37 protein-coding genes and 1 other RNA gene are annotated in these 43,341 nt (G+C 65.4%); 17 read left to right on the plus strand and 21 right to left on the minus strand.

The features are described from left to right. Positions 1 to 241: 241 nt before the first annotated feature. The gene (locus GGD63_RS38045) at positions 242 to 1,084 is read right to left on the minus strand and encodes a protein-disulfide reductase DsbD domain-containing protein (RefSeq protein ID WP_183250186.1); all 843 of its coding nucleotides are present in this window, start codon (positions 1,082 to 1,084) and stop codon (positions 242 to 244) included. 142 nt (positions 1,085 to 1,226) lie between these two features. On the opposite strand from GGD63_RS38045, the gene GGD63_RS38050 reads away from it, so the two are divergent. Beyond that, positions 1,227 to 1,871, plus strand: a complete 645-nt coding sequence (locus GGD63_RS38050; protein ID WP_183250188.1) for a YqgE/AlgH family protein — start codon at positions 1,227 to 1,229, stop codon at positions 1,869 to 1,871. A gap of 178 nt (positions 1,872 to 2,049) precedes the next feature. On the opposite strand, the gene GGD63_RS38055 is transcribed toward GGD63_RS38050, so the two are convergent. Next, a complete protein-coding gene (locus GGD63_RS38055) occupies positions 2,050 to 2,937 on the minus strand; it encodes a TauD/TfdA family dioxygenase (protein WP_183250190.1) in 888 nt (295 codons plus the stop codon). A gap of 98 nt (positions 2,938 to 3,035) precedes the next feature. Beyond that, on the minus strand, positions 3,036 to 3,815 hold the full coding sequence (locus GGD63_RS38060) for an SDR family NAD(P)-dependent oxidoreductase (RefSeq protein WP_183250192.1): 780 nt from the start codon (positions 3,813 to 3,815) through the stop codon (positions 3,036 to 3,038). Between the two features lie 99 nt (positions 3,816 to 3,914). Here GGD63_RS38060 and GGD63_RS38065 point away from each other — a divergent pair, with 99 nt between their 5' ends. Next, positions 3,915 to 4,652, plus strand: coding sequence for an SDR family NAD(P)-dependent oxidoreductase (locus tag GGD63_RS38065; RefSeq protein WP_183250194.1), 738 nt, complete (start codon positions 3,915 to 3,917; stop codon positions 4,650 to 4,652). Between the two features lie 61 nt (positions 4,653 to 4,713). Beyond that, positions 4,714 to 5,088: a CsbD family protein gene (locus GGD63_RS38070; RefSeq protein WP_183250195.1), complete on the plus strand. Its 375-nt coding sequence runs from the start codon at positions 4,714 to 4,716 to the stop codon at positions 5,086 to 5,088. A 72-nt stretch (positions 5,089 to 5,160) separates the two neighbouring features. On the opposite strand, the gene GGD63_RS38075 is transcribed toward GGD63_RS38070, so the two are convergent. Both GGD63_RS38075 and GGD63_RS38080 read right to left on the minus strand, forming a co-directional pair. Then, the gene (locus GGD63_RS38075) at positions 5,161 to 6,858 is read right to left on the minus strand and encodes a DUF459 domain-containing protein (RefSeq protein ID WP_183250197.1); all 1,698 of its coding nucleotides are present in this window, start codon (positions 6,856 to 6,858) and stop codon (positions 5,161 to 5,163) included. Positions 6,859 to 7,063: 205 nt separating this feature from the next. Next, positions 7,064 to 8,449, minus strand: a complete 1,386-nt coding sequence (locus GGD63_RS38080) for a lytic murein transglycosylase (protein WP_183250200.1) — start codon at positions 8,447 to 8,449, stop codon at positions 7,064 to 7,066. A 204-nt stretch (positions 8,450 to 8,653) separates the two neighbouring features. On the opposite strand from GGD63_RS38080, the gene GGD63_RS38085 reads away from it, so the two are divergent. Continuing rightward, positions 8,654 to 9,529: a UTP--glucose-1-phosphate uridylyltransferase gene (locus tag GGD63_RS38085; protein ID WP_183250202.1), complete on the plus strand. Its 876-nt coding sequence runs from the start codon at positions 8,654 to 8,656 to the stop codon at positions 9,527 to 9,529. Between the two features lie 107 nt (positions 9,530 to 9,636). On the opposite strand, the gene GGD63_RS38090 is transcribed toward GGD63_RS38085, so the two are convergent. After that, positions 9,637 to 11,136, minus strand: a complete 1,500-nt coding sequence (locus tag GGD63_RS38090; protein WP_183250203.1) for a diguanylate cyclase — start codon at positions 11,134 to 11,136, stop codon at positions 9,637 to 9,639. A 142-nt stretch (positions 11,137 to 11,278) separates the two neighbouring features. Between GGD63_RS38090 and GGD63_RS38095 the strand changes: the two genes are divergently transcribed. After that, positions 11,279 to 11,539 carry a hypothetical protein gene (locus GGD63_RS38095; RefSeq protein ID WP_183250221.1) on the plus strand — a complete coding sequence of 87 codons (261 nt, stop codon included), beginning with the start codon at positions 11,279 to 11,281 and terminating at the stop codon, positions 11,537 to 11,539. Between the two features lie 217 nt (positions 11,540 to 11,756). Here GGD63_RS38095 and GGD63_RS38100 read toward each other — a convergent pair whose 3' ends face one another. Both GGD63_RS38100 and GGD63_RS38105 read right to left on the minus strand, forming a co-directional pair. Then, complete coding sequence (locus GGD63_RS38100) at positions 11,757 to 14,633, minus strand: EAL domain-containing protein (RefSeq protein WP_183250223.1); 2,877 nt, start codon at positions 14,631 to 14,633, stop codon at positions 11,757 to 11,759. Positions 14,634 to 14,772: 139 nt separating this feature from the next. Further along, complete coding sequence (locus GGD63_RS38105) at positions 14,773 to 15,771, minus strand: NAD(P)H-quinone oxidoreductase (protein WP_183250225.1); 999 nt, start codon at positions 15,769 to 15,771, stop codon at positions 14,773 to 14,775. Between the two features lie 112 nt (positions 15,772 to 15,883). Here GGD63_RS38105 and GGD63_RS38110 point away from each other — a divergent pair, with 112 nt between their 5' ends. Both GGD63_RS38110 and GGD63_RS38115 read left to right on the plus strand, forming a co-directional pair. Then, on the plus strand, positions 15,884 to 16,075 hold the full coding sequence (locus tag GGD63_RS38110; RefSeq protein WP_183250227.1) for a DUF1192 domain-containing protein: 192 nt from the start codon (positions 15,884 to 15,886) through the stop codon (positions 16,073 to 16,075). Positions 16,076 to 16,668: 593 nt separating this feature from the next. Then, a complete protein-coding gene (locus GGD63_RS38115; RefSeq protein WP_183250229.1) occupies positions 16,669 to 17,178 on the plus strand; it encodes a DUF1465 family protein in 510 nt (169 codons plus the stop codon). 286 nt (positions 17,179 to 17,464) lie between these two features. Here the strand turns inward: GGD63_RS38115 and rpmE are convergent, their stop codons facing one another. Beyond that, positions 17,465 to 17,692 carry a 50S ribosomal protein L31 gene (gene rpmE / locus GGD63_RS38120; RefSeq protein WP_183250231.1) on the minus strand — a complete coding sequence of 76 codons (228 nt, stop codon included), beginning with the start codon at positions 17,690 to 17,692 and terminating at the stop codon, positions 17,465 to 17,467. 198 nt (positions 17,693 to 17,890) lie between these two features. Between rpmE and GGD63_RS38125 the strand changes: the two genes are divergently transcribed. Continuing rightward, the gene (locus tag GGD63_RS38125; protein ID WP_183250233.1) at positions 17,891 to 19,741 is read left to right on the plus strand and encodes an ABC transporter ATP-binding protein/permease; all 1,851 of its coding nucleotides are present in this window, start codon (positions 17,891 to 17,893) and stop codon (positions 19,739 to 19,741) included. A gap of 155 nt (positions 19,742 to 19,896) precedes the next feature. Here the strand turns inward: GGD63_RS38125 and GGD63_RS38130 are convergent, their stop codons facing one another. The 4 genes from GGD63_RS38130 to GGD63_RS38145 form a co-directional block, all read right to left on the minus strand. After that, a complete protein-coding gene (locus tag GGD63_RS38130; protein ID WP_183250235.1) occupies positions 19,897 to 20,112 on the minus strand; it encodes a hypothetical protein in 216 nt (71 codons plus the stop codon). Positions 20,113 to 20,185: 73 nt separating this feature from the next. Further along, a complete protein-coding gene (locus GGD63_RS38135) occupies positions 20,186 to 20,632 on the minus strand; it encodes a GNAT family N-acetyltransferase (protein ID WP_183250237.1) in 447 nt (148 codons plus the stop codon). After that, a complete protein-coding gene (locus GGD63_RS38140) occupies positions 20,632 to 21,660 on the minus strand; it encodes a peptidoglycan -binding protein (RefSeq protein ID WP_183250239.1) in 1,029 nt (342 codons plus the stop codon). The genes GGD63_RS38135 and GGD63_RS38140 overlap by 1 nt, the downstream gene beginning before the upstream one ends. 4 nt (positions 21,661 to 21,664) lie before the next feature. Beyond that, positions 21,665 to 22,684 (minus strand): flagellar motor protein MotA, encoded by a 1,020-nt coding sequence (locus tag GGD63_RS38145; RefSeq protein ID WP_183250241.1) that lies wholly within the window; start codon positions 22,682 to 22,684, stop codon positions 21,665 to 21,667. A 254-nt stretch (positions 22,685 to 22,938) separates the two neighbouring features. Between GGD63_RS38145 and GGD63_RS38150 the strand changes: the two genes are divergently transcribed. The 4 genes from GGD63_RS38150 to GGD63_RS38165 all read left to right on the plus strand — a co-directional run bounded on the left by GGD63_RS38150 (position 22,939) and on the right by GGD63_RS38165 (position 29,971). Beyond that, positions 22,939 to 23,952: a cyclopropane-fatty-acyl-phospholipid synthase family protein gene (locus GGD63_RS38150; RefSeq protein ID WP_183250243.1), complete on the plus strand. Its 1,014-nt coding sequence runs from the start codon at positions 22,939 to 22,941 to the stop codon at positions 23,950 to 23,952. Positions 23,953 to 24,183: 231 nt separating this feature from the next. Next, positions 24,184 to 25,377, plus strand: a complete 1,194-nt coding sequence (locus GGD63_RS38155; RefSeq protein WP_183250265.1) for an efflux RND transporter periplasmic adaptor subunit — start codon at positions 24,184 to 24,186, stop codon at positions 25,375 to 25,377. A 6-nt stretch (positions 25,378 to 25,383) separates the two neighbouring features. Next, positions 25,384 to 28,536, plus strand: coding sequence for a multidrug efflux RND transporter permease subunit (locus tag GGD63_RS38160; RefSeq protein WP_183250245.1), 3,153 nt, complete (start codon positions 25,384 to 25,386; stop codon positions 28,534 to 28,536). Positions 28,537 to 28,843: 307 nt separating this feature from the next. Beyond that, positions 28,844 to 29,971, plus strand: a complete 1,128-nt coding sequence (locus GGD63_RS38165) for an AAA family ATPase (RefSeq protein ID WP_183250267.1) — start codon at positions 28,844 to 28,846, stop codon at positions 29,969 to 29,971. Positions 29,972 to 30,337: 366 nt separating this feature from the next. On the opposite strand, the gene GGD63_RS38170 is transcribed toward GGD63_RS38165, so the two are convergent. The 8 genes from GGD63_RS38170 to tkt form a co-directional block, all read right to left on the minus strand. Then, positions 30,338 to 31,132, minus strand: coding sequence for an inositol monophosphatase family protein (locus GGD63_RS38170; protein WP_183250247.1), 795 nt, complete (start codon positions 31,130 to 31,132; stop codon positions 30,338 to 30,340). An 86-nt stretch (positions 31,133 to 31,218) separates the two neighbouring features. Beyond that, complete coding sequence (locus tag GGD63_RS38175; RefSeq protein WP_183250248.1) at positions 31,219 to 32,316, minus strand: tetratricopeptide repeat protein; 1,098 nt, start codon at positions 32,314 to 32,316, stop codon at positions 31,219 to 31,221. 8 nt (positions 32,317 to 32,324) lie between these two features. Beyond that, positions 32,325 to 33,014, minus strand: a complete 690-nt coding sequence (locus GGD63_RS38180; protein WP_183250250.1) for a thiamine phosphate synthase — start codon at positions 33,012 to 33,014, stop codon at positions 32,325 to 32,327. A gap of 3 nt (positions 33,015 to 33,017) precedes the next feature. Continuing rightward, positions 33,018 to 34,043 carry a class I fructose-bisphosphate aldolase gene (locus tag GGD63_RS38185; RefSeq protein ID WP_183250252.1) on the minus strand — a complete coding sequence of 342 codons (1,026 nt, stop codon included), beginning with the start codon at positions 34,041 to 34,043 and terminating at the stop codon, positions 33,018 to 33,020. A gap of 226 nt (positions 34,044 to 34,269) precedes the next feature. Further along, positions 34,270 to 35,337, minus strand: a complete 1,068-nt coding sequence (gene fba, locus GGD63_RS38190) for a class II fructose-bisphosphate aldolase (RefSeq protein ID WP_183250254.1) — start codon at positions 35,335 to 35,337, stop codon at positions 34,270 to 34,272. Between the two features lie 64 nt (positions 35,338 to 35,401). Further along, a complete protein-coding gene (locus GGD63_RS38195) occupies positions 35,402 to 36,598 on the minus strand; it encodes a phosphoglycerate kinase (protein ID WP_183250256.1) in 1,197 nt (398 codons plus the stop codon). A gap of 124 nt (positions 36,599 to 36,722) precedes the next feature. Then, complete coding sequence (gap, locus tag GGD63_RS38200) at positions 36,723 to 37,730, minus strand: type I glyceraldehyde-3-phosphate dehydrogenase (protein WP_183250258.1); 1,008 nt, start codon at positions 37,728 to 37,730, stop codon at positions 36,723 to 36,725. Between the two features lie 148 nt (positions 37,731 to 37,878). Then, a complete protein-coding gene (gene tkt, locus GGD63_RS38205) occupies positions 37,879 to 39,894 on the minus strand; it encodes a transketolase (RefSeq protein WP_183250260.1) in 2,016 nt (671 codons plus the stop codon). A gap of 371 nt (positions 39,895 to 40,265) precedes the next feature. Between tkt and GGD63_RS38210 the strand changes: the two genes are divergently transcribed. The 5 genes from GGD63_RS38210 to GGD63_RS38230 all read left to right on the plus strand — a co-directional run bounded on the left by GGD63_RS38210 (position 40,266) and on the right by GGD63_RS38230 (position 43,015). Next, positions 40,266 to 40,586 (plus strand): DUF4164 domain-containing protein, encoded by a 321-nt coding sequence (locus GGD63_RS38210; protein ID WP_020608063.1) that lies wholly within the window; start codon positions 40,266 to 40,268, stop codon positions 40,584 to 40,586. After that, positions 40,583 to 40,966, plus strand: a complete 384-nt coding sequence (locus tag GGD63_RS38215) for a cell division protein ZapA (RefSeq protein ID WP_061025095.1) — start codon at positions 40,583 to 40,585, stop codon at positions 40,964 to 40,966. Before GGD63_RS38210 ends, GGD63_RS38215 begins: the two co-directional genes overlap by 4 nt. A 289-nt stretch (positions 40,967 to 41,255) precedes the next feature. Continuing rightward, a non-coding RNA gene (gene ssrS, locus GGD63_RS38220) (6S RNA) lies at positions 41,256 to 41,416 on the plus strand. A gap of 206 nt (positions 41,417 to 41,622) precedes the next feature. Next, the gene (locus GGD63_RS38225) at positions 41,623 to 42,213 is read left to right on the plus strand and encodes a 5-formyltetrahydrofolate cyclo-ligase (RefSeq protein WP_183250261.1); all 591 of its coding nucleotides are present in this window, start codon (positions 41,623 to 41,625) and stop codon (positions 42,211 to 42,213) included. Continuing rightward, entirely contained in the window at positions 42,191 to 43,015 is an 825-nt protein-coding gene (locus tag GGD63_RS38230) for a TIGR00282 family metallophosphoesterase (RefSeq protein ID WP_183250263.1), read from the plus strand. Before GGD63_RS38225 ends, GGD63_RS38230 begins: the two co-directional genes overlap by 23 nt. Positions 43,016 to 43,341: the final 326 nt, after the last annotated feature.

The raw sequence follows: 43,341 nt of genomic DNA on the forward strand, positions 1-43,341 counted from the left end.
GGCTCACGGACGGCTCCTGTGAATGGGTGTGTGACAACCTCATTCTGGCACACCTGATGCCGTAGGGGGCCGTCCACACCATCAACCACAGGGAGCACAGTTGGAGCGCGCGCCGGCAACCACGAGTCTTCGCCAAACCACGCCCTGTGGCTATGGGTCCCGGATCAGCGCTTACGCTTGTCCGGGACGACGGTGAATGTGTGGTGCCAGCGGGGTAACTCAGTTGCCGTTCGGACGACACTCACTCCAGATTCGTATTGAACTCGTACGACTTGTCAGGCCCTACCAGCGTGAACTTCAGCGCGGCGCCGTCGGGCTTGGCGCCCGGCGGCAGCCCGTCGAGCTCGAACGAGAAGCGCTTCACCCCCGGCGGGCTGTGCGCGACCGGCGCGGGAATCGGCAGCGCCCAGTCCGGCGTCGGACCTTCCACATACAGGTTGACGTTGCGCGCGTCCGCCGGGGCGACCACGTCGACCACCACGTTCTTGGGCCCGTCACGCTTGACGTCGCGAATCGTGAGCGGATTGGGATCGCCGATCGTGGCGGGCTTCGGCACGGTGTCGAGCGCCGCGCGCAGGTTCGCATCTTCGGTCGAGGCGACGCTGTTGAAGCCGAGCTCGGCATTGGCCTCGACGGGAATGCAGAGTTTCTCGCACACCGCGTAGTTGATCTCGGCTCGCAGCGTCACCGGCTTGTCGGCGGACTTGGCGACGATGCGCAGGGGTAGCACGATCTGGTCGTGATAGCCGATCGAATGGCCGCCCGCGCCGTCGTCGAACTTCAGCGGCGCCGGCCACATCACCGTCACCGCTTCGACATTATCGGATTTCGAGAAGTCGAATCGCGGCGGAACGCCGGAATCGCCGGGCATGCGCCAATAGGTCTTCCAGCCCGGCTGGAGCTGGAAGGCGATACCGCCGAGCAGCACGGCGCCGCTGCGCGATCCCGCCAGCAGCCGCACTGCGGAATGTCCGTCGCGCTGCCACGGCGAGGCGTCGTCGGCATGGGCAGTCATGGCCAGCACTGACGCAAGCAGGGCTGTCGCGACGCCGATCGCCGCACGCGGGGGAACTTGTGTGAGCATGGCACGTCTTTACAGGGTCACCCCGGGGCAAACCATTGAATTGCTTGTGATGGAGGCACTCGAATCAAATCTCTGCAAGCCTTGATTTGACAGCGGCCAGGTCCAACATCAGGATAGGAATTGAAACCGGAGTGCTTCACCGATGGCTCCCACAGGCAAGAGGACGGGCGAAAGCACCCGCAAGGCGGGCCCTGCGCTTCCCAATTCAGCCGGCTATCTCGACGGCCGCCTCCTGATCGCGATGCCCGTGATGGGCGATCCCCGCTTCGAGCGCTCGGTGATCTATCTCTGCGCGCATTCGGCGGAAGGTGCCATGGGCATCATCGTCAACCATCCCGCCGGCAGCATCGACTTCCCCGAGCTGTTGCAGCAGCTCGGCATCATCAAGAAGGGCGAGCACATCAAGCTGCCGGAGAATGCCGAAAGCATGAAGGTGCTGCGCGGCGGGCCGGTCGATACCGGCCGCGGCTTCGTGCTGCATTCCAGCGACTTCTACATCGAGAACGCGACGCTGCGGATTGATGACGGCGTCTGCCTCACCGCGACCGTCGACATCCTGCGCGCGATCGCCAACGGCTCCGGCCCCAAGCACGCCATCCTCGCGCTCGGCTATGCCGGCTGGGCGCCGGGTCAGCTCGAGACCGAGATCCAGAGCAATGGCTGGCTGCATTGCGATGCGGATGCGGACCTGATCTTCGGCGACGACGTCGACGAGAAGTACGACCGCGCCCTGCGCAAGATCGGCATCGACCCCGGCATGCTCTCGAACGAGGCGGGACACGCGTAGCTGGCGCCACATTCTTTGCTGGTCGGCCTGCCTCCGCTGTCGTGCCTCACCCTCGCTGTCATGCCCCGGCTTGACCGGGGCATCCAGTACGCCGCAGCCTATCGGCTCTATCACAACTGTCTCGGAGTACTGGATCGCCCGGTCAAGCCGGGCGATGACACCGGTTGCTGAGTAGCGCCTACTCCGCCGCCTGCTGTTGCACCGTCGGCTCGGTCCCCGCAACCGTCGCCCTGCGCATGTCGCGGGGCTGGGACTGGTCGTAGCGGCGGACGCGGTGCATGGTCTGGCGGTTGTCCCACATCACGAGATCATGCAACTTCCATCTGTGGACGTAGACGAACTCCGCTTGCGTCGCGTGCTCGTTGAGATCGCGCAGCAGCAGCCGCCCCTCCGGCATGCTCATGCCGACGACCTTGCCGGCATGCGATGAGAGATAAAGCGACTTGCGGCGATGCACGGGATGGGTCCGCACCAGCCGTTGCCGCACCGGCTTGAACATCTCCTTCTCGTCATCCGTATATTCGGTGAAGCCGAGCGATCCGCGCGAATACATCAGCGAGTGCTCGCAGACGAGGTCCTCGATCTCCGCCTTGGTCTCCTCCTCCAGCGCGTCATAGGCCGCGCGCATGTCTGCGAATTCGGTGTTGCCGCCCTTCGGATTCACCACCCGCGCCGACAGCAGCGAGAATTTAGCCGGGATCGGGCGGAACGAGCTGTCGGAATGCCACAGGCAGTTGCCGAGGTTGAACAGATGCGTGCGACTGTCCTTCGCCAGCGGCTTGCCGTCCTTGCCGAGATTGGAAACGTCATTGAGGCCGGACTGCAGCCGGTAATCCTTCTCCTTGGTCACGGTGCCGCCGCGTGCATCCTCGCGCTGGCCGAAATTCAGGGCGAAGGCCATCTGCTGCTCGTCGGTGATGTCCTGGTCGTGAAAGACCAGCACCGCGTATTTGTCCATGGCAGCCTCGACCTCGCGCGCCTCCGCCTCGGTGAGGGGCTTGCGCAGATCGAGGCCGGAGACCTCGCCGACGAAATACTTCTGAAGCTGCCGGATGGCGATCGTCATGGTGTTCTCTCCCGCGAACCGCGAGCGGTTGGTCCCGCTCTGCCTGCGAAAAAGCTACTCCTGCACTCGGAGTTGTCAACGCGCGGCGCGCATGCCTCTCACGCGTTCCGCGCCATCAGTCCGCCGTCGACCGGGATCACCGCGCCCGTGAGGAACGACGCCGCCGGCAGGCAAAGGCTCAGCGTCATATGCGCGACCTCTTCAGGATCGCCGTAACGGCCGAGTGCGGTGCGGCGCTTGGCGTAGATGGCCTTGTGCTCCTCGGAAATGCGGTCGGTGATGGCGGTGCGGATCGGGCCCGGGCAGATGCAGTTGACGGTGATGCCCTCGCGGCCGAGCTCGACCGCCAGCGAACGGGTAAGGCTCGCGACGCCGCCCTTCGCTGCCGAATAGGGGCTGTGCAGCGCGGTAGCGCCGAGCGCCTCGGTGGAAGCGATGTTGACGATGCGCGGGCTCTTCGACTTGCGCAAGTGCGGCAGCGCGGCGCGGATGATGCGCGGATGCGCCGTCAGCATCACGGCGATGGCCTTGGCCCAGGCGTCCTCGTAAGTCTCGTCGTCGATTGCAACGCGCACGGAGATGCCGGCATTGTTGACGACGATATCGAGCCCGCCGAAATGCGCAGCGACATCACTGACCACGCGCTTGATCTCGCCGCCGTCGGCGACGTCGAGCCTCCAGGCCTTCGCCGAGCCGCCGCTCGCCGCGATCTCCTTGGCAACGGTTAGCGCGCCGTGCTCGTCATAGTCGGTGACGGCAACATTCGCGCCCTCAGTGGCGAACACGCGCGCGGTCGCACGCCCCATGCCGCTCGCCGCGCCGGTGACGAGAACGGTGAGGCCCTTCACGGACCGGCTGAGCACCCTGAACTCGGACATGCTGTTTCCTCGCGGCGTGTTGTTTATTGTTATGAGATTGACAAGGCTGGCATCGATCCGCAGACAGGTCAAACAAGCAAAACAAAAGGGGAGGCCGCGATGGCGAACGAGCTGGATTTTTCGGGCAAGCAGGTGCTGGTCGTCGGCGGTTCCAGCGGCATCGGCAACGGCATCGCACAAGCCTTTCGCGCCAGGGGCGCAGCTGTTGCCGTTTGCGGCACGCGTGCTCACGCAGCGGAATATTCAGCTGACGAAGGCTCCGACCTCGACGGTCTTGCTTACGCGCAGCTCGACGTCAGCAATGCCGCTGCGATCGAGGCATTCAAGCCGTCGTTCGATCGCCTCGACATCCTGGTGCTCGCACAGGGCGCGGTGATCTATCGTCGCGGCGAATTCGAGATGAGCGGTTTCCGCAAGGTCGTCGAGGTCAATCTGATGAGCCTGATGGCTTGCGCGATGCGATTTCATTCCATGTTGCGGGATGCCAAGGGCGCTCTGATCATGGTGTCTTCGACCGCGGCCTATCATTCCACCATGGGCAATCCCGCCTACAATGCCTCGAAGACCGGCGCGGTCGGACTGACGCGGACGCTGGGCGAGGCCTGGGCCGAGGACGGCATCCGCGTCAACGGCATCGCGCCCGGCCTCGTCGACACCAAGATGACGAAGGTGACGACCGACAATCCCAAGCGGCTCGAAGCGGCGCTGTCACGCATTCCGCTGCGACGGTTGGGCACGCCGGCCGACATGGCGGGCGCAGCCTTGTTCCTGGCCTCGCCGCTGTCGTCCTACATCATCGGTCAGACGCTGGTCGTCGATGGCGGGCTCATTCTCTGATCCCCTTGGAACTGCGCTGCTCCTGGTCGGTTACTTGGGCTGACCCCCGAGGAGGAGCATTATGGACACGGATCGGATTGTCGGATCAGCCAAGGAATTCGCCGGACGCGCGGAAGACGCAGTCGGAGAGATGGCAGGCGATGCCAAGACGCAGGCGTCGGGCAACGCGCGCGAAGCAGCGGGCACGGTGCAAAATCTCTACGGCCAGGCCAAGGATGCCGTGCGTGATGCTGCGGATACCGCGACGAGCTACGCCAAGGACGCCTATGAGAACAGCGGCGATACCTTCCGCGATGGCACGCAGGCGCTGTCGAAGAAAGTGCGGGACAACCCGCTCGGCGCGCTGCTCGTTGCCGGCGGTATCGGCTTTGCGCTCGCGCTTCTGATGTCGCGTCCCGCTCGCCGTCCGCCGCCGCGCTGGCGCTATTACGGCTGAGCGACCTGCCACGTCATTCCGGGTTCGCGCTTCGCGCGCCCCGGAATGACATCTCAAATCAACAGAGATCGATTACCGGACTTCCGCCGAGCGCCCGACATTGCCGGGCGGCCGCGGGATCGCAGGATTCGGATTCTGCGCCGGATTGCGCGGCCCAGGTGCGGGCGAGAATTGACGCGGTGCCGGCTGCGGCGAGCCGAAGCCGAAGAAATCGCGGAATGACGGCGCGGCCTGCGCCGGCTGCTGCGGCGGGGCCGGCGGCTTCTTCGGTGCGAGCTTGGGCGGGGCGATCGCAGCGGCTGCCCCTGATGCATTGGGAGAAGCGGCGTTGCCGTCGGGCGTCGTCGCCGCCATCGGCGTATCGCCCTTGGCCTGCTCGCGGCCGACCTCGCGGCGCGGCCAGGCATAATCGTCCGCGCGGCCTGCGGGGGCTGTCAGCGGCTCGCCCTTCACCATCGTCTTCGCGGCGAGCGCATCGATGGCGGCGGGACGCGAGCCCGGGCCGCCCAGCAATTGATCGGTCGAGATCGAGGCCGCGACCAGCGGCACGATCGGGCCGGCCAGCGGCCGCGGCGCCGGCTTGCCGGGCTCGGCGCTGGTGTCGGGCGTCGCAGGCTCGCTCGGCAGCGCGATCGGGCCGGAGCGTCCCGCCAGCAGGCGCGTGATCTCGCGCTCGACATAGTGGGCGAGTTTTCGCGCGCCCGGCTTGGTGAAGTAGACGCCGTCGGAGCTACGGAGCTGACGAATCTGGCCTTCGAAGTCCGGGCCCTTCTGCAGGAAGCGGCCGGCCTCGTCGACGAAGCCGTCCCAGACATCGACATAGGTGATGCCGGCCTTGGCTGCGCCCTCGCGATAGAGCGAATCCAGGAACAGCATGTCGGCCGTCCCCTTCTGTCCGCGGATCGCGGGCAGGCCGACCCAGAGCACCGGCACGCCCTTGGCCTTGAGCAAATTGGCCAGCTCCTCGACCTTCTTGGTGTAGAGCTCGACCCAGCGTTCGTCGCGGAATTCGTAGAGGCCGTTCGGATTGCGCGCCGTCTTTTCCGGCGCGGCCGCGGGCGCGTCGGCGTCCGCGTCATCCTGCGGCAGGTCGGCATCGGCAGGCTTGTCGTCCGGCTTGGCGGCGGTGTCGGGCTTGGCATCGCCCGGTTTCGCCGGTGGCTTGGCGCGCGCACCCTTGTCGTTCTTCTTGTCCTTGTCCGAGGCCTTGTCCGATTTGTCGGCGACGGGCTCGCGGATCGCGATACGGTCGTTGAGGCCGAGCATGACGACGATCACGTCGGGCTTCTCGGTCTCGAGAATGCCCTTCGCCGCTGCCGTCCAGTCCGAAGGCTCGCCCTTCGGCTGGTACTTGATCAGACCGGACGTGGTCTTGTGCTTGCGGATCACGCCCATGTCGGGCTGCTCGGTGTAGGCGTCTTCCAGGCCGTAGGCGAGCCAGTCGGCCATGGCGTCGCCGATCACCAGCACGTTCTTGTCAGGCGTGGTGTCGCGCTTGGCCGGTGCCGGCGCGCGCGAAAAATCCTGGCGCGGGGCTTGCTGCTGTTGCTGCTGGAATGGCGCGAAGAAGTCGCCGCCGAACCATCCACCGCCGCCTCCGCCTTGGCGCGGCGGCGGGGCCGAACGCTGCGGCGGGCCGCCGAAGCCGGGGAAGTTGAAGAACTGCGCGGAAGCGGGACCCGCGACCGAGACCAATATCGCGAGCGCCGTCCCCAGCGCGATCAGCGGGCCGGTCTCGGTCAGCGCCTTGAACAGGGACTTCTTCGACATGCGATCTCGGGCACGCGCAATGGGATCGGAACAGGACCAACATAATAACGGAATCCGGCGCCAAACGGGCAGATTCCATTGCAGATTTTCATGCAAATTCTCTTGCAGATTCTTTCGCAGATTCTTGCGCCATACACCGGGGAACAGCCGCCCCCGTCAAGGCCGCCGGGCAAAATCCCTGTTCAGGGTTACTTTCGGCGCGATTTTACCGCCCGCGCAGCCGGTCCAGCACGTCGGAGGAGGCAAATCCGTCCGCGGGCACCCCGATCGAGGCCTGGAAGTTGCGCAGCGCCTCCCTCGTCTGGCCGCCGAACTGGCCGTCCGGGGTGCCCTTGTAGAAGCCGCGCTGGGCCAAAAGCTGCTGCAGTTCCAGCCGCTCGGTGCGGGACAGTTCGCGCTCCTGGCGCGGCCAGGGCTGCACGAAGGGCTGCCCTCCACGCAGGCGGTCGGCGAAATGGCCGATCGCCAGCGCATAGGCCTCGGCCGGGTTGTACTTCATGATGACGCGGTAGTTCTGCAGCATCAGGAAGCCCGGCCCTTGCGCGCCCGCCGGCGCCAGCAGATAGGCTTTCTCGGCCGGGTGCGGGAAGGGCTGGCTTGTGGCCCGCTTCAGCCCGAGCTTCTCCCATTGCGCGATCGTCATCGCCTTGGCGCGGTCGGCCAGCATGTAGTTGAACCCTTGCGGCACCACGACCTCGAAGCCCCAGGTCTGGCCGGCCTGCCAGCCGTCCTTCTTGAGGTTGTTGGCGGTGGAGGCGATCAGGTCGGTGGGATTGTCGACGACGTCGCGCCGTCCGTCGCCATCGCCGTCGACGGCAAAGCGCTTGAACGCCGTTGGCATGAACTGGGTCGGACCGAAGGCGCCGGCCCAGGAGCCGCGCATCTGCTCCGGGCGCAGATCGCCGCGGTTGAGGATCTCCAGCGCGGAGAGGAATTCGTCCTTGAAATAGGCCTGGCGGCGGCCGATGCAGGCGAGCGTCGCGGTCGATTGCAGCACGCTGCGATCGCCCATCTGCGTCGAGTAATTGGACTCGATGCCCCAGATCGAGGCGATGATGGTGCGATCGACGCCGGTGGCCTTTTCGGTGGCGTCGAACTGCGCCTTGTATTTGGCGAGCACCTCGCGCCCCTTGGCGAGGCGGTTGTCGTTCACGAGGATGTCGAGATAATCCCAGATCGACTTGGTGAACTCCGGCTGCGAGTCCATCAGGTCCATGATGCGCAGGTCGGGGCTGAGGCCCGCGGTGAAGCGCTGGAAGTTGTCCTGGGTGATGCCGCGCCGTGCGGCATCGGGCCACATGCCGGCAACGCAATTGTCGAAATTGGAGGCCGCCTCGCGGATCGCGGCGGCCGTCATCAGCGGATGGCCGGAGGCGCCGTCCTCGCCGCTCCAGGGTTGGGCGCCGCCTGGGCTTGGTGCCGGTTGTGAGGGCGCGGGATTCGTGCTGGAGAAAATATTGCCGAACAGGTTCGACAGTCCGTTCTGTGCCTGTGCGTGCGCGTGAACCGGCAGCAACAAGACCGCCGCAATCACCAATCTGCTGGTCACAAATCCAGCACGTTTTGCCAGCCCTGCCATCGATTGCATCATGTCCCACCCGTCCGGCCAAAAATCCGCCATCAGGAGGCCCGGTACCGGTTGCCAATAGCTTAACAAAGGTGAAATTTTAGTGGCTGCTTTTTTCTTAACTCGGCACGCGCGAGGCCCCACATCCGCCTTTGTTAGCGGCTGCAAACAAGCTAGCAAGATGCCATTGCTCCCGTCACGCATGTCCTCAGGTATTCGATCGATCCCATGAAAATTCGCAAAGCCGTATTCCCCGTCGCCGGCCTCGGCACCCGCGTCCTGCCCGCCACCAAGGCGATGCCGAAGGAGATGCTGACCATCGTCGACAAGCCGCTGATCCAGTACGTCTATGACGAGGCGAGGGAGGCCGGCATCGAGCACTTCATCTTCGTCACCGGCCGCAACAAAAATGTCATCGAGGATCATTTCGACCGGATGTTCGAGCTCGACGCGACGCTGGCCGCGCGCGGCAAGAAGGCCGAGCAGGAGATTCTGGCGCAGAACCAGCCGGACGCCGGCGCCGTCAGCTTCACCCGCCAGCAGGCGCCGCTCGGCCTTGGCCATGCGGTCTGGTGCGCGCGCGACATCGTCGGCAACGAGCCGTTCGCGGTGGTGCTGCCGGACGAGCTCGTGCTCAACACGCCCGGCTGCCTGAAGCAGATGATCGAGACGGCCGCAACGCTCGGCGAGAAATCCAATTTGATCGCGGTCGAGGCGGTGCCCGACCATCTCACCCATCAATATGGCATCTGCGGCGTCGGAAAGCGCACCGGCAAGATGTTCGAGGTCGATGGCATGGTCGAGAAGCCGGCCAAGGGCACCGCGCCCTCCAACCTCTCGATCACCGGCCGCTACATCCTGCAGCCGGAGATCTTCAAGATCCTGGAGACCCAGGAGCGCGGCGCCGGCGGCGAGATCCAGCTCACCGACGCCATGATCGGCCTCGCCAAGTCGCAGAAATTCTACGGCGTCGAGTTCGAGGGCGAGCGCCATGATTGCGGCTCCAAGCCCGGCTTCCTCCGCGCCAACATCGCCTACGGCCTGCAGCGCCCCGAACTGCGCGACGGGCTGATCGCGGAGATGAAGAAGTATCTGGGGCGGTAGTTCCCGGCGTCATTGCGAGCGAAGCGAAGCAATCCAGAATCTTTCCGCGGAGAAAGTCGGGATTGCTTCGTCGCAAGAGCTCCTCGCAATGACGGGGAGAGAATCCCTCACGCCACCAGCGACAGCTTCGGCAGGCTTGCGACCACGGACTGGTTGCGGCCGCCGGCTTTTGCGGCGTAGAGCGCCTTGTCGGCGGCGGCGACCAGGATCGTCCAGTCCATGCCCGCGGCGGGGACGAGGCTGGCGATGCCGCAAGACACCGTCGATGCCGCCTGGTCGTCGGACCAGCCCTGCACCTTGAGGCGGATCGTCTCGGCGATCTTGAAGGCGTCGGCGGCCGTGGTGTCCGGCAGCAGCACCGCGAATTCCTCGCCGCCATAGCGCGCGGCGCAGTCGCCGGCGCGCCGCACCGAGTCGGAAATGCAGATGGCGATGCCGACCAGAACCTGGTCGCCGGCCTGGTGGCCGAACGTGTCGTTGTAGGCCTTGAAGTGATCGGCATCGATCATCAGCAGCGCGACCGGCGTCTTCTGGCGCATGGCGCGCCGCCATTCGACGTCGATGACGGCGTCGAACTTGCGGCGGTTCTTCAATCCGGTGAGCGCATCCGTCGTCGCCAGCTCCTCGAGCTTGCGCTCGGCCTCGGCGCGCCGCCCGATCTCGCGCGCGAGCACGAGCGTCGATGCCAGCATGAACACGATCAGCGCCAGCACCACGGCGCCGATTCGATAGGCCTCCTTCCGCCACAGCTCGAACACCGCGCTCAGTGGCTTGCCGGCCACGACGAACAGCGGACTGTCGCCGTTGCTGCTGCGAACATAGAGCCTCGGCGTGGCGTCGACGGGGCCTTGCCCCGCATAGGAGCCGCCGGCGCGGAGATTGTCGGCCTTCCAGTTCTGACGGTCGTTCAGGTTCCTGCCGATCACGTCGAGGTCGAACGGCCGCCGCATCATGATGGTGCGGTCGCGCTTGAGCACCGTGATGGTGTCTTCGGGATCGAGGCTCAGGCGCTCGAACAATTCGTGGAAATAGCTGAAGCGGATCGCGCCCGCGACGACGCCCATGAAGCCGCCGTCGGTGTCGCTGATGCGCCGGCTCAGCACGATCGAATAGGCGCCGCGGAACAGCATCGGGCGGCTGATGAAGAGACCGGCGCCGGGATTGTCGCGATGAACCCTGAAATAGTCCTCGTCGCCGCGGTTTTCGGAGGGCGGGTCGAGCGTGGATGCGTCGATGGTCAGCCTGCCCTCCGCATCATAGACCTGGATGGCGCCGAAATGCCGGGCTGTGGTCGCATGATCGAACAGGATCAGGTGCCGGACCGGCTTCGAGACTGTGGCGAGCTCCGGCAGCAGCATGTTGCCGGCGACCGCCTTCAGCGACAAATCGTAGATCTCGATGTTGCGGCTGATGTCGGATTCGATGGTGGTGGCGAGGTTTTCCAGCGTCTGGCGGGCCAGCGCCTCTTCGCCGCGTCGCATGTCCAGCATGACGTTGACGCAAATGGCGGAAAAGCCGATCACCGTCACCACGGACGAGATGATCAGCAGCTTCGCCGAAATCCGCCATGGCCGGCGGGCCATGACTTCGCGCCATCCAGACAGCATCGTTTGCTCCCGACCCTGATGGATGCGCCCGAAACCTTGAGCAGTGTTTAAGCTGGTACGGCGCTGCCGCAATGAGTTAAGAATCGGTTGATGCGGCTGACGATTTTCGGCAGGTCAGATCTCCGGGCACGAGAGGACGATTGTGAACGACTACGACGCGTTGCGCGATTATCTGCTGCGGCAGAAGCAGGCCGAATTCGTGCTGACTTTCGAACAGATCGAGGAGATCATCGGCGCGGCCCTGCCGCGCGCGGCCAATCGTGCCTCATGGTGGGACAGTTTGCGCAGCCCCGACATCCAGATGCCGCAGCGCGAAGCCTGCCTCGCCGCCGGCTTCGTGGCGACACGGATGCCTGACGGCCAGAGCGTGCGGTTCAGGAAGAAGAGCGAGCGGCGGCGGTAGTGCGGCTACGAAGCTGCCGACCTCGAGGTTGATGCGGCGCGCCAGAATCTCTCGCCGTCATCCTGAGGTGCTCGTCCTGCAACGCAGGACGAGCCTCGAAGGGCGACGGCCCGGCTGCATCCCGGCCGTTCATCCTTCGAGGCTCGCCAAGCGCCGCTTCGCGTCGCATGGCTCACGCCTCAGGATGACGGTTTGATATTGCGCGAGAGTCGAGCGCTCAGCTCGCCGCTTCCAGCCGCACTTCCGTGAGCAGGCGCATCGCCGCATCCGCGTCCATCGGCTCGCCGAAGGCAAAGCCTTGCGCGTATTCGCAGCCCATCTGGTAGAGCTCGACCGCGTCGGAATCGGTCTCGGCGCCTTCCGCCACGACGTCCATTCCGAGATCGTGCGCGAGCGCGATGATCGACTTCAGGATCACCGGCCGGGTGCCGCGGTTGGTGGTGCGCACGAAGGACTGGTCGATCTTGATGGTGTCGAACGGGAAGCGCTGCAGATAGGCCAGCGAGGAATGGCCGGTGCCGAAATCGTCGAGCGACAGCCCGGTGCCGAGCTCGCGGATGCGCGTCAGCATCTGGGCTGCGTGCTCCGGATTCTCCATCACCAGCGATTCCGTCAATTCGAGCTTGAGCGTGCCGCGCGCCACCGAAGAGCGCGACAGCACGGTGCGGATGTCGTGGATCAGGTCGTGGCGCAGCAATTGCCGCGAGGAGACGTTGACGGAGGCGAAGATCGGCTCGCGCGAGCGCATCGCGCGCTGCCACACCGAAAGCTGCTTGGCGGTCTGGTCGAGCACGAACATGCCGAGGTCGACGATCAGGCCGGTCTCTTCCGCGATTGAGATGAACTCCGACGGCGCCATGCGCCCGAGCTTCGGATGATCCCAGCGCGCCAGCGCCTCGAAGCCGGCAACGGAGCGATCCTCCAGCCGCACGATCGGCTGATACAGGATCGTGATCTCCTGCCGCTCGATGGCGCGGCGCAATTCGCTTTCCAGCGTCAGCCGGTCGGTTTTTCGCGCGCGCATTGCTGGTTTGTACACATCGATACGGTCGCCGCCGATGCGCTTGGAATGATACATCGCCAGCTCGGCGTCCTTGATGATCTCGTCCGTCAGCTGAACCTGCGGATCGGAGAGCGCAAGGCCAATTGAAGCCGTCAGGAAGATCTCGCGATCGTTGAAGGCGATCGGCGCGCGGATGGTCTTGCGGATGGTCTCGGCGAAATTGGTGATCCGCGCCGGATCCTGCTCCGACAGCAGGATCAGGCCGAACTGGTCGCCGGCAAGCCGGGCCAGCGTGTCCTGCGGCTTCAGGATGCGGGTGAGGCGGCGGGCGAGCGTCAGCAGGATGGAATCGCCGACCGCTATTCCGACGGAATCGTTGACCTGCTTGAAGCGGTCGAGGTCGATCACCATCAGCGTCGGCCGCAGCGTCGGCATGGTCTTGGCGAAGTTTGCGACCCCGCCGAGCCGGTCCATGAACAGTTTTCGGTTGGGCAGGCCGGTGAGGTTGTCATGCACGGAATCGTGCAGCAGGCGTTCCTCGGCGTTGCGCAGCTCGGTGACGTCGGTGAGGGTGCCGACCACGCGCGAGACCTCGCCGTCGGAGCCGACCACCGGGCGTGCCTTCAGCGCGAACCACATGAAATGGCCGTCCGGGGTGCGCAGGCGGAAATCCTGCACCAGGCGGCCGCGGCGCTGGTCGAGCACGCTGTCGAGCGCGGCGCGGAAACGGTCCTGGTCGAGCGGATGCAGCACCTCTAACCAGGAGGCCGCCGGGCCTTCCAGCGTACCGCGCTTCAGTCCCAGCAGGGCCTCGGTCTCGGGGCTGGTGAAGACCTTGTCGGCGGACACGTCCCAGTCCCAGATCAGGTCGCCGGATCCGGCCAGCGCCAGGGCCCGCCGCTCGATGTCGGAGACGACGCCGGTGGTGGCGCCGCCGCCGGCAAAGGCGTGCTGCATCACCGTGAAGCCGATCAGCATCACGATCAGCACGAGGCCGCCGAGCAGGGCGGGGCCGACGATGTCGTTGGTGACGGAGCCCGCCACCGTCATGCCGGCCGCGACCACCCAGACCACGAGGAGGAACCAGGTCGGGATCAAGAGCACCGCGCGGTCGAAGCCGTGGGTCGAGAGATAGACGATCAGCGCAAAGCCGGCGAAGGCGATCAGCACCAGCGAGATGCGCGCGATGCCGGAGGCGACGGCCGGATCGAACAGCGCGAGCGCGACGAGAGACCCCAGGAACGCCAGCCAGCCCACTGTGATGTGCGAATAGCGCACATGCCAGCGACTGAGGTTCAGATAGGCGAACAGGAACACCAGCAGCGTCGCCGCCAGGATCGCCTCGCCCGCCGCGCGCCAGATGCGCTCGGCGTTGTTCGACATGTCGAGCACCTTGCCCCAGAAGCCGAAATCGACGCCGATATAGACCAGCACCGCCCAGGCCAGCGCTGCGGCGGCCGGGAACATGATGCTGCCCTTCACCACGAACAGAATGGTGAGAACGAGAGCCAAAAGCCCGGAGATGCCGATCACGATGCCCTGGTACAGCGTGAACGAGTTGACCTTGTCCTTGTAGGCTTCCGGCTCCCACAGATAGAGCTGCGGCAGCTTGTCGGTGCGCAGCTCCGCGACGAAGGTGACAACGGCGCCGGGATCGAGCGTGATGCGGAACACGTCCGCGGTTGCGCTTTCCTGACGTTCGGGCCGGTCGCCGATCGAAGGCGTGATGGTCGCGATGCGCGACAGCCCGAGGTCGGGCCAGAGCAATCCCGAGGAGACGATGCGGTAGTGCGGCGCGACGATCAGGCGGTCGAGCTGGTCGTCGGTGTTGTTGGCGAGCGCGAACACCACCCAGTTCTGCCCGCCCTCGCGGGCGCGCACCTCGATGCGGCGGACGATGCCGTCGGTGCCGGGCGCGGTCGAGACCTGGATGCGGTCGGCATCACTGCGCTGATGCTCGAGCACGCCGGTGAGGTCGATCGCGGGCGCGTCACTGCGGACGCTGACGGCGTCGAGCGCGCGCGCGGGGTACGCGGCGACGAGAATCATGAGGCCCAGCGCGATGGGCGCGAGGCACCTGATCAGACGCAAGGCCAGTTCTCCGCGTTCGACGCAACTCTTCGGTGGAAGACGATTTCACACCGGACAGAATTGGTTCGGTGCGTCGCGATAGATGCCACGAAAGCGAGGAAAATCAAAGGGTTTCCGGCGTCCCCTGTGGGCCGCTGGCCTAGGCCTCCAACACAATTTTGCCAATATGTGCGCTCGTTTCCATGCGCCGGTGGGCGTCGGCGGCCTTTTCCAGCGGGAAAGAGCTGTCCATCACCGGCTTGATGCGGCCTTCGCGTAGGAGCGGCATCACTTTCTGTTCGATCGCGGCCACCATTGCCGCCTTGTCCGCATTACTACGGGGGCGCAGTGTCGAGCCGGTATGGGTCAGGCGCTTGACCATGACCTTGGCGATGTTGACGGTGACCTTGGGGCCATTGAGGGTCGCGATCTGGACGATGCGGCCGTCGACCGCGGCGGCGTCATAGTTGCGGTCGACATAATCGCCAGCGACCATGTCGAGGATCAGGTTGACGCCTTCCTTGTTGGTCTCTTCCTTGACCACGGCGACGAAGTCCTCGGTCTTGTAGTTGATGGCGCGGTCGGCGCCCAGCTTGAGGCAGGCGTCGATCTTGTCCTGTGATCCCACGGTGACGAACACCTTTGCGCCGAACGCTTTCGCGAGCTGGATCGCCATGGTGCCGATGCCGGAGGAGCCGCCATGGATCAGCAGCGTCTCGCCGGCTTTCAGCCCGCCGCGCTCGAACACGTTGTGCCAGACCGTCATCAGGGTTTCCGGCAGCGCACCGGCTTCCTTGATCGACAGCGCCGGCGGCACGCTCATGGCCTGGGCATCCTGGGCGATGCAGTATTGCGCATAGCCGCCGCCGGCGACCAGCGACATCACCTTGTCGCCGATCTTGTGCCGCTTGGCGTTGCTGCCGACCGCGACCACCTCGCCGGCAATCTCGAGGCCGGGCAGGTCGCTGGCGCCGGGCGGCGGCGGATAGGCGCCGGAGCGCTGCGCCACGTCGGGCCGGTTGACGCCGGCGGCCATCACCTTGACCAGGATCTCGTCGGGACCGGGCTGCGGGAGGCTGCGTTGTTCCGGCACCAGCACCTCCGGTCCGCCGGGCTTGGAGATGGCGACCACGGTCATTTGCGCGGGCAGCTTGTCCATGATGTGTCCTTGAGCAAAGGTGCGGGAGGAAACGAGGCCATTGCTTAGCCAGCGCCGCCCAAGCTGGCAACCGCCTCAGGGGTGCGGCAGGCGCGAACGCAGGAGGAACGACATGGCGATGGAAGACGACGACCGCCCGCGCAAGAAGGTCACGCACGAAATCGGACAGGATCTCTCACTCTTGTCAGTGGAGGAACTGACCGAGCGCGTCGCGCTGCTCAAGACCGAGATCGCAAGGCTCGAAGAAGCCGCCACCAAGAAGCGCGCCTCGCGCGATGCGGCGAACAGTTTCTTCAAGTCGTAGTTGCCACACCAACAGCTGTCGTCCCGGACAAGCGCGCCACAAGCGCGCGCCGATCCGGGACCCATACGCACAGGGTGAAGTCGTCGCGCGACGCCGGCAACTCCGAGTCCCGTCACCACATCTGCCTGTGGCTATGGGTCCGGGATCGGCGCTTACGCTTGTCCGGGACGACAGCGGAGTGTGTTGCGCCAGCCGTGCAGAAGTGCCCGCTGCCTAACTTGCCCGGTACGATGACTGCGAAATTGTTCCGCACCGCCACTCGGCCAGCGGCCGACATGGCTAACGAACCCTCAAAAAATTAGCTCGTTTACGGTCAATTAAGCTTTCGGGTTTATGACTGGAACTGTCCTCGTTTGGACACCGAGTGGCTCCTGTCCACTCTGTTTGACGCCTCCCTGTTATCAACTTTCAAAGCCGCCGGTCTCCGGCGGCTCTTTTTTTGCCTCTCACACTGGTTGAATTCCGAGGAATGACCCGCGGAAACCATATCCTCGCTTGTCGCTGGACTCCGCGTCTCGCCCGCGCAATGATTTGTTCATCATAATCCGGCGCCAAAGCCGGACCGGTAAACAGTTGCGTAAGGGGCGTTAACCATGGAACGTTTGCAAGCCGAAGGTGCTCTCGTTCAACTCAGCGAGCGGTTCACCAATTCTGCGGCGTTCGGCGCGCTGTTCCGCGAGGGCATGGATCTGGTTGAAGAGACCGCCGCGTATCTCGACGGCGCCGGCCGCGTCGAGGCCAAGGCGCTCGATCGCGCCGTCAGCCTCACCTACGCGACCGAGAGCATGCGCCTCACCACCCGTCTGATGCAGCTCGCCTCGTGGCTGCTGCTGCACCGCGCGGTGAAGGAAGGCGAGATGACGCTGATGCAGGCCAACCGCGAGAAGACCAAGGTCAAGCTCACCGCTGCCGATCCCGGCCCCGCCGACACCATCGAGAAGCTGCCCTCGCAGCTCCAGGAACTGATCCATCGCTCGATGAGCTTGCAGACCCGCGTGCGCCGTCTCGACACCACCATCCACACCCCGCCGGCCGAACATGTCGCCATCGGCAACCCGCTGGTGCCGCACCTCAACGCGCTGAAGGCCGCGTTCGAGCGGTAAGGTCCAGCTCTCGTAGGGTGGACAAAGGCGCAAAGCGCCGTGCCCTCTCTTTCAGCATCGCAATCAAGGTTGGTGGGCACGCTTTCGCTTTGCCCGCCCTACAGCCATTTGCCTGCGCTAGCGTTCTATCCCCGTCATTGCGAGCGAAGCGAAGCAATCCAGAAAGTCTCCGCAGAGGCAGTCTGGATTGCTTCGTCCGCAAGTGCTCCTCGCAATGACGGCCCTAAAAACAAAAACGCCCCCGGCTCTCCGGGGGCGTTTTTCGTCTCCAGCCTTGCAGGCCGGATCAATCCTTTTTGAGAAAGCCCGAAAACTTCTTCTGGAAGCGCGAGACGCGGCCGCCGCGGTCCATGATCTGGGCGTTGCCGCCGGTCCAGGCCGGGTGCGACTTCGGGTCGATGTCGAGGTGCAGCTTGTCGCCTTCCTTGCCCCAGGTGGAGCGGGTCTGGTACTCGGAACCGTCGGTCATCACGACCGTAATCGTATGATAATTCGGGTGAATTTCGGCTTTCATGGCAATTCCTCGGCGCGCCGGCGCCTTCTTGGGTGGCTAGCGAATGACAGATTTGGGCGGGTCTATACCCCACAGGCCCCCTTAAAACAAGCCATTGTGGGGACTTGAGAACCGGGCCGCCCCCTAAGGGACATCCCGGATTTGCCACTCCCCGTGCTGCGGCCTATGTGGGGGTGATTGTCCCTAGGGTCCGATCTCATGAGCGCAGTGGAACGGCTTGACGACCAGTACCGCGACGAGCGCGACACCGCGCCGGCGGAAGCCCCGTCGATCGAGACCGAGCTGATCGAGCAACCCGCCAAGGGGCGCGCGAAGCTGCGGCCGTTGCTGGCGCTCGCGCCCTATGTGAGCCGCTATCGCGGCCGGGCCGCGCTCGCCTTCGTCGCACTCACGATCGCGGCGCTGACCACGCTGTTGGTGCCGGTCGCGGTGCGCCGGATGATCGATTTCGGCCTGACGCCCGAGGGCATCGAGCTGATCAACAGCTACTTCTCGGTGATGATCGCTGTCGTCGCCGTGCTCGCGCTGGCGAGCGCTGCGCGCTACTACCTCGTGATGACGATCGGCGAGCGCATCGTCGCCGATTTGCGCCGTGACGTGTTCGCGCATCTCTTGTCGCTGTCGCCGTCCTTCTTCGATTCCGCGCGCAGCGGCGAGCTGATCTCGCGCCTCACCGCCGACACCACCCAGATCAAGTCCGCCGTCGGCGCCTCCGTGTCGATCGCGCTGCGCAATCTGATGATGTTCTTCGGTGCGGCCGCGATGATGGTGATCACCAGCCCGAAGCTGTCGGGCTTCGTGCTGCTGGCGATACCTTTGATCGTGCTGCCGCTGGTCGCGTTCGGGCGCTGGGTGCGCCGGCTGTCGCGCAACGCGCAGGACACGCTCGCCGATGCCTCCGCCTATGCGGGCGAGCTGGTCGGAGCGATCCGCACCGTGCAGGCCTATACCAGCGAGGGCTTCGCCGAGAAGCGCTTCGGCGGTGAGGTCGAGCAGGCCTATGAGGCGGCGCGCACCTCGACCCAGGCCCGCGCCGTGCTCACCGCCATCATCATCTTCATCGTATTCGCAAGCGTGGTCGCGATCCTCTGGATCGGCTCGCATGACGTCCTCACCGGTGCCATCACGCCGGGCCGGCTCGGCCAGTTCGTGCTCTATGCGGCCTTTGCCGCCGCCGGCCTCGGCCAGCTCAGCGAGGTCTGGGGCGAGGTCTCGGCGGCCTCGGGTGCAGCCGAGCGCCTGTTCGAGATTTTGCACGTGCCGCCCGAGATCGCAGCGCCCGCTGCACCGCGCGCTTTGCCGGTGCCGCCACGCGGCGAGGTCGGCTTCGACCGCGTCAGCTTCGCCTATCCGGCCCGTCCCGACGTCAACGTGCTCGACGCGGTGTCGTTTACGGTGCGGCCCGGCGAGAAGGTCGCGATCGTCGGTCCCTCCGGTGCCGGCAAGAGCACGATCTTCCATCTGCTGCTGCGCTTCTATGATCCGCGCAATGGCGCGATCTCGCTCGACGGCGTGCCGGTGAAGTCCGCCGATCCCCGCGATTTCCGCTGCCGTATCGCGCTGGTGCCGCAGGAATCCAACGTGTTCGCCGCCAGCGCCCGCGAGAACATCCGCTTCGGCCGGCCCGATGCGACCGATGCCGAGGTCGAGCGCGCCGCCGAGCTCGCGCACGCCGCCGAATTCATCCGCCGCCTGCCCGAAGGTTTCGACACCCCGCTCGGCGAGCGCGGCGTGACGCTGTCAGGCGGCCAGCGCCAGCGTATCGCGATCGCGCGCGCCATCCTGCGCGATGCGCCGCTGCTGCTGCTGGATGAAGCCACCTCCGCGCTCGATGCCGAGAGCGAGACGCTGGTGCAGACCGCGCTGGAAGAGCTGATGCGCCACCGCACCACGCTGGTGATCGCCCATCGTCTCGCCACCGTCTTGTCCTGCGACCGCATCCTGGTGATGGAGCACGGCAAGATCGTCGAGCAGGGCACGCATGCCGAGCTCGTGGCGGCGAACGGGCTCTATGCCAGGCTGGCGAGGCTGCAGTTCGAGGGGGCGTGAGGCATTTCAAAAAGCAGCCGCACTCGCGGTGTCATTCCCCGCGAAGGCGGGGAATCCAGTACTCCGAGACGCTAGTGAAATACGGAGCGGCCGCTGCGTACTGGATGCCCCGCCTTCGCGGGGCATGACAGCGGAGTGTTAGGGAAGCCCCTCGATTATTTGCACTTCGGTGACAGCGCCGGCACGTTCGGCCACGGCCAGTTCTTCCAGCTTCCATCTGCGTCCACGCAGGCCGATGGTCCGGGGGTATTCGTCTGTGCAGGGGCGCTCGATGTCGCAAAGCGCTGGTCGACATAGGTCGTCGACAGATATCCGGCGATGATGACGCCCAGCATCACCGAGGACCCCTTGGCCAGCTCGCTCAGCTTCATCGATCGTCTCCATCCGCGTGCCATCGCTGAGACAACGAATAACCGGCGCCGCGGGATCCCTGCGTGACAGGCCTCACGCCCGCCACACCATCTTCAGCACCGGCCGGCCCGAGGTCGGGTTCACATCGTCGCCGGCTTGGGCAAAGCCGTTGCGCTCGTAGAAGCGGATGGCGCGGGCATTGTCCTTGTTGACGAGCAGCGTGACGCCTGACGGCGACAGCCGCTTGGCCTCGTCCACCAGCAGCCGCGCCGCGTCCGAGCCCCAATGCGCGGGATCGACCACGAGCTGGTCGAGATAACCCTCGCCGTCGATGGTGACGAAGCCGGTCAGCACGCCGTCCTGTTCGGCGACCACGACCTGGGCCTTCGGCACCAGATCCTTGCGCCAGCGCTCGCGCCACCATTCCAGCCGCGCGGCGAAGTCGATCTGCGGATAGGCCTGCTGCCAGGTGCGATGCCAGAGGTCGATGGAGGCGGCTTCATCCTCGGGACGGTAGGGGCGGAGGTGGAGCGCGCTCACTACCGCTCCGTCAGTTTCAGCTCGATGCGGCGGTTGCGCTTGTAGGCTTCTTCCGTGTTGCCGGTGTCGAGCGGCTGGAATTCGCCGAAGCCGGCGGCGACGAGACGCTGGGCGGGCACGCCGAGCGAGATCAGATACTGCACCACCGAGATGGCACGCGCGGCGGACAGGTCCCAGTTCGACTTGAAGTTCGGACCATTCACCGGCCGCACGTCGGTGTGGCCGTCGACGCGCAGCACCCAGGCGATCTCGTTCGGAATCTTCTTGTCGAGCTCGATCAGCGCATTCGCGACGGTGTCGAGCTCGGCGCGTCCCTCGGGCAGCAGCGTCGCCTGGCCGGTGTCGAAGAACACTTCGGACTGGAACACGAAGCGGTCGCCGACCACGCGGATGTCGGGGCGGTTGCCGAGGATGGCGCGCAGGCGGCCGAAGAATTCCGAGCGGTAGCGCGACAATTCCTGCACGCGCTGCGCCAAGGCAACGTTCAGGCGCGAGCCGAGATCGGCGATGCGGTTCTGCGATTCCTTGTCGCGCTTCTCGGATGCATCGAGCGCCTCCTCCAGCGCCGCCAATTGCCGGCGCAGCGCGCTGATCTGCTGGTTCAGCACCTCGATCTGCGCCAGCGCCCGCGCCGAGACCGCTTTCTCGGAATCCAGCGCCTTGCCGAGTTCGGTGCTCTTGCCCTGCGCATCGGTGCCGGCGGCAGCTAAGCCCTCATAGAGGCCCTTGATGCGGTCGCGCTCGGACTCGGCCGAGGCAAGGCCGGCCCTCAGCTGCGAGACCTGGTCGTCGAGCGTGAGCTTGCCGAGCTTCTCCAGCGACAACAGTTCGTTGAGCTGGGCGATCTTGGCGTTGAGCTGCTCCAGCGCCTTGTCCTTGCCGGTCACCTCCTGCGACAGGAAGAACTGCACCACCAGAAACACCGACAGCAGGAACACGATCGACAGCACCAGCGTCGACAGCGCGTCGACGAAGCCGGGCCAGTAGTTGAAGGCGCCTTCGTTGCGGCGGCCGCGTGCTAGAGCCATGTTGCTAACCCTTCTCGGGTTGACGCGCGATCCGTTCCAGCAGGCGCCGGATCTCGCGGTTCTGCTCGCCCTGGCCGTCGGCCCATTCGCGGATCATCTGCTGCTCGGTGCGCATGTGCGAGACCAGCGCCTGGATGGCTTCGGCAAGGTTCGCCATCGCCGCCGTGGTGCCGCGGCCGGCGCTGCCTTCCTCGAGCACGGAACGCAGGCGCTCGACCGCGACCTGAAGCTCGCCACTGGCGACGCCGCCGCCAGAGGCCGCGACCGCTACCTCGCCGCGGCCATATTCGCGCACGGTGGTGGCGAGCCAGTCCTCGAGGTCGGTGTAGAATCGGTTCTGCGCCTGGCTCGATTGCAGATCGAGAAAGCCGAGGATCAGCGAGCCGGCGAGGCCGAACAGGGAGCTCGAGAACGAGATGCCCATGCCGCCGAGCGGCGCGGCGAGGCCCTCCTTCAGCGTGTCGAACAGCGCCCCGGAATCGCCGCCGACCTTGAGCCCGTCGATCACCTTGCCGACCGAGCCGACCGTCTCGATCAGGCCCCAGAAGGTGCCGAGCAGGCCGAGGAAGACCAGGAGGCCGGTCATGTAGCGGGAGATGTCGCGGGCCTCGTCGAGGCGCGTCGCGATCGAATCGAGCAAATGCCGCATGGTGGTCTGGGTGATGGTCATCCGCCCGGTGCGCTCGCCGCCCAGGATCATCGCCATCGGCGCCAGCAGCTTCGGGTGCCGGGCCGGGGCCAGGCCGGGATCGGCGATGCGGAAATTGTTGACCCAGGACACTTCAGGGTAGAGCCGGATGACCTGGCGGAACGCCAGCACGATGCCGATGAACAGCACCGCCCCGATCAGCGCGTTGAGGCCGGGATTGGCGAAAAAGGCCTGGATGATCTGCTTGTAGAGCACCACGCCCACCAGGGCGCACAGCACCAGGAAGACCAGCATCCGCACCAGGAAGACGCTGGGCGAGGACAGTTTTGTGTATTCGATGTCCATGGAGGAGCGGGGCGAGGCGCCTGACGGCATGGCCGGTATCATCCGTTACGAACGTGATTGCAGGGCGCACTATGGCACAGGCCCGGCCCAAAAAAAGCGCCGGATGCTCGGAATTCGGGGGGAGGTTCGGAACCCAAAGCGGAAATCGCGCTTTGATAACGCGCAATTTGCAAAACTTCGGCATCTCGCAGGCCACCGGCGCCCTGTGGCTCCCCCCGGCTGTCGCCGGCACCTGCCCGTTCTTCCACCGCTGCCCCACGAGACCTGACCAAGGGAGTGGTCGCATGAGCGTCGTGTCCGCGATCATCGGGACTGCCGAACGCGTGCCGCTGCCGGATGTCGTGATCCGCGCGGCGATCCAGCGCCTGTGCTCCCGTGCGGCGACGCGGCTGTCGGCGTTGGACGCGGCCGACGATGCCGCCTTCGCCGGGCGGATGCTGCTGCGGCCGATTGCCGGGGACGCCGGGCACGACGAGGCGCCAGCGTCCTTCGTGGCGAAGGTGCTCGGTCCCAACCGCAAATATTCGTGCTGCTTCTACAAGACGGACGCGACCACGCTGCAGGAGGCGGAGGAGGAGGCGCTGCGCCAGACCGTCGAGCATGCCGGTCTCGCCGACGGCCAGGCTATCCTCGAGCTCGGCTGCGGCTGGGGCTCGCTGTCACTGTGGATGGCGCGGCAGTTTCCGCACGCGACGGTGACCGCGGTCTCGAGCTCGCAGGCGCAGCGCGCCTTGATCGAGGAGGAGGCGCGGCTGCGCGGGCTGCTCAATCTGCGCGTGGTCACCGCCGACATGAACGCGTTCGCGCCCGAGGCCCGGTTCGACCGCATCGTCGCGGTCGAGACGTTCGAGCGCATGATGAACTGGCGCAAGCTGATGACGCGCCTGCGCTCATGGCTCGCGCCCGAGGCGCGCTTCTTCATGCACATCGCCACCCATCGCACCGGCTCGCATCTGTTCGACCCGGCCGATCGCGAGGACTGGATCGCCCGGCACGTCTTCACCGGCGGACTGATGGCGAGCCATCACCTCGTCAGGCAATTCGACGATATCTTCGCGGTCGAGAAGGAATGGTGCTGGAGCGGCACGCACTATCAGCGCACCGCGAACGACTGGCTTGCCAATTTCGACGCGCATCGCGAGACGATCGAGGCGGTCTTGCGCAAGGTCTATGGCGACGACACCGGTCTCTGGATGCGGCGCTGGCGCTGGTTCTGCCTCGCGACATCAGGCCTGTTCGGCTATGCCGGCGGAGCAGAATGGGGCGTCAGCCACTACCGGATGAGGGCCGTCGAGTGATTGCGATCTTCTGTCGCAGCAGCCGGTAATGGAAACCGACTCACAATCCGGTGAGTCCCGAAAAGCCTCAAAAAGTCAGCACGATAGGTCGTGTGACATTGAGCCGCCCACAGCATCCGTTGCGTCGCAGCAAGTCCATTCTATTTTGACGGCATCAGCTGCGCGCAAATCGCCCAGAACGGGCTGGCGCGGCGCGTGAGCAGTTTCAACAACATCGGGGCACTCAACTTCATGTCAGGACTTCGTGCGCGATCGGCATGCGTTGCAATGATGCTCGCGGCCCTTGCGCCGCTGCTCGGGGCTTGCGACGAATCCAGCTCGGCCGTCTCTGCCGCTCCGCCGACCGATCCTGACGTCAGCATCGTCGTCGTCAAGCCGCAACCGCGCGCCGTGGTTCGAGAACTGCCGGGCCGCATCGCGCCGACGCGCGTCTCCGACGTGCGGCCGCGCGTCTCCGGCATCGTGGTCGAACGCCTGTTCCGCCAGGGCAGCGAGGTGAAGGCCGGCGATCCGCTCTACCGCATCGATCCGCGCCCGTTCGAGGTCGAGGTGATGGCCAACGAGGCGGCGGTCGCCAAGGCCGAGGCCGCGTTGATGCAGGCCAGGCAGCAGGCGCACCGCATCGCCACCCTCACCAGGGATCGCGCGGCGCCGGAGGCCGAGAACGAGAAGGCAATTGCCGCCGAGCGCCAGGCCCATGCCGAGGTCGAGGGACGCAAGGCCGATCTCGCCCGCGCCAAGCTCAACCTCGACTACGCCACCGTGCGCGCGCCGATCGACGGCGTGGTCGGTGCGGCCCTCGTCAGCGAGGGCGCGCTCGCGGTGCAGAACGAGACCAATCTTGCCACCATCCAGCAGCTCGATCCGATCTACGCCGACTTCACCCAGTCGGTGACCGAGCTCAACCAGCTCCGCCGCGCCTTCGAGAGCGGCGATCTCGAGCGCATCGCGGTCGATGCCGCCAAGGTGCGCCTCGTGCTCGACGACAACACGCTCTATTCGCTCGACGGCAAGCTGCTGTTCTCCGACGCCAAGGTCGATGCCCATACCGGCCAGGTGACGCTGCGCGGCGAGTTCCGCAATCCCAGGCGCGAGCTGCTGCCGGGCATGTATGTCCGCGTCCGCATCGACCAGGGTCTCGACAGCGACGCCATCGCGGTGCCGCAGCAGGCGATCCAGCGCAATGGCGGCGGTGGCAGCGAGGTATTCGTCGTCAAGGACGACAATCACATCGCGGTGCAGCCGGTGCGCACGGGCTCGGTGCAGGACGGACTCTGGTTCGTCACCGAAGGCCTGAAGGCCGGCGACAAGGTCGTGGTCGAGGGCTTCCAGAAGTTCGCGGCCGGCGACAAGGTCAAGCCGCAATCCTGGTCGGAAGCGGACGCGACCGCGGACAACCGGCACGCCCAGAAGCTCACGCGGTAACGCGCCATGCCGAGTTTCTTCATCGACAGGCCGATCTTCGCCTGGGTGGTCGCGCTGTTCATCTGTCTGATCGGCGCGATTGCGGTGCCGCTGCTGCCGATCGCGCAATATCCGATCATCGCGCCGCCCTCGATCTCGATCTCGACCAGCTATCCCGGCGCCTCGCCGGAAAACCTCTACAACAGCGTCACGCGGCTGATCGAGGAGGAGCTCAACGGCGCCTCCGGCATCCTCAATTTCGAATCGACCAGCGACTCGCTTGGCCAGGTCGAGATCATCGCCAATTTCGTGCCGGGCACTGATACGAGTGCAGCCTCGGTCGAGGTGCAGAACCGCATCAAGCGCGTCGAGGCGCGCCTGCCGCGCGCGGTGATCCAGCAGGGCATCCTGATCGAGGAAGCCTCCAGCGCGGTGCTCCAGATCATCACGCTGAACTCGATCGACGGCAGCCTGGATGAAGTCGGCCTCGGCGACTTCATGATCCGCAACGTGCTCGGCGAAGTCCGCCGCATTCCCGGCGTCGGTCGCGCCACGCTCTATTCGACCGAGCGCTCGTTGCGCGTCTGGGTCGATCCGGCAAAACTGGTCGGCTATGGGCTGACTGCCGACGACGTCAACAAGGCCATTGCAGCACAGAATGCGCAGGTCGCCTCCGGCAGCATCGGCGCCGAGCCGTCGACCTCGAGCCAGCGCACCTCGGCGCTGGTGCTGGTGAAGGGCCAGCTCTCCTCGCCCGATGAATTCGGCGCCATCATCCTGCGCGCCAATGCCGACGGTTCGACCGTACGCCTGCGCGATGTCGCGCGCATCGAGGTCGGCGGTCTCAGCTATCAGTTCAACACCCGCCTCGACGGCAAGCCGACCGCCGGTCTCTCCGTGCTGATGTCGCCGACCGGCAATGCGCTGGCGACCGCGAGCGCGGTCGAGGCCAAGATGAAGGAGCTGTCGCGCTTCTTCCCGGCCAACATCTCCTACGAGATCCCCTACAACATCACGCCGGTGGTCGAGGCCTCGATCAAGAAGGTGCTGACGACGCTGCTAGAGGCCGTGGTGCTGGTGTTCGTGGTGATGTTCCTGTTCCTGCAGAACATCCGCTACACCATCATCCCGACCATCGTGGTGCCGGTGGCGCTGCTGGGCGCCTGCAGCACGCTGCTGCTTGCCGGCTACTCCATCAACATGCTCTCCATGTTCGGCATGGTGCTCGCGGTCGGCATCCTCGTCGACGACGCCATCGTCGTGGTGGAGAATGTCGAGCGCATCATGGCCGAGGAAGGCCTGCCGCCGAAGGAAGCGACGCGCAAGGCGATGTCGCAGATCACCGGTGCCATCATCGGCATCACGCTGGTGCTGATGGCGGTGTTCGTGCCGATGGCGTTCTTCCCCGGTTCGGTCGGCATCATCTACCGCCAGTTCTCGGTGACGATGGTCGCGGCGATCGGCTTCTCCGCGTTCCTGGCGCTGTCGCTGACGCCGGCGCTGTGTGCGACGCTGCTCAAGCCCGTTGCCAAGGGGCACGGCCATTCGACCAATTTCGTGTTCAGCCGGTTCAATCATCTGCTCGAGGCCTGCCGGTTTCGCTACGCGAGCACCGTCGGCTTTTCGCTGAAGCGCACCGGCCGCCTGATGCTGGTCTATGTCGCGCTGCTGGTCGGCCTGTCCTGGGCCTTCGTCAACCTGCCGGGCGGCTTCCTGCCCGTCGACGACCAGGGCTTTGTCACCACCGACGTGCAGACGCCGTCGGATTCGTCCTACGGCCGCACCGAGGCCGTGATCGAGAAGGTGGAAAAATATCTGGCGCAGCGGCCGGGCGTCGACAACGTCACCTTCCTCACCGGCTTCAGCTTCTCCGGCCAGGGCATGAACACCGCGCAGGCCTTCATCACGCTGAAGGACTGGTCGGAGCGCGGGCCGAAGGATTCGGCCGCTGCAATCGTCGCCGACATCAACCGCGATCTGGGGTCGTCGATCCGCGACGCAAAAATCTCCGCGCTGCAGCCGCCGCCGATCGACAATCTCGGCAACTCCTCGGGTTTCTCGTTCCGCCTCCAGGATCGCGGCCAGAAGGGATATCCGGCCCTGATGCGCGCCGCCGACCAGCTGATCGCGGAAGCCAATGCGAGCCCGGTGCTGCAGAAGGTCTATATCGAAGGCCTTCCCGAGGCCGGTGTCGTCAATCTCGTGATCGATCGCGAGAAGGCCGGCGCCTTCGGCGTCACTTTCGAGGACATCAACAACACGATCTCGACCAATCTCGGCTCGAACTACATCAACGACTTCCCGAACCGCGGCCGCATGCAGCGCGTCGTGGTGCAGGCGGATGCGAGAGACCGCATGCGGACCGAGGACATCCTCAACTACAACGTCAAGAACAGCCGCGGCCAGCTCGTGCCGTTTTCCTCCTTCGCCACAGTCGAATGGGCGCGCGGCCCGACGCAGATCGCCGGCTTCAACTATTATCCGGCCGTGCGCATCTCCGGCGAGGCCAGGCCCGGCTTCACCTCGGGCGACGCCATCGCCGAGATGGAGCGGCTCGCGGGCAAGCTGCCGCGCGGCTTCGGCTATGAATGGACCGGACAGTCGCTGCAGGAAAAGCTGTCGGGCTCGCAGGCGCCGTTCCTGCTCGCGCTCTCGATTTTCGTGGTGTTCCTGTGTCTCGCCGCGCTCTACGAGAGCTGGACCATTCCGCTCGCGGTGCTGCTCACCGTGCCGCTCGGCATCGTCGGTGCCGTGATCGCGGCGATGCTGCGCGGTCTGCCCAACGACGTCTATTTCACCGTCGGCCTGATCACCATCATCGGCCTCGCCGCCAAGGACGCGATCCTCATCATCGAGTTCGCCAAGGACCTCCGCAAGGAGGGCAAGCCGCTGGTGGAAGCCACCGTTGAGGCCTGCCGCCTGCGCTTCCGCCCGATCCTGATGACCGGCCTTGCCTTCATCTGTGGCGTGCTGCCGATGGCCATCGCCCACGGCGCCGGCGGCGCCAGCCAGCAGGCGCTCGGCAGCGTCGTGATGGGCGGCATGATCGCCGTGGTGATCCTGGCGCTCCTGATGGTGCCGGTGTTCTTTGTCTCCGTGCAGCGCGTGCTGGCGGGGGATCGGGAGAAGGCTGCGCAGGAAGGCGAGGCGTACGGGCCGCCGGCGCCAGTGAAGCCATAGGGCACACTGTCATGCCCCGCGAAGGCGGGGCATCCAGTACGCCGCGGCCCATCGATTCAATCACGACCGCCTCGGAGTACTGGATCGCCCGGTCAAGCCGGGCGATGACGGCGGAGTGTGGGACAGGGCCTTCGCGGTAAGCCGGCTTCCGTCAATTCTTCACCCGCTCGAGGGCCGGTTACTCAACGCCGGATCGGTCCGCTTGCTTTCTCGGCGTCGTCAATCCAGACTGCATCTCTGGATTGAATCAGCGTGCATTCGCATCGCGGCGCGAATACACGGCCAACCCGCCGATCGAAAGCATATAATGCGTCTGACGGACGTTGCGATCTCCAACTATCGCTCCATTCGGCGGCTCTCGATACCCATTCATCCCATCTCCGTGTTCGTGGGTGAGAATGGTGTCGGCAAATCCAATCTCTACAAATCCTTGTCGCTGTTGCGCGACGCGGCGGCAGGTCGAATTACGCGCACGATCGCCGAGGAAGGCGGATTGAATTCCGTCTGCTGGTCCGGCCTTCGCAAGAAGGGCGAAGATGGACGACTGCGTTTGTCGGCCAGATTCGATAGTCTCAGATATTCCATTGAGCTCGGATTTCCCGGCCCGGTCGAGGCGGCATTTTCCGGCGAGCCGATGATCAAGGCCGAAAGCATCGAGGCGACGCAAGGCAAACGAACGGTTCGACTGATGGAGCGGAAAAATTCGCTCGTCAGCGTCCGCGGCGAGAGCGGTGCCTGGAACAGCCACAAGGATGCGGTGCTGCCGTCGGAGACGGCGCTCGCGGGCTTTTCCGATGGCAAGGAATGCCCTGAGATCGACCTGATCAGAAACGCGATGCTGGGCTGGCGATTCTATCACGACTTTCGCACCGATCCGGCGTCGCCGATACGAAAGCCGTGCCTGGCGATCACGACGCCCTCGCTCAGCGCCGATGGAGCCGATTTGGCTGCTGCCCTGGCGACACTCTATTCCATTCGGGAAGATGCCGTCGACCTGCAGGACGCGATCGAGGATGCATTCCCGGGCGCCGAGCTTCGCGCATGGGCGGAAAATGGTTGGTGTGAATTCGATTTGCAGCTGGCGGATATGCCGCGGCCGTTCAAGGCCCACGAATTGTCCGACGGGACGCTGAAATACATCTGCCTGCTCGCAGTGTTCATGGGCTATCGGCTGCCGCCCTTCATCGCGCTGAACGAACCGGAGACCAGCCTGCATCCGTCGCTGCTGGCGCCATTGGCCCGGCTGGTCGTCAAGGCATCACGCCGCGCGGACATCTGGATTGTCACGCATTCGGAGCAACTGATGGACGCATTGCGAAGCGAGAGTTCGGTCCCGCTTCGCCGGGTGATCAAGCAGAAGGGCGCCACGACCATCGAGGGTCTGACCATGGGCGGTGAATATCGGGACGAGGAAGCCGACGATGACGATTCTTAAAGCGCGATGAGATTTGGATGAATCGTCATCGCGCTTTAGGTTGTTGTTTACGCATGATCTTTCCGGAAAACCGCTTCGCACTTTTCCGGATCATGCTCTGGTCGTTGCGGGTCGAGCCGGCGCCGGTCAAGCCGTAAGGCAACAAACGGGTAAGGGGCGCGCGCTGTCTCACTCCCTCGCCCCGTTCTTACGGGGAGAGGGTGGGGTGAGGGGCTGCTGCCACGAACTCGCTTTATGTTGCAGTCAAAGCGCTGGGGCGATCGCAATGCGGATCGGATGGACTGTGGACTTGGCTTGCAGATTGCCTTGCCCCTCACCCGGATCGCTGCGCGATCCGACCTCTCCCCGCGGAAGAGCGGGGAGAGGTTAAGTCGCAGGCTTCCTTAAAATCCTCACCAGCTCCCCGTGCACGTACTCATTGCCGCACACGACGTGCCCGGTGACCAGCGGGTCGCCCGGTGTCGCGATATCGCTCACGGTGCCGCCGGCTTCGCGCACCATCAGCATGCCGGCGGCGATGTCCCAGGATTGCAGATTGCGTTCCCAGTAGCCATCGAGGCGGCCGGCGGCGACGAAGGCGAGGTCGAGCGAGGCGGCGCCGAAGCGGCGGAGGCCCGCGACGCGGTCCTGGATCGCGGTCATCTCGCGGCGGAATTCCTCGTGGTCGCCGCGGCCGATATGAGGCAGGCCGCAGGCCACCACGCATTCATTGAGCTGGCGGCGGCCGGCGACGCGCAGGCGCTGGTCGTTGAGGAACGCGCCCTTGCCGCGCTCGGCGATGTAGAGCTCGTCATTGGCGGGGTTGTAGATCACGCCCGCGATCACCGTGCCCTCGCGGGCAAGGCCGATCGAGATCGCGAATTGCGGGATGCCGTGCAGGAAGTTGGTGGTGCCGTCGAGCGGATCGACGATCCAGGTGTGGCTCTTGTCGGTGCCCTCGCGCATGCCACCTTCCTCGCCGATGAAGCCGTAGCCGGGCCGGGCCTTGGCGAGGTCCTGGTACAGGATCTCCTCGGCGCGCTTGTCGGCGAGCGAGACGAAATTCGCCGGCCCCTTCAGGGAGACCTGCAGATGCTCGATCTCGCCGAGATCGCGCTTGAGGCTGCGGCCGGCGCGGCGCGCGGCCTTGACCATGACGTTGATAGTGGCGGAATACAGCATGTGCTCTAGGTCTTGATCGGGGGAAATTGGCGCAGAAACGCGCCTGTTTGGGGGACTGGGTGCCCCGTGAGGGGCCCCGCGTCAAGTCATTTGGTCCCGAGCCATTTCCTGGCGGCGGCCTCCGCCTTGGCCCGGTCGTCGGCCGGTAGATCGGACAATTGCTTGTCGAGCTCCGGATCGCCCTTGCCGGCGGTCTTGGCCACCAGGTGCCATTTGAAGCCCTCGATCTTGTCCGCGTTCGCGCCCGTGCCGTTGATCAGCACCCAGGCGAGGCGGTTCTGCGCGATGGCGCTGCCCTGGCGGGAGGCCTTGCGGAGCAACGCGACAGCCGCGGGCTGGTTCTTCGGCGTTCCGGTGCCGTTGAACATGGCGATGGCGTATTCGACCTCGGCATCGACATTGTCGGCGAGCGAGGCGGCCTGCAGCAGCCGCACCGCGCGTTCGGGGTCCTTCGGCACGCCGGTGCCTTCCTTGTAGAAGGTCGCGAGCGCGTATTGCGCCTCGGGCAGGCCGGCGTCCGCGGCCTGGCGCAACAGCTCGGCAGAACGCTTGACGTCCTGCGGCAGGGTCTGGCCGTCGAGATAGAGCAGCGCGAGGTTATAGGCCGCCTTGGGCTCGCCGAGCTTGGCGGCGGACGCCATCAGCTTGACCGCCTCGCCCTTGTCGACCGGGCCGCCGCGGCCGGAAATGCGCAGCATGGCGAGCGCGAACATCGCCTCGCGGTCGCCGGCATCGGAGGCGCGCTTGTACCATTCCAGCGCCTTGGCGTAGTCGCGGCGGATGCCCATGGCGTTGGAATAGAGCTCGCCGAGCATGGTCATTGCCTTGGGATCGCCGGCTTGGGCGCGGGCAGTGGCGAGCTCGAATGCGGTCTTGTACTGGCCGCGCTGGTAGGCGCCGAACACCAGATCGACACCGGGCGTGTCGGTCGGCGGCGCCGGGATCACGGTCGCGGGCAGCTGGGGCTTTGGAGCAGCGGCCGGCTTGGGCGAGGCCGAAGGTTTCGGCGCCGGCGCGGCCTCCTTCTTCTTGGCGGGCGGAGGCGCCTTGTTGGCCGGCGACTTGGGCTTCTGCTTCTCGGCCGAAGGGCTCGGCGTCGTGGCCGGCGGCGTGATCTGGAGCTGTGCGGCCGCGGGCGCCGTGAGCAGCAGCGTGGCCAGGATGGTGATGCGCGGGAGCTTCATGTCGGGCGCTAGCCGTGCTCCTGACCGGCAGTATCCTGGCCGTCGAGCGCCGTCGCATGGGCCTTCTTGATCGCAGCATCGACCTCGATCAGCGCAGCCTTGGGCCCGCGCGGATCGGCCCAGATGAACTCGCCGACCAGCACGAAATCGGCGCCGCTGGCCGCGAAATCGTAGGCCTCTTCCAGCGACGTGGCAAAGCCGACGCAGGGCGGCTCGAACAGCTCGGCCCACCAGTCAAGCCGCTCGGCGATCGCCTGTGACGACGGGCGCTGGCCGTTCGCGTCGGGCTCGCCGAACAGCACGTAATCCGCGCCGATCTCGCCCGCATCCATGGAATGGTGCCGCGTCGTCAGCCCGCCGACGCCGGCGATGCGATCGGGCTTGAGCGAGGGCAGCGCCTCTTTCAGCGCGGCGATGCCGGGGAGGTGTGCGCCGTCGGCGCCGCCGCGCGCGACGAGCTCAGGATGGCCGTCGACGAGCAGCGCAGCGCCGGCTTTCTGCACCGGCGGTGCCAGCGCCTTGATGCGTGAGATCATGCTGCGCTGGTCGGTCTCCTTCAGCCGCAGCAGCACCGCCGCGACATCGGCGGAGGCGAGCAGGTCCGGCAATTCGGCGACGAGCGCAGCGGGATCATCGACAACGGGCGTCGCGAGATAGAGACGCGGCGCCGGGCGCGGCGGAGGCGGTTTGTTCGACAAGATCTAGGCTGCCTTCTTTTCCAGACTGCTTTGCCATTCGCCCCTGGAGGCGAGGCCGTTCATCCGTGCGCGATGGCTGAAGGCGCGCTGTCCGGCCGCGACATTCTCGGCCTTGCCCGACCAGGCCTTCTGCGGCGCCGCCTGCAGGGCGCGGCCGTAGGAGAAGGTCAGGCCCCAGGGCAGCGGGCCGAGCTTGTGCATGGCATTGAGATGCGCGGTTGCCTCCTCGTCCGACTGGCCGCCGGAGAGGAAGGCGATGCCGGGCACGGCCGCCGGCACGCAGGCCTTCAGCAATCGGATCGTCTTCTCCGCGACCTCCTCGACCGAGGCCTGCTTTGCGCATTTCTTGCCAGAGATCGCCATGTTCGGCTTCAGCACCATGCCTTCGAGCGCGACGCGCTGCACGCGCAATTCCTGAAAGGTCTCGTTGAGCACGCGCTGGGTGACGTCATAGCAGCGATCGATGTCGTGGTCGCCGTCCATCAGCACCTCCGGCTCGACGATCGGCACGATCTGGGCGGCCTGGCACAGCGCGGCATAGCGCGCCAGCGCATGGGCGTTGACGCCGATCGCAGTCATCGAGGGGATGCCGCTGCCGATGTCGATCACCGCACGCCATTTGGCGAAGCGCGCGCCGCGCTCGTAATATTTCCTCAGCCGCTCGGCGAGCTTGTCGAGCCCGACCGTGACGAGCTCGCCCGGGCACATCGGTAAGCTTTGCGTGCCTTCGTCGACCTTGATGCCGGGAATGGCGCCGTTCTGTTCGATCAGCTTGACCAGCGGCGTGCCGTCCGCGGCATCCTGCCAGATCGTCTCGTCATAGAGGATCACGCCGGAAATATATTTGCTCATGGCTTCGTTGGAGCGGAACAGCATTTCGCGATAATCGCGGCGATTGGTTTCGGTCGATTCCACGCCGATCGCGTCAAAACGCTTCTTGATGGTGCCGGAGGATTCGTCGGCAGCAAGGATGCCCTTGCCGGGCGCGACCATGGCGGTCGCGATCCTGTTGAGCTCAGTCAGATTCATCGAGAGGTCCTCCCAAAACGATTCTGCCCTTGCCCATGAAAATAGACCGTTCTCGGGCAATTGCCGAGTTAACGTTCGTCGCAGGCTAAGGGGGGAGGCCGGTCATTCCGGGGCGCGCCCCTTGGCGCGAGCCCGGAATCCATTAATCCGCGTTGATGGTGGTAACCATGGATTCCGGGCTCGCGCTCCGCGCGCCCCGGAATGACGGGAGAGGGTGCCTGCGGTCTTACGCAACCTTCGGATCGAGCTCGCCCTTGGCGTAGCGCTTGGCCATCTCGGCGGTGGTCAGCACCTTCTTGACCTTGGAGGCCTGGCCTGCGGTGTTGAACTCCTGCAGCCGCTGCTTGCACAGCTTGGTCATGGCTTCCATCGCGGGCTTCAGGTACTTGCGCGGATCGAACTCTTCCGGATTGTCCTTGAGGACTTTCCGGATCTGGCCGGTCATCGCCATGCGGTTGTCGGTGTCGATGTTGATCTTGCGCACGCCGTTCTTGATGCCGCGCTGGATCTCGGCCACCGGCACGCCCCAGGTCGGCTTCATCTTGCCGCCATAGGCGTTGATGATGTCCTGGAGGTCCTGCGGCACCGACGAGGAGCCGTGCATGACGAGATGCGTGTTCGGCAGCTTGCGGTGGATCTCCTCGATCACGTTCATGGCGAGGATGTCGCCGTCGGGCTTGCGGGTAAATTTGTAAGCACCGTGAGACGTCCCCATCGCGATCGCGAGCGCGTCGACCCGGGTCTCCTGCACGAACTTCACGGCCTCGTCCGGATTGGTCAGCAGCTGGTCGTGGCTGAGCTTGCCTTCGGCGCCGTGGCCGTCTTCCTTGTCGCCCATGCCGGTCTCGAGCGAGCCGAGCACGCCTAACTCGCCCTCGACCGAGATGCCGCCGAGATGGGCCATGTCGGTCACGGTCTTGGTGACGCCGACATTGTAGCCCCAGTCGCCCGGCGTCTTGCCGTCGGCCTTGAGCGAGCCGTCCATCATGACGGAGGTGAAGCCGGCCTGGATCGCGGTCATGCAGGTCGCGGGCTCGTTGCCGTGGTCGAGATGCACGCAGACCGGGATGTGCGGATAGATCTCGGTGACCGCGTCCATCATGTGCTTGAGCATGACGTCGTTGGCGTAGGAGCGCGCACCGCGCGAGGCCTGGATGATGACGGGCGCGTCGACCTGGTTGGCCGCGTCCATGATCGCCAGCGCCTGCTCCATGTTGTTGATGTTGAAGGCCGGTACGCCGTAATCGTTCTCCGCCGCATGGTCGAGCAATTGACGCAACGTGATCCGAGCCATGTGTGTTTTTCTCCGGTTTGGGCCTGCAAGGCTGACGTAAAGGCTGACTTGAAAGGCCGACTGATTACTTGATGCGCAGGACTTCGACGCCGGGCAGGGGCTTGCCTTCCATCCATTCAAGAAATGCGCCACCGGCGGTCGAGACATAGGTGAAGTCACCGGCCACATGGGCCTGGTTGAGGGCCGCAACCGTGTCGCCGCCGCCCGCGATCGAGATCAACTTCTTGGCCTTGGTGCGCTCGGCGGCATGCTTGGCGGCCGCAACCGTGCCGCGGTCGAACGGCTGCATCTCGAAGGCCCCTAGCGGTCCGTTCCAGACCAGCGTCGCCGCATCGTCGATCGCGGCGTGAACGCGCGCGACCGATTGCGGGCCGACGTCGAGGATCATGCCTTCGGCCGGGATCGCATCGAGGCCATAGGCGTGCGAGGGCGCGTTCGCCGCGAAATGATAGGCGACGGTGGCGTCCACCGGCAGGATGATCGCGCAGTTGGCGGCTTCCGCCTTCTCCATGATGCGCACCGCGGTCGGCGCGAGATCCTTCTCGGCCAGCGACTTGCCGACCGCGACGCCCTGGGCGTGCAGGAAGGTGTTGGCCATGCCGCCGCCGATCACGAGCGCATCGACCTTGGTCACGAGGTTTTCGAGCAGGTCGATCTTGGTCGAGACTTTGGCGCCGCCGATGATCGCGATGACCGGCTTGGTCGGCGAGCCCAGCGCCTTCTCCAGCGCATCGAGCTCGGCCTGCATGGTGCGGCCGGCATAGGCCGGCAGCTTGTGGCCGAGGCCTTCGGTCGAGGCGTGGGCGCGGTGCGCGGCCGAGAACGCGTCACTGACCCAGATGTCGCCGAGCTTTGCCAGTTCCGCGACGAAGGCGGGATCGTTCTTCTCTTCCTCTTTGTGGAAGCGGGTGTTTTCCAGACAGAGAATGTCGCCATCGCTAAGCGCCGCCACGGCTGTGGCCGCAGGCTCGCCGATGCAGTCATCGGCGAAGGCGACGGGCTTCTGCACGACTTTCGACAGTGCCTCGGCAACCGGCTTCAGCGAGTCCTTGGCATCGCGCCCCTTCGGACGGCCGAAATGCGCGAGCAGGATGACCTTGCCGCCCTTGTCCGAGATTTCGGTGATGGTCGGCGCGACGCGATCGAGCCGCGTTGCGTCGGTGACGCGCCCGTTGTCCATGGGCACGTTCAGATCGACGCGCAGCAGCACGCGCTTGCCCTTCACGTCGACGTCGTCGAGGGTGCGGAATTTAGCGGACATCTCTGGCTCTCTTGTCCCGGGCCTCTAGGAAGTCATTCCGGGGCGCGTGCAGCGCGAACCCGGAATCTCGAGATTCCGGGTCTGGTCCTGCGGACCATCCCGGAATGTCGAAAACGCAGCGGAGTTAGATCACCTTCGCCATCGCGACGGCGGTGTCCGCCATGCGATTCGAGAAGCCCCACTCGTTGTCGTACCAGGACATCACGCGCACCAGCGTGCCGTTCTGCACCTTGGTCTGGTCCTCGTGGAAGGTCGAGGAGTGCGGGTCGTGGTTGAAGTCGATCGAGACGTTGGGCGCGCTGGTGTAGCCGAGGATGCCCTTGAGCTGCTGCTCTGAGGCGCGCTTCATCGCCGCGTTGATTTCCTTGGCATCGGTGGCGCGCTTGGCGACGATCTTGAGGTCGACCACCGAGACGTTCGGGGTCGGCACGCGGATCGCGACGCCATCGAGCTTGCCCTTGAGTTCCGGCAGCACGAGGCCGATCGCCTTGGCGGCGCCGGTCGAGGTCGGGATCATCGACATCGCAGCCGCGCGGCCGCGGTAGAGATCCTTGTGCAGCGTGTCCAGCGTCGGCTGGTCGCCGGTATAGGCGTGGATCGTGGTCATGAAGCCGGTCTCGATGCCGACGAGATCGTTCAGCACCTTGGCGACCGGCGCGAGGCAGTTGGTGGTGCAGCTTCCGTTGGAGACGACCAGATGATCCCTGGTCAGCGTGTCGTGGTTGACGCCGTAGACGATGGTGGCGTCGGCGCCGTCGGCGGGCGCGGAGACCAGCACGCGCTTGGCGCCGGCGGTCAGATGCGCGGAGGCCTTGTCCTTCGAGGTGAAGATGCCGGTGCACTCGAGCGCGATGTCGACGCCGAGATCCTTCCAGGGCAGCTTCGAGGGATCGCGCTCGGCGGTCACCTTGATCTTGCCGCTGCCGAGGTTGATCGAGTCGCCATCGACGGTCACGGTGCCGGGGAAGCGGCCATGGACACTGTCGAAGCGGAGCAGATGGGCGTTGGTCTCGACCGGGCCGAGATCGTTGATGCCGACGACCTCGATGTCCTTGCGGCCTGACTCGGCGATAGCCCGCAGCACGTTGCGGCCGATGCGGCCAAAACCGTTGATTCCGACGCGGACTGCCATGTTTCGTCTCCTTCAATGACCGTTGTCGTCCCGCACAACGCGCTTCGCGCGCCTGCATGGGTTTTTTAGGGCGGACGCCCGGTTCGGCCGGGCGGGGGCTTGATCATATGAGACGTTACCTAGTCCTTTTTTTTGACAAGCTCAACTCTCAGGAAACGCGCTTCAGCACGGCGTTAACCGCAGCCTCGGCGGTGATGCCGAAATGCTTGTAAAGCTCCTTCGCCGGGCCGCTTTCGCCGAAGGAATGCATGCCGATGAATTCGCCATCCTGGCCGATCACGGCATCCCAGCCCCAGCGCACCGCGGCCTCGATTGCGATCTTCACCGGCGCATTGCCGATGATGGCGGCGCGCTTGGCTTCTGGTTGCGCTAACAAAAGCTCGAGCGAGGGCACCGACACCACCCGTGACGCGATGCCGCGCTCGGCGAGTTGCTTTTGCGCGGCAACCGCGATCTCGACCTCCGAGCCGGACGCGAACAGCGATACCTTGGCTTCGCCCTGCGCCGGAACCAGTTCATAGGCGCCCGCCGCGCAAGGATTGTCGTTCGGTGCGGTGGTACGGAGCTGCGGCAGGTTCTGCCGCGTCAGCGCCAGCACGGTCGGACCGTCGACGCGGTTCAGCGCCAGTTCCCAGCACTCGGCGACCTCGATGGAATCGCACGGGCGGAACACGCGCATGTTGGGGATGGCGCGAAGTGCGGCGAGATGCTCGACCGGCTGATGGGTCGGGCCGTCCTCGCCGAGGCCGATGGAATCGTGCGTCATCACGTAGACGACGCCGGCGCCCATCAGCGCGGCAAGGCGCATCGCAGGACGCGCATAATCGGTGAAGACGAGGAAGGTCGCGCCGTTCGGCGCGAAGCCGCCGTGCAGGAAGATGCCGTTCATCGCGGCCGCCATGCCGTGCTCGCGGATGCCGTAATGGATGAAGCGGCCCTTCGGCGTCTTGGCGGAGAAGGCGGTCGCCGACTTCGCCTTGTTGTTGTTGGAGCCGGTGAGATCGGCCGAGCCCGCCAAAAATTCCATCGGCATTGCGGCTGCGATCGCCTCGATCGCCGCTTCCGACGATTTGCGCGTGGCGGCAACAAGCGGCTTCTCCAGCAGCTCCTTCTTGTGCGCCTTCAGTGCCTTTGCCAGCGAGGCCGGACGCTCATGGCGCAGGCGGCGCTCGAACTCGGCGCGCTTGCGGCTGCCGAGCTCACCGAGCCGTGCTTCCCATTCCTGACGAGCCGCAGCGCCGCGGCTGCCGGCTGCGCGCCAGGCCTTCAGCACGTCATCTGCGACCGTGAACGGCTCGAGCGAGATGCCGAGATTCTCCTTGGCGGCCTTGAGCTCGTCGGCCCCTAACGCCTCGCCGTGCACCTTGGAGGTGCCGGCCTTGTTCGGCGCGCCGAAGCCGATGGTGGTGCGGCAGGCGATCAGCGTCGGCTTGTTGGATTTCTTCGCCCGCGTAATCGCAGCGGCGATGGCGGCCTGGTCCTGGCCGTCGATCTTCTCGGCCGCCCAGCCGGCGGACTTGAAGCGCTTCACCTGGTCGACGGAATCGGCGAGCGAGGTCGGGCCGTCGATCGAGATGCCGTTGTCGTCATAGAGCACGATCAGCTTGTTGAGCTTCCAGTGCCCGGCCATCGCAATCGCTTCCTGCGAGACGCCTTCCATCAGATCGCCGTCGGAGGCGAGCACATAGGTGTGGTGGTCGACGATCTTCTTGCCGAACTCGGCGGCGAGCATCTTCTCGGCGAGCGCCATGCCGACAGCGGTCGAGATGCCCTGTCCGAGCGGGCCGGTCGTGGTCTCGATGCCCTTGGTGCGGAAGTTCTCGGGATGGCCGGGGGTCAGCGAGTTGACCTGGCGGAACTGCTTGATCTGGTCCAGCGTCATCTCGGCATTGCCGGTGAGATACAGCAGCGAATAGAGCAGCATCGAGCCGTGGCCGGCCGACAGCACGAAGCGGTCACGGTCCGGCCAGGCGGGCGCGGCGGCGTCGAATTTCAGGAACTGCGTGAACAGCACCGTGGCGATGTCGGCGGCGCCCATCGGCAGGCCGGGATGGCCCGATTTCGCCTTCTCGACAGCGTCCATCGAAAGGCCACGGATGGCGTTGGCCATACGGGTGGCGTCGACCTGCGCATTCGCCATACGGGTGGCATCGAGCTGCATCATGATGAAAATCCGTCTGAAATGAGGCGCTTGGCGTGTACGCCCGCGCGGGAAAGGAGCCTTGCGGCCGCTAGAGGTCGGGGCTGGGATAGCACCTCAGTTCCGGGAGTCCAAGGCAATCAAACGCCGGTTTGGCCGTAAAAGTTGCCTCTCTGGAGACCGGTTTTCGGCCGCGATCGTGCCGGGAGGAATTGACGGATCAGGACGATGTCCGTCCGATCTATCGGTGCATAGTTTCCGGGCGGCGTTGCGCTCGGCTAGCTTGCCACGTAAATTTCTGCTTCTAACCGCTTGCCGAACCGAGTCTTTTGCCGGACGGCAAGCTCCAGGGAAAGGCCACTGGGCAAAGGCCGCCAGGTTCCGCCGCTGACTGCATGAACGATCGCGTGTCCAACAGCTCTGCCATGACGGAGTCCTCCGCCGTCGAGATCGAGATCGCGACCCGCAGGCTCATGGCGGCGCTCGATGCGCTCGAAAGCGCGGTCGAGCGGCGGCGCGATGCCGATCGCGACGAGAACGAGCTCGCGGCGCGAATCCAGGCGCTCGGCGCGGACCGCTCGCGACTTGCCGACGAGCTCGACGGCGCGCTGGTGAAGGCGCGCAAGCTCGAGCGCACCAATCGCGAGATCTCCGACCGGCTGGATTCTGCAATCGTCACGATACGCTCGGTGCTCGATACCGGAGAGGATGGATGAGCCACATCAACGTCACCATCAATGGCCGGCAATACCGCATGGCCTGTGAGGAGGGCCAGGAGGTGCGGCTGCTCAAGCTCGCCGAAACCCTGGAGACGCGCATCCAGTCGCTGCGCGGAAAATTCGGCGAGATCGGCGATGCACGGCTGACCGTGATGGCCGCGCTGACCGTCTGCGACGAACTGATCGACACCAGCAACCGTGTCCGAACCCTCGAGCAGGAGTTGACCGAGCTCCGGGATTTCCGCAACGCCGCCGTCGAGCGTGCCCGCATGACCCAGACCGCAGTGGTGAACGCCCTGAACGCCGCCGCCGAACGCATCGAGAAGTCGACCCAGGTGCTGAACCGGACCGTCGGCAACGGCATTGCGATCGGCTGAGGCTCTTCGGAAGACTCGATCAATTGTTGGGCTCGATGGGGCTACGGGCCTTACCCTCCCCTGGAGGGGGAGGGTCGATCGCGCGTAGCGCGAGCGGGGTGGGGTGATCTCTCCACACGAACACTGTTGGAGGTGGAGAGACCGTCACCCCACCCCGTCTCACATTTCGCTGCGCTCAATGTGAGCCGACCCTCCCCCTCCAGGGGAGGGTGGCACTGTGCGGGCTGCGAAAGTGGGGGGCTGCAGCGCCGGGCTGGCGATTCGTCAGTATCGTTGTTACATTGCGCAGGCGAGGCTGCGACGTCCGTCAGGAGCCATATATCCCCGGGGCCTTATCGATCCTTTAGGGAACTGTCCCTGGCCGGGCCCGTGGGCCCGGACATATGGTGCCCACCTACTTTCGTAGGGAACTCCGGGATCGAGTGCTTCAACGGCGTACGCGGCTTCGCACTTTTGTTTCTGGCTGTTCGTTCTCGTCGAATTGCGTCCACGACAAACCGGCGGTCAATTCACTCTCAGTGTCATGCCCCGCGCAGGCGGGGCATCCAGTACGCCGCGGCGTCGATGTTTGATCACTGGCGTCTCTGGAATACTGGATCACCCGCCTTCGCGGGTGATGACAGCGGAGCAAGACTTCGCCTTCGGGGAAAACGCGTATGTCCAAAGCCGAGCTCCGTGCCAAAGCCCTCGCCAAACGCGATGCGCTGAGCGAGAAGAAGCGCGCTGCTGCGGCCGCAAAGCTCGCCAAGCGCGGGCTGCCGTTCGAGCTGCTGCCGGGCAGCATCGTCTCCGGCTATTCGCCGATCCGCAGCGAGATCGATCCGATGCCGCTGTTGAAGAAGCTCGCGGAGCAGGGCGCCAGGCTCGCGCTGCCTTGCGTCACCGCGCGCGGCCAGTCGCTGATCTTCCGCATCTTCCATCCGAACGACCGCCTGATGCTCGGCCCGCTCGGCATTCCCGAGCCGTCGCCTGCAGCCGCGGAAGTCATCCCCGACATCATGCTGACGCCGCTCGCCGCCTTCGACCGCCTCGGCCATCGCATCGGCTACGGCGCAGGGCATTACGATTTCACCTTTGCGCATTTGCGGAAATCCAAGCACATCGTCGGCATCGGGCTTGCCTTTGCGGCGCAGGAGATCGAGGCGGTTCCGGCACTATCGCACGACGTGGCGCTGGATTATGTGCTAACGGAATCGGACGTGTACGATTTCCGGAGTTCTGAAGTTGCGCATTCTCTTCGTGGGTGACGTGGTCGGCCGTAGCGGGCGCGAGGCCGTCGCCGAATATCTGCCCGGCATGGTCAAGGACTGGTCGCTCGATTTCGTCGTGGTCAACGGCGAGAATTCGGCCGGCGGCTTCGGCATCACGGAAGCGATCTACCAGGAATTCCTCGAGGCCGGCGCCGACGCGGTGACGCTCGGCAATCACTCCTGGGACCAGCGTGAAGCCCTGGTGTTCATCGAGCGCGCCGACCGCCTGGTGCGTCCGGCGAACTATCCGCGCGGCACGCCCGGCCGCGGCGCGGCCTTGGTCGAGACCAAGAACGGCAAGCACGCGCTCGTCGTCAACGCGCTGGGCCGCGTCTTCATGACCCCGTTCGACGATCCCTTCGCCGCGCTCGAGCGCGAGCTCGGCGCCTGTCCGCTCGGCGTTGCCGCCGATGCCATCGTCGTCGATTTCCATTGCGAGGCGTCGAGCGAGAAGCAGGGCATCGGCTTCTTCTGCGACGGCCGCGCCAGCCTCGTCGTCGGCACCCATACGCATGTGCCGACCGCCGACCACCAGATCCTCGCAGGCGGCACCGCCTACATGACCGATGCCGGCATGACCGGCGACTACGACTCCATCATCGGCATGCAGAAGGAAGAGCCGCTGCGGCGGTTCACCACGGGGATTCCGTCGGGTCGCTTCGAGCCGGCAGCAGGCGCTGCAACGCTCAGCGCCGTCGCGGTAGAGACGGACGATGCAACAGGCCTCGCGCTCCGCATCGCCCCGGTGCGCGTCGGCGGCCGGCTGGAGCCGACAACGCCGAAGTTCTGGTTGAGTTGAATTTTCGAGCGGCATCGTCGGTGCACCCTCTCCCCTTGCGGGAGAGGGTGGCTCGCCGCGTAGGCGGCGAGCCGGGTGAGGGGTATCTCTCCGCGCGCGACACTGCTTGTTGTGTTCGTGGATAGATACCCCTCATCCGGCGCCATAGCCGAAGCTTTGCTTCGGCGTTCTTAAGAACGGCGGCCGGAGGCCGCCTATGCCACCTTCTCCCGCAAGGGGAGAAGGGGCAGCGGTGTCCAGACCGGATAGAGAGGTAACACAGTAGACCGGATGGATGGGTGACAGTTCTCTGTCGGCTGGGAGGACCAGCCGATGCCTTGGCGAGA

This window comes from Bradyrhizobium sp. cir1 (genome assembly GCF_014198245.1).
Classification (GTDB): Bacteria; Pseudomonadota; Alphaproteobacteria; order Rhizobiales; family Xanthobacteraceae; genus Bradyrhizobium.

What these genes read in the sequence shown, in the direction of transcription:
- GGD63_RS38150 (WP_183250243.1), top strand. Translation starts at nt 22,939, where the DNA reads ATGAGCGTCGTGTCCGCGATCATCGGGACTGCCGAACGCGTGCCGCTG.
- GGD63_RS38170 (WP_183250247.1), bottom strand. Translation starts at nt 31,132, where the DNA reads ATGCTGTATTCCGCCACTATCAACGTCATGGTCAAGGCCGCGCGCCGC.
- GGD63_RS38115 (WP_183250229.1), top strand. Translation starts at nt 16,669, where the DNA reads ATGGAACGTTTGCAAGCCGAAGGTGCTCTCGTTCAACTCAGCGAGCGG.
- GGD63_RS38085 (WP_183250202.1), top strand. Translation starts at nt 8,654, where the DNA reads ATGAAAATTCGCAAAGCCGTATTCCCCGTCGCCGGCCTCGGCACCCGC.
- GGD63_RS38105 (WP_183250225.1), bottom strand. Translation starts at nt 15,771, where the DNA reads ATGGACAAGCTGCCCGCGCAAATGACCGTGGTCGCCATCTCCAAGCCC.
- gap (WP_183250258.1), bottom strand. Translation starts at nt 37,730, where the DNA reads ATGGCAGTCCGCGTCGGAATCAACGGTTTTGGCCGCATCGGCCGCAAC.
- GGD63_RS38110 (WP_183250227.1), top strand. Translation starts at nt 15,884, where the DNA reads ATGGCGATGGAAGACGACGACCGCCCGCGCAAGAAGGTCACGCACGAA.
- GGD63_RS38160 (WP_183250245.1), top strand. Translation starts at nt 25,384, where the DNA reads ATGCCGAGTTTCTTCATCGACAGGCCGATCTTCGCCTGGGTGGTCGCG.
- GGD63_RS38060 (WP_183250192.1), bottom strand. Translation starts at nt 3,815, where the DNA reads ATGTCCGAGTTCAGGGTGCTCAGCCGGTCCGTGAAGGGCCTCACCGTT.
- GGD63_RS38075 (WP_183250197.1), bottom strand. Translation starts at nt 6,858, where the DNA reads ATGTCGAAGAAGTCCCTGTTCAAGGCGCTGACCGAGACCGGCCCGCTG.
- GGD63_RS38045 (WP_183250186.1), bottom strand. Translation starts at nt 1,084, where the DNA reads ATGCTCACACAAGTTCCCCCGCGTGCGGCGATCGGCGTCGCGACAGCC.
- GGD63_RS38140 (WP_183250239.1), bottom strand. Translation starts at nt 21,660, where the DNA reads ATGGCTCTAGCACGCGGCCGCCGCAACGAAGGCGCCTTCAACTACTGG.
- GGD63_RS38210 (WP_020608063.1), top strand. Translation starts at nt 40,266, where the DNA reads ATGAACGATCGCGTGTCCAACAGCTCTGCCATGACGGAGTCCTCCGCC.
- tkt (WP_183250260.1), bottom strand. Translation starts at nt 39,894, where the DNA reads ATGATGCAGCTCGATGCCACCCGTATGGCGAATGCGCAGGTCGACGCC.
- GGD63_RS38065 (WP_183250194.1), top strand. Translation starts at nt 3,915, where the DNA reads ATGGCGAACGAGCTGGATTTTTCGGGCAAGCAGGTGCTGGTCGTCGGC.
- GGD63_RS38125 (WP_183250233.1), top strand. Translation starts at nt 17,891, where the DNA reads ATGAGCGCAGTGGAACGGCTTGACGACCAGTACCGCGACGAGCGCGAC.
- GGD63_RS38050 (WP_183250188.1), top strand. Translation starts at nt 1,227, where the DNA reads ATGGCTCCCACAGGCAAGAGGACGGGCGAAAGCACCCGCAAGGCGGGC.
- GGD63_RS38215 (WP_061025095.1), top strand. Translation starts at nt 40,583, where the DNA reads ATGAGCCACATCAACGTCACCATCAATGGCCGGCAATACCGCATGGCC.
- GGD63_RS38090 (WP_183250203.1), bottom strand. Translation starts at nt 11,136, where the DNA reads ATGCTGTCTGGATGGCGCGAAGTCATGGCCCGCCGGCCATGGCGGATT.
- GGD63_RS38185 (WP_183250252.1), bottom strand. Translation starts at nt 34,043, where the DNA reads ATGAATCTGACTGAGCTCAACAGGATCGCGACCGCCATGGTCGCGCCC.
- GGD63_RS38145 (WP_183250241.1), bottom strand. Translation starts at nt 22,684, where the DNA reads ATGCCGTCAGGCGCCTCGCCCCGCTCCTCCATGGACATCGAATACACA.
- GGD63_RS38055 (WP_183250190.1), bottom strand. Translation starts at nt 2,937, where the DNA reads ATGACGATCGCCATCCGGCAGCTTCAGAAGTATTTCGTCGGCGAGGTC.
- GGD63_RS38080 (WP_183250200.1), bottom strand. Translation starts at nt 8,449, where the DNA reads ATGATGCAATCGATGGCAGGGCTGGCAAAACGTGCTGGATTTGTGACC.
- GGD63_RS38175 (WP_183250248.1), bottom strand. Translation starts at nt 32,316, where the DNA reads ATGAAGCTCCCGCGCATCACCATCCTGGCCACGCTGCTGCTCACGGCG.
- GGD63_RS38225 (WP_183250261.1), top strand. Translation starts at nt 41,623, where the DNA reads ATGTCCAAAGCCGAGCTCCGTGCCAAAGCCCTCGCCAAACGCGATGCG.
- fba (WP_183250254.1), bottom strand. Translation starts at nt 35,337, where the DNA reads ATGGCTCGGATCACGTTGCGTCAATTGCTCGACCATGCGGCGGAGAAC.
- GGD63_RS38165 (WP_183250267.1), top strand. Translation starts at nt 28,844, where the DNA reads ATGCGTCTGACGGACGTTGCGATCTCCAACTATCGCTCCATTCGGCGG.
- GGD63_RS38195 (WP_183250256.1), bottom strand. Translation starts at nt 36,598, where the DNA reads ATGTCCGCTAAATTCCGCACCCTCGACGACGTCGACGTGAAGGGCAAG.
- GGD63_RS38070 (WP_183250195.1), top strand. Translation starts at nt 4,714, where the DNA reads ATGGACACGGATCGGATTGTCGGATCAGCCAAGGAATTCGCCGGACGC.
- GGD63_RS38155 (WP_183250265.1), top strand. Translation starts at nt 24,184, where the DNA reads ATGTCAGGACTTCGTGCGCGATCGGCATGCGTTGCAATGATGCTCGCG.
- rpmE (WP_183250231.1), bottom strand. Translation starts at nt 17,692, where the DNA reads ATGAAAGCCGAAATTCACCCGAATTATCATACGATTACGGTCGTGATG.
- GGD63_RS38130 (WP_183250235.1), bottom strand. Translation starts at nt 20,112, where the DNA reads ATGAAGCTGAGCGAGCTGGCCAAGGGGTCCTCGGTGATGCTGGGCGTC.